Here is a 57,671-nt window from a genome sequence, read left to right on the forward strand (position 1 = left end):
GCGCTGCCGGGATGGGGCGGCAGATCACCGCGTCGGCTGTCTCGCAGTACCAGGCGCAGCCCGGCCAGCCGATCACGATCACCCTGCCCGACACCCCGATTCAGACGGGACTCATCGCCTCGGTGGAGTGGCGTCTCGACGACGACGAGATGACGGTGCAGTCTCGCGGGCTCACCGACACCCCGCCCGACGCGTGGATCTTCGGTGACCCCGGCATCTCGTGGCTCGAAATCCCGGTCGGCATGACCTGGAACACCTTTGATTGGAGTGGTATCTGATGGCAAACGGAGACGACGCTGCAGCGGCCGGCATGGACGTCGTGCCTGGCACCGCGAGCGTGCGGCAGGGTTACGACGAAGACAACAAGACGCGCGACTACATCGCGCAGCGCACGAACGCAGTCCAGCCGATTGCGAAGGGAGGCACCGGGTCGACGACCGCGGCCGACGCCCGTTCCGCGCTCGGCGTCCCCTCAACAACCGAGCTCACGACCGGGCTCGCCGGCAAATCGCCGGCCGGCCACACGCACAACGTGTCCGAGCTCGGCGCGGGAACCGTGAATGGAGATCTCGGCGCAACGGGCAAACTGTCGGCGCAGGGCAACATCGAGCACAACGGGCAGATCTACTCGCCCGGCACCCGAAACCGCACCGTGTCGACGAACTACGCGTCCGTGTACTCCGGCGACGGCGGATGGATGGGCATCCCGCCCTCCTCACGTCGATTCAAGACTGAGATCCAGCCGTGGCAGGAAGATGCCGCCCGAATCCTCGGCATCATGCCCGTCACCTACCGCCTCAAGAGCGACGTCGCCGAGCTCGGCGACGCCGCACCCGTCCGAGTCGGGTTCATCGCCGAGGATCTCATCGACGCCGGCCTCGAAGAGTTCGTGCCGACCAACATCGACCCCGACTCCGATGACTTCGGCCTACCGATCTCGATCAACTACGAGTTCTACGTCGTCGCATTGCAGTTGGTCGTCCGACACCAATCCGAACAGATGCAGGACATTCACACCCGGCTCGCGGCGGCAGGGATCGCCTGATGCTCAGCGTTGCCGAGTTCTACGCAGAGTCCCACTTCCGCGACCCGTTCGGCGCGACCGAAGGCCGCCCGAACCCGCACCGCGGCCTCGACGTCGCCGGGTGGCTGACCGGCACCATCGTGCCGGCGTGGACGGGCGGAACCGTCGTGACGTCGCAGTACGACTCCGCGCTCGGGTACGTCGTCGTCGTCGACAGCCCGTTCGGGTTCGCCGGCGTTTCACACCTCGACGTGCTCGGTGCACCTGTCGGCGCGTTCATCCCCGTCGGCGGCGCGTGGGGGGCGCTCGGCGACACCGGGCGTCTCAGCGAGGGTCCGCACGCGCACCTGACCCTCGCGCCCTCGTCTCGGTTCCCGTGGACTGGGCCGGTCATCGACCCGACACCCCACATCCGTGCCGCCCGAGAATCATCCAGCCTCGCAGGTGGCAGCACCACACCCATCACACAGAAAGGCATCAGCATGGCCGAAGCAGTCATGGTCGCACCCACCGATACGGTCGTCCACATGTACCCGGGAGTGAAGTCGCACTTCACGAGCCGAGAGGACTACGAGGCGTACAAGGCGTCAATCGACACGATGCGTGCCGCCGGCAGCACCGATGCGATGGCGCTGCCCCCGCTTCACGATGTGACGAAGGTGTCGTGGGCGACGTACAAGCAGCTCTGCCGGCACTTCGGCGTCGCCGAATGACCGAAGCCCTCGCGCTCGGCCTGCTCGCCGTGCTCGGCGGGCTCGGCGCGGCCGGCGTCACGCTGCTCGTGCATCTCATGCGCCGCGTATCAAGTCTCGAGGATCTCAACCGCAAGTTGTGGGCGTGGAACCGAGATCTCGTGGACCACATCTACAAGGGCAAGCCACCACCACCACCCGGCCCGCCCGACCTATCCGACCTCTTCGCCGAAGGAGCATGACACCATGACGACACCTGACACGACCAGCCCGAAGCACGCCGCAGACGAACCGATTTCGTACGAGCTCGCGCCCGTTGCGTACGCCGAGCTCGCGCCCGTTGCGTACGCCGAGCTCGCGCCCGAACTGCTGCCTCTCAACGTGCGCCGCGTGCTCTACCTGCTCGGCATCGCCGCCCTCGTGGCCGGCCCTGTGGTCGCCGTTCAAATGCCGGAGTACGGCACGGCGATCATCAGCGCTGGCAACATGCTCGGTGCGGTCGGCCTGGGCACCGCCCTGGCTAACCCACGTCGGTAGCGTCCTCGGCGACCCTCTGCGTGATGGCGTCCTTGACGGCGTCCACCTGCGCCTTCGTCATGTCGCCCTCGAAGTAGGTCAAGCACGTGACGTCAAAGGCGTACACGAGCGACGGGTCTTCCAACCCGACGCGGTACGGATCAGAGCCGCACATCCCGTCCAGTGCATTGTCAGCGACACCCTCGGCGAGCTCAGCGATCATCGGGGTGTCGGCGGTGAGGAGGCCGTCGGTGGCGGCATCCAACTCGATGAGGAAGCGATCGACCACCTCTTGCCGTGGCGGGGCGCTGCTGCATCCGGCGAGTAGCAGTGCGGCCGCAGCGATGGGGAGAAGCCTCTTCATGATCGCGAGCCTAACGGGGCGCGGCGCGGATACGTCGCGCCCCGCTTTCCGTTGCGCGGCACGTGCACGCGCGGCAGCGTCTCGATCGCAGCGCGCAGCGCATTCTCTGAGGGGAGGTAGTAGTACTTCATCGAGCTCGCGTCGGCGTGGCGCATGTTCGCCTGGGCGACGGGCCCGGAGACGCCGGCCTCGAGCTGCTGGGTCGCGAACCAGGCGCGGAGCTGGTGTGGTCGATGCCCGGTGATACCTGCACGCCGGAGGGCCCGTGCGAGCACGGTCGAGATGGTAGCCGGCCTCACGTGCCCGTCCGAGACGCCGGGGAACAGGTTCCCGTCTCGTCGGTGGTACTGCAGCTCGTCCCAGACGATCGGGTGCAGTGGCCGCCACACGAGCACGTCGCCCTTCGCGTTCAGGGTGAGGATGCGTCGGCGTTGCCAGTCGATCGAGCCGGACGAGACGGCGGCTATCTCGGCCGCGCGCATGCCCTGGTACGCGTAGAGCAGGACGTAGAGCCGGGTGCGCTGGTGGATGCTCGACAGGAGGAGCGCCTGCAGCTCGGCGGTCGATACGGGGTGCGCCTCGCGCCGCGGCACGCGCTGCTTCGGCAGCCGCTCGGCGGGGTTGTCGGTGCGGTATTCCTCGTCCTGCAGGAACGCGTACACGCCTCGGTATGCCGACCGCATGAGCCGCTTGGTGTGCGGGGCGACATCGACCGCCAGCGCGCCGATGAGATCCTCGCGCGCCACCGTCATCAGCGTCTTGCCTGTCCGCACGAGCATTCGCCGCACCTGCCCCTCGGAGTAGGCGATCGAGGATCGCTTGTGACCGGATGCTGCGCGGAACGTCGCGTAGGCGGTGAGGAGCTCGTCGTCGGTGTGCATGCTTCGATAGAAGCCGAGAGCCCCACCTCCATTTGGGAGGCGGGGCTCACGGGCCTGTTTCGGGTCTACAGGCCGGCCAGCTCGCGCACGACGCGCTGAGGGACAACGAGCCCTCGCCCGATGCGGCGTACGTCGAACATGTCGCGGTTCGACTTGATCGAGTACTCCGACGTACCAAGCAGGCGCGCGGCGACGTCGAGCGGGAGCAGCGCGGGCTGCTCGTCGAGCAGGCTCGTGAGGCTGACAGGTGCTGTCACCTGACTGTCACCACCGATGCGAGCGACCTCGGCGGATCCCCCGACGCGGCGCACAGCGTCGGCCGGGATCATCCATGCGCCGTCGCGGAGCTCCGCACCGGGCAGCTCGCCCGCGGCGAGCCAGCGGCGCACGGTGCGCTCGGTCTTGCCCGTCGCGTCGACGTAGCCCTGCAGCGTGAGCAGGCTCGTCGGGGCTGCCGACGGGTCGAGCAGCGTGAAGACATCGATGTCAGGTGTCGTCATGGTCATTGTCATCCCTCGTTGGTTGTGTAGGCGTGGCGGTCTTCGATGGCTGCTGAGATCGCCTCATTCCAGGCGTCGACGGTGATTCGTCCGTCTCGCTCGATCGAGGCGTAGAGATACCCGATGGTGAATGAGGCATCACCTCGACCGTCTAGCGGCATCGGCTCGACGGTCTTCGCGCGCCTCATCGCGCGCCACCGCTGCGGTAGGTGCGCGCCCACGTCTTGTGGATCATCCCGTTGACGCCGCGTGCAATGTGTCGCCCGGCGTGGCCGCGATCCCGCGTGCAGCAGAATCCCTCGCGTGTCGCCTGGCATCCGCCACGCTCGGTCATCGTGTACCACCGCCGCGGTGCTGGCGGCGACCGTCGTTGTCTCGGCCGTCGCGGCGTCGCACGTCATTCGTGCCGGGCAGACGTCGAGAGATAACCTTATTCCGCCGATCGCGCCCGATTCCGACCGGGTCGGCCGCGGGCCAAGCTTCGAGAAGCGCCTTCCAACACAAGGAGAACCAGCATGGGCGAGTACGCCGCCATCATCGAGATCCCCAAGGGGAGCCGCAACAAGTACGAGGTCGACCACGAGACCGGCCGGGTCTTCCTCGACCGCGTGCTCTACACGACGTTCGTCTACCCGACCGACTACGGCTTCTTCGAGAACACCCTCGGCGACGACGGCGACCCGCTGGACGTGCTCGTGCTGCTCGACTTCCCGCTGTTCCCGGGCGTGGGCGTGAAGGTCCGCCCCGTGGGCGTCTTCCACATGACCGACGACGGCGGCGGCGACGCCAAGGTCATCGCGGTGCCCGCCGGCGACCCGCGCTGGAACGGCATTCAGGACGTGAACGACATCCCCGAGTTCACCCGCAAGGAGATCGAGCACTTCTTCGAGCACTACAAGGACCTCGAGCCCGGCAAGTGGGTCAAGACCGAGGGCTGGGCGAACGCGGCCGAGGCCGAGGCGCTCATCCAGAAGGCGATCGAGGCGTTCCCCGGTCACTGACCCGGCATGAAGCGAGCGGATGCCGCGAGCGGATGCCGCGAGCGGATGCCGCGAGCGCACGATATCCGCGATGCAGAAGGGGCGGGCCTTTGGCCCGCCCCTTCTCTGCGTGCGATCCGGTTCAGCCGGCGGGACGCGCCGCGGCCGAGGGGCTGCCCCAGATGAAGTACTCGCGCACCGGTACGCCCTCGCGCGGCGCCTCGAGGATGCGTCCGCCGCCGAGGTAGATGGCGACGTGGTAGTAGTCGCCGCCCGAGCCCCAGAAGAGCAGGTCGCCGCGCTGGATCCGCGACAGTGACACGGCCTTGCCGCGGCCCGCGAGCGTGCGGTACTGGTTCGTGGCCGAGTGCGTGCCGATGCCGATGCCGGCCGCGCCGTATGCGGCGCGGGTGAGGCCCGAGCAATCCCAACGGTCGGGACCCGCTCCGCCGAGCACGTACGGCTCGCCGAGCTGCTGGCTCGCGAACCAGATCGCCGTCTCGACGGCGCTCGCGTTCGGCGGCGCCGGGTCGGGGTTCGGCGCGGGCGTGCCGCCGCCGTTGCCGCCGCCCCCACCACCGCCGGAGGGCGGGGTCGGAGCCGGGCGGCTCGCCTCGAGCGCGTCCTCGGCGGCCTCGCGCGCCTGACCTTCGACACGCTCGCGCTCGAGGTCGGCCGTCGTGTCCTTGAGCGTCGCGAGCTGCGCGTAGAGCTCGGCCGAACGCTGCTCCTGCACCGCGACCGCTGCCATCGCCGACTCGGCCGCGGCCTGCGCCTCGATCGCCTTCGACTCGGCGAGCGCCGCGAGCCGCGTGCGCTCGGCAGCGGCCTGGGCGGACTGGGCTCGCAGGGCGTCGGCGGTGTTGCGGTCGGCGATCGCCTGCTCGTAGACGGCCTGCGACTGCTCGCCGAGCTTCGACGCCATGCCGAGCTGCTTCAGCAGGCCGTCGGCGTCGTCGCCCGAGAAGACGAGTTCGGAGGTCAGGTCGTTGCCTGCGGTCTTCGCGAGGTGGGCGGCGAGCAGGCCCGCTCGCATCTTGGAGATCTCGGCGACGGCGTCGGCCTCGTCGGCCTGCTTCGCGAGCGTCTGCTCTCGTTCGGCCGCCCGATCGCGTTCGTCGATGGCGATGCGATAGGCCTCATCGGCCATCTGCGACGCCTGCACCGCGACATCCGCCACCTGCTGCAGGCCGGCCAGCAGGTCGCCGACGCGGGCGATCTCGGCCTGTTTCGTGGCCTCGTTGGTCTTCGCCTGCTCGATCTCGCTCCACGACGGGTAATCGGGCTCGGCCATGGCGGGGCCGCCGCCGGCCACGACCGACGCGGTGACGGCGCCGACGGCGACCGCCGAGAAGACGGTCGCGGGCTTGACCCGCGACACCGGCCTGGTGCGATTCTCAGCCAAGGTAGACCCCCCGGTCGGCCATGAACGACCACGGGTCGATGCGGCTGCCGCCGCTGTACACCTCGAAGTGCAGGTGGCAGCCCGTCGAGGCGCCCGTCGAACCGCTCGAGGCGATGTTCTGCCCGGCCGACACCCACTCCCCGGTGCCGACGAAGCGGCCGCCGTCGCGAATGTGCGCGTAGCCGGTCGAGATGCCTCCGCCGTGGTCGATCTTGATGAAGTTCCCGTAACTTCCCGAGTACCCCGAGAAGGTCACGACCCCGCTGTTCGCCGCGTAGATGGGCGCCCCGCATCCGGTCGCGATGTCCTGGCCGTAGTGGAACGGGCTCGTGCAGTAGCCTCCCTCGCAGATGACCGCGCGCGAGCCGTAACCGTCACTCAGCCAGCCACCTGCCGGCTTCGCCCAACCCGAACCCGCGACGGCCCCGGGCGATCCGTTCTTGATCGCCTCCTGCCTACGCAGCTCTTCCTCGGCCTTCTTGATGGCTTCGCCCTCTTCGTACGCGGCGGTCGTCTTCGCCTCCGTGTCTTTGAGGAAGGCGAGCTGCGCCTCGAGCTCGATCTTCTTCGCCTGCGACTCGGCGAGCGCCGCCTCGGCGGCGGCCTGCGCCTCCTGTGCTGCGACGAGGGCGGCCTCGGCCGCGATGCGCAGCTTCTCACGCTCGGCCTGCGCGACTTCGGCCTGGCCGCTCAGGGCCTCCGCCGTGTTCTTCTTCTCCTGCGCGCGGTCGTAGATGCTCGACGTGCGCTCGACCATCTTCTCCATGTTGCCGAGCTTGGAGAGCAGCTCGTCGGTCGCCTTGGCGTCGCCGGCGTCGAGGAAGAGGTTCACGCCGGCGTCGCTGCCACCGGACCGGTAGAGCTGCGCAGCCACCTGACCGGCGTTCGTCTCGGCCGTCTGCGCCTCCGCTTCGGAGGCATCGGCCTGTGCCTGGATCTGGTCCGCCCGCGTCACGGCCTCGTCGTACTTCTGCTGGGCCACGAAGAGCTCGTCGGTGCGCCGCTCGGCCTCGGCCCGGGTGAACTCGACGTTCGCCTCGAGCTCTGCGATGAGCGTGGTGACCTGCTCGACCGCCGCAGCGCCGGCCGCGGTGTTCGCCTTCGCGGCCTGCAGTTCGTCCCAGCTCGGGTACGTCGCGGCGAACGCGGGCTGCAGCGGCGTGACGACCGGGACGACGAGCGCGGCGGCGAGGATCGCGACGATCGCGACGAGGCGTCGCGCCGTGCGGGGTCGCCGGGTTCCCCCGGCGCCGCTCGCGGCCGGGCTCGTCCGAGCTCGGGCAGTGGGCGTTCGGTCTGCGGTGCGGTACATCATTCCCCGTCCACGCGGGCTCGGGTCCCCGCGCTCCTCATCTCTCGGTTCGGGCACTGGCAGCCCCACGATAGGCGGGAGTCCGGCGCATTCCGGGCATTTCGAGCGCATGTCCGCGGATGCCGCGTGGCGGGCCCCGACGCATCCGCGACCCTCGTTTTGCCATCTGGGCAGACTGCACGTATGCTTGGCTGTCGGCGGGCGTGCCCCAGGTAACGCCCTCCGGCCCCATCGTTTAGTGGCCTAGGACACCGCCCTTTCACGGCGGCAGCACGGGTTCGAATCCCGTTGGGGTCACTGCACGACAGCACGACATACAATTGAATACTCAGGTGTTGCAAGACACCACGAGGCCCTGTAGCGCAGTTGGTTAGCGTGCCGCCCTGTCACGGCGGAGGTCGCGGGTTCAAGTCCCGTCAGGGTCGCTCAGGCGACAAGCCCTTTCCCTTACGAGAGAAGGGGCTTTCTCCTTATCAGGGCGCATGCGCCCTGAGGCTCTGTAGCTCAGTTGGTAGAGCGCACGACTGAAAATCGTGAGGTCACGGGATCGACGCCCGTCGGAGCCACCATTGAAACCCCCGGGTAACCGGGGGTTTTCTGGTTTCAGCGGGCGATCTCGATTGGATGCCGGTGAGGCTGTGCCATTAATGTGCCATTAAGGTCGGCAGGGGGCCGCCGTCCGGTTCGTTTCGGCGGTTCGTCGCCCGCACTCCTGAGGGCATCGTTCAGGACTGCGCCGGCACGAAGTGCAACGCCCTCGCGGGCACGCGAGTAGCGCTCGGTGACCTGCAGGCTCGAGTGCCCGAGCGTCGCCTGCACGTCGGGAGCGCTTGCGCCGGCATCGAACAGGATCGTCGCGAACGTGTGCCGGAGGTCGTGGATGCGCAGATCGGGCCGACCGATCGCCTCGCGAAGCGTCTCCCAGTCGACGCCTCGTCGCGCGTTGTGGTTGGTGAGCCGGCCGCCGTCGGGTCCGGCGAACAGCAGGTCGCTCGCCTGCTTACCTCTCGCCGCGGTCACGGCGTACGGGCGCAGCGCGTCGATCAACGGGACGTCGCGAGACTTGTGACTCTTGGGCGACTGCTCGATCAGCTCGCCATGCTGACCAGGACTCAGCGAGCGACTGACGTGGATGACACCTCGCTCGAAATCGACGTCGCCGACGCGCAGCGCGGTCGCCTCCCCCGCCCTCATCCCGGTGTAGACGAGCGCGGCGAGGTAGCCGCGGTAGGCGCCCTCGGGTACGAGGTCGAGGAGCGTTCCGATCTGGTCGAGCGTGAGGGCGCGCGAGACCGGTGAGATCGACTCGCGCATGCTCGGCCGCTTCACCTCGCGGGCCGGGTTGTGATCGATGAACCGGGAGCGCCGCGCGCCATCCAGCAGGCGTGAGAGCACGGCGAGTGCGTCGTTCTTCGCGGATGCACCGCCCGACCACGCCACCATCGCCGACTCGATCATCGGCGAGGTGATGTCTTCGAGCCGGTGCCGGCCCAGGCTCGGCTTCACGCGGAGCCGCCAACCCACGCCGTAGCTGCGCGCGGTCGCCGGCCGCACCGAAGATTCGATCGCCGGCCAGTACTTCTCGTGCCACTGCTCGAGCGTCATCGACCCGTTCGGGTTGCGGCCGGCAACCAGCTTCGCGAGCTCGCGCTTGGCTTCGGCGAGCGTCAGGAAGGTGCGGGAGCGTTCGGCCGCGCCCCCCTCGACACTCGGGCCGACGACGCGGATCTGGTATTTCTGCCGGTCGGCGCGCCAGCGGATGCCCTCGGGGAGCGGACGGCCCGTTCTCGGATCAATACGGCTCGGGGTATCCCGGTTCGGCCGCCCGGCCATCAGGGTTCCGTTCCACCCCGCGCGAGCAGGTCATCGATCGTGTCGGCGCTCCAGAGCAGGTGCTTGCCCATATGCGCGTCGGGCTCGGGGATCAGCCCGTCATGACGAAGCTTGTCGAACGTCGAGACCGGAACACGGCACCGCGCGGCCGCCTCGATGCGGTTCAGATACTCGACCCTCAGCGCGGTGTCGACCATGGTGCATCCCTTCGGCTACTCCGCCTCCGTGCTGGCATCTGGTGCACGCCGACACAAGCGCGGCTATTTGCAAGTACCTGAGAATATCATCACATCGCGCATTTCGGCAAGTACCTGAGTTGAGTGGCTAGACTCGACGCATGCCCGCTCCGACGCCCCGCCCCGGTGACCAGTCGTACGACGACCTGCTCGTCGCAGACGACCTGCCCGAAGGCTGGTACCTGCCCAACCGGTTCCCCGGCGAGCGCGACGACGACGCGAGCGAGCAGATCGACCTGGCGCTCGGATACAACGACGGCGTGACCACTGAGTCGCAGCAGGAGGCGCAACGTGCCTCCGACAAGAACGAGACGATCGAGGGTCGCTGGCGATACATCGAGCACACGGCAACACATACGAGGGTGATGATCCGGCTGCAGCGCCAGCTGTACGCCGTGCCGGAAGAGATCCGAATCACCGGAGTGATCTACTTACCGTGGCGCCCGGGCGACCCTGTCACCAGCCAGCTTCTCCGTGAACTGCCGACCGCACGCATCGAGGCGGCGATCAACAAGCGCCTGTTCGCGATGAAACGCACCGAGACGATCACGGGCGGCAAGATCGTGCTGCCGTCGGGACGGAAGGTGAGCGAGCGGGATCTACTCAAGCCGCTGGGTGATCCGAAGAAGGACCCCGACTTCTACGAGCTTGTCGCGCTGCAACACGGCCGGCTCACACAGCAGGGCGATTCGAATCCAAGCTCGACGATGGCGCAGATCAATGGCATCGCACTGTCGACGGCGCAGGGGTGGGTCACTAAGGCTCGGGATCGTGGACTCCTGCCACCTGGGCGACGGGGCAGGGCAGGATAGGGCCGCCGAGGCGTGTCAACCGCACTAGGTCATCTCGGTTCACGACAGCGTGGGTGTACGGGCAGGACTGACCGCGTTGGAGAGGCCGAGATCTAGCGTCGAGCGTCCAAAGGATGTCCCGTGTCGGCATTCACCGAAGGACCGTTGTCGTCGGATCTCTCTCCGTCTTCGGCGTGCCGACACCCGCGGGTGCATCCCGAGGCCGCAGGGTGATTCTGTGACGATAGAACGCTTCTGGGCCCCACCCATGCAGGAGGTCTCGTTCGATAGCGCGGGTTGGCTCGTTGATCCGCTCAGCGAATGGTTCGGTGGGAGAAGTCGCAACCCCGATGTGACACAGTCCCAAGCGATTGATGAAGAGCAGGCGGTGGTACTTCTCGGCGAGCCAGGAATCGGAAAGTCATCAGAGTTGCGAGCCGGCACGCTAACGGGGGTTCGGGCCGGGGCTACTCAGGTCGCACGGTTCGACCTCTCAGACTTTCCAACTCTCGACCGAATGGAAGACGTGGTCTTCAAGGGGCCGGAAATCTCTGAGTGGTTGGCTTCCGAAGAGACCTTGTGTCTCATCCTGGACAGCTTGGATGAAGCGCGCACACAACACCGAACTGCACATCGGCTGATCCTCTCGTACCTGCGTCAATGGCCGAATGAGCGCCTCGTTCTAAGGGTGGCCTGTCGGACAGCTGACTGGCCGCCGTCGCTACTTGAGGGCCTTCGGTCCGCTTTCGGCGATGTCGGGATGTATGAGTTGCTTCCATTGCGACGCCATGACGCCGAGCAACTCGTCCCGGATGACCGACGCGCCCAGACCTTCTTATCGGCCATCGAAACCGCGCGCGTAGTACCGCTCGCTGCTCGACCGCTCCTCTTGAAGCTTCTCTGGCGCCAATACGAAGTCGATGGCGCCCTCCCCGATCAAGCCGTAGAAATCTACGAACGGGGCCTCCTTGCCTTGGCCGACGAGTCCGATCAGAACCGACGCGACGCCTTCACCGAACCCATCTCAGCCAAGAGACAATTGGATGTAGCCGCTTGGATCGCGGCGGTGTCGGTCTTTAGCGGTACCAACAGGTACTGGCTTGGAGCATTCGCTGAGGCCCCAGAAGATGCTGCTCTACCGGATGATCTAGTCGCGTCCAAGACTCCTCTTGGCGAGGTCCAGAACTCAGAGATCGCAGCAGCGCTGAGAACTGGACTGTTTGCAGGCAACGGTGCGGGTCAGTTGAGATGGGCGCACGCGACTTTTATGGAGTTCGCCGCCGCAAGCTGGCTTGCAAAGCTCGAGCTCGATCAGCGTCGGCTCCGCGAATTGCTCTGCTTCGAGGACGGTCGGATCTACCCGCAGGTTCGCAATACGGCCGTCTGGGCCGCTGCACTAGACGGACCCGCATTCGAGTGGTTGATACAGGCGGACCCTGCTTCGTTCCTCGGAGGGATCAAGCTTCCGTCCGAGGGCCTTCGCGCTCTAGTCGTTCGCGGAGTACTAGTCGCCGTCAAATCAGGACGACTCGCACGCGACTTCGAATCTGATTACTCCACGCTTCAATATGCCGGTCTCCAAGACGACCTAGAAGCAGAACTGCTCCGCGAACTGGATGACGTAGATCATGTGATCATCGACATCGCCCGCGGCACGCGAGAAACCTCGCTGGTACCAGCGCTGATTCGGCTGACTCAGGCACAGCATCGCGAAATCTACCTTCGCACGGCAGCGGCCATGGCCGTTTACGACCTAACGAAAGACCTTCCGGACGCAGTCGAAGATCTTCTCGACCTCTTACGGAGAGATACGACGATCGACGAGGAACTCCAGGCAGCTGCCCTCCTTGTTTCTTGGCCGAAGGCAATCTCGACCAGAGAGGTCTTCGACATTCTTGGGCCATTCGAGCGCAGGAGTAACTTCGGCCTCAAGTACCTGCTCCTCACGGAGCTCGCCGCTGGACTCCGCCCTGAAGATGTGCTCCCAGGCCTCCGTTGGCTAGCTGGACAGCCCGGCTTGGGAGACGACTCGCGCCTCGAACGATTCGCGAGTTCGCTGCTCGATCTCGCCTTCATTCAGCTCGACGATGATCTCGTCCTTGAGGCAGTTGCGAACATCTTCCAAGCGCTGCTCCAATCGCATGTTTCCTTGTTGGGCGAGCAGTTCGAGAGTCTGACGGAACGAGCAAGACTTCGCTTGGGACTAGCCGTCGTCGCGGCGCTTGCAGAGGAAGACAGCTTCTATGCACTGTATCCAACCACCGGGAAACCCCTGTTCGTGCCGGATGACTTTCCATCACTTGTCCGTGCGTACCCGGACCTTGAGCCGCCTATGCGCCAGCGCGTGGGCGCAGTTATCACTCATATCTTCAGACCAGATGATCTCAGCCATTCTGGGCTTCTCCTTTCGCTCCCGTTCGACCACCCGGTAGTGCATGAGGTGTTGGAACGTTGGACGGGCTCGATTGATCTCACTTCTCCCGAGGCGATTGCGGCGAGGGGCCTTCATACACGCTCGCGCCGGCGCATGGCACGGAAGAGCGATAACAAGAAGGATCACTCGGGCTCGTGGATTGGGCCGCGGATCGAGGAACTTGCGGAGGCAGCTTCTCAGGGCGACCTCGAGGCCTTCTGGGTCGCCGCCCGACTCCTAACCGTCCGGCCTGGCACCGACCAATACTGGGACGAACACGAGCCCGACCTAACGAAACATCTACGGTGGGGCTCACTCACGGAGCGAACTAAGAAGTTCATGATCGCGGCGGCCACGCTGTACATCGCCGCTGGCGACCCAGAGCCAGAGAGATGGCTTGGAACAAACACCCTGTATTACCCAGCATTGGCGGGGTACCGTGCGCTTGTACTTCTTAACCATGAATCGCCAGGGGCGCTTGATGAGATGGATGGTCAGTCATGGCGGAAATGGGCCCCAATTGTCGTCGAATGGGCTGCGCTAAGCGATGAACATGCGCGGACCAACAAGGCCGAACTCTTGCGTAGGGCGAGTGTGCACGCCCGAACTGAGCTCGAGGCGTCGGCATTGGTTCTCATCGATGCAGCGTCTGCGTCTGGAAAACGGTCATTCCTAACGTTTGAGGCTGGCGAACTTTGGTCGTCGACACTCGAATTGCAGCTTCTTGATCGCGTAGTGGCCGGGCTTGCACACGAGACTGAGTCCGAACTTCTGGATCTATTCGACGCGAAAGCCCCAGCAGCAATTTCGAGCGTCCTGAACGAGCGCCTCTCTGATAGGGAACTAACGCGACAAAGCAGAATCGACGCTGGTGCTCGGCTTCTTCGTCAGCAGGCGGACCACGCGTGGAACGCGCTGGCCCGCCTTATGGATGATGAGCCCGATCTGTTGGGCGACATCCTGTTGAGTCTCGGTCACCACGCGCCCGTTCCAGACCTCGATGAATCGAGACTTGCGATTCTGTTTATGTGGACTCTGCGTCGATTCCCGGTAGACGATGATCCAAGCTTCGACGGCGTGCACATGGTTGGGTCACACGAAGAACTGGCCAGATGGCGCGATTCACTCCTGAAGCGCCTTATCAAAAGTGGGACTCGAGCCTCCGTGGAGGCCGTCCGAACCATCGCCCGCGAACGACCGGACCTCGATTGGCTGTCAACGTCGCTCCTCCAAGCAGAGGCGAACTTCCGTCGCGAAAGCTGGAGCCCTCTGACCAGAAGCCAACTTCTGGACCTCGCCAGCCGAGCGGACGCATGGCTCGTTCGGAGTCCACACGACCTCCTGGGCTTGGTTCTATGGGGTCTCGAACGCATTCAATTGCGCTTGCAATCGGACACACCAGAGTCCCATCTGTTGTGGGATACGCATTCGCGACGCCCAAAAACAGAAGACGAGATATCTGACTACATCCGCGGTGCGCTGTTACAAGAGATTGGGACGAACGGCGTCGTCGTTAACCGCGAGGTGCAAGTGCGCCGCAATCAACCTTCAGGCGTTCCAGAGCGAGCGGACCTTCGGATTGACGCGATCCGATCGGAGCACGCAGACCGCGGTGAGGGAACTCTAACCGTCGTTGTCGAAACGAAAGGATCTTGGAACGCCGAACTCCTCGACGCGCTCGAGACTCAATTGGTGAATCGCTATCTTCTAGATCATCCAGGAGCGGGCGGTGTATATCTCGTGCTTTGGTTCGATCGCGGCCGCTGGTCCGATCAGGATCCGCGCAAGAGGTCCGGGCTCGCGGTAGCGCGAGACGTAATCGAAGAGCGACTCGCTGCGGCGCACGACGCGCTCGCCGATAGTGTCCGCGAAAGCGTTCGCGTGTTCATTCTGGATGCGAGCTATCATCGGCCCTCTGCTGGCGATTCCGGTGCCGTCTAGGTCAACATGCGGACTCCTCCATCGCCTCCAGCATCCTCACATGAGTTCGCAGAAGCTTGTCTGCCACTCGCCCCGGCTGGAACAGCACTGGACATGCCCACACACAACCCTCATGAACTACCCGAATGCACGTATGCTACCGTAGGTAGTTGCAAGAACCTGAGCTAGTTCGGAGGGTGGCGATGAAAGGCGGCGTGATCCTGTTCCGGGGTTCCGGGGCCGACGCGCGCCGCTACCTCGAGTCGGATCGGTCGCGCGCTGACGAGTACTACCTCGAGGGCGGGACATCCCTCGCCGAGTTCTCGGTCGTCGGCGGCGATGGCGAGGTGATCGGCGAAGGCGCGCTCACCCCAGACCAATACGCGCTGTGGGTGGACTGGATCAACCCGCTCACCGGCGAGTCGATGGGCAGGCCCCGCCTGCCGGGCGACGGCCGGCAAGGATCGCCGCGGTTTGCCGAGATGGTCGTGAACGCACCGAAGTCGCTGTCGATCGCTGCGGCCTTGCACCCCGAGGTATCCGTCGCCCTCGACGCCGCGCAACGCGACGCGGTCGCCGCGATCCGTGCCTGGCTCGGCCAGCATTCCATCACTCGCGTCGGCCCGCGCGGAAGCCAGCGGGTGGTGCCGATCGAGCATCTGGAGACCATCGCCGTCTCGCACAAGACCTCGCGCGCCGGCGACCCGCACCGGCACATGCACTTCCAGATCGGGACGCGTGTGTGGGCAGCCGATGCATGGCGCGGTCTCGACACCGCCGCACTGTTCCGACAGCAGGGCGCCATTCGTTCGCTGGGCACGGCCATCATCGCGGCGCACCCGCTGCTCGCGGCCGCCCTCGACGCCCACGGTCTGACCTTCGATCCTGTGACCGGCGAAGTCGCGGAGCTGCAGCCCTTCAACGCCGCGATGAGCAAGCGGTCAGAGCAGGTCGCACGCAACCTGGCGCGCTTCGAGAAGGAGTGGCGCACGACGCATCCTGACCAGGAGCCTGGCCCGGCCGCGATGTCGCGGCTGATCGCGATGGCGTGGGATCACGAGCGGCCGCACAAACGGCCAACCTCTCTCGGCTGCGAGGCCGCATGGCGTTCGGAGCTCAAGGACGCCGGCTACCGCCCCGACCTCGAGCGCGCTCCGGCGCACCCGCCGGTGTCGCTGGACGACGTGAATGTTCGGGATGTCGCATCGCGCGCGCTCGACCGTTGCGCGGCTGCGGCGTCGACGTGGACGGTGCACGACATCCAGGACCAGATCACTCGCATCATCACGGAAGCCGGCGTGCGCGCCGACCCCACGCCGCTGCGCGAGCTCGTCGCGCTCACGACCCGGTTGGCCGCGGAGGATTGCCTGTCAGTCTTGCCGCCCGACAGCGCACCTCCCGAGCACGTCGCGCACCTCACGAGCCTGCACGTCATCGCCACCGAGACCCGGCTGCGCGACCTGCTCACGGCACAGGCTGCGCATGTCGGCCGCGGCCGTGCGCCGAACCTGATGCACATTTTGCGCCGGCACCGGCTCGACGCCGCGCAGGTGCGAGCGGCCGCGGCCGTGGCATCCACCGACCCGCTCGTCGTCGTGGAGGGCGCGGCCGGCGCTGGCAAGACGACCATGCTCGCCGCCGTGATCGAGGCCGCCGCCGCGCAGGGCCGCGCGACCCGGGTGGTCACGCCGACGAAGAAGGCGGCCGACGTTGCGCATCAGGAACTCGGTGTTGCAACCGACAGTGTCGCGAAGCTGGTCCATGAGCACGGGTGGCGATGGAATCGCGATGGCGTATGGACCCGGCTCGCCGTTGGCGACATCGACCCCGATACGGATGCCTCGTACACCGGCCCCGCGGCATTCGCTCGTCTCGTCCGCGGCGAGCGGATCGTGGTCGATGAAGCGGGCATGCTCGACCAGGACACGGCGCTCGCGCTCCTGACCCTCGCCGACGAGCACGGCGCCACGCTCGCCCTGGTCGGCGACCGTGCACAGCTCGCCGCGATCGGCCGCGGCGGCGTACTCGACATGGCCGTGCAACTCCTCCCCCGCGTGCACCGCATGATGACCGTGCACCGGTTCAGCGACCCCGCGTACGCCGCGCTCACCGTGCAGATGCGACGCGGGGAGCATCCCGGATCATTGTTCGACCGCCTTCATGCGCTCGGCCTCATCGTCATGCATGAGAGCCCGGATGCGCTCAATGATGTGCTTGCACGTAAGTGGCGGCACGGAGACGCGATCACTGTCGCGACGAACGATGAAGTGCGCGAGCTGAACGCGCGCATCCGCGACGAACGAGTGCGCGCTGGGGTAGTCGACGACGGTTGCATCGCGACCGGCAACGACGGCCAGGGCATCGGATGCGGCGATGTGATCCAGACCCGGCAGAACGATTCGCTGGTGCGCGTGGCGAACCGGCAGACGTGGATCGTTCAGAGCGTGAGCGACGACGGCGTTGTGTGGGCGAAGGAACACACCCCGAGTCGGAGACAACGCATTGTGCGTCTGCCGGCCGAGTACGTCGCCGAGCACACCCATCTGGCGTACGCGTCGACCGCGTTCGGGACACAGGGCGCGACGTTTCCCGAGTCGCACACGATCCTCGGAGACGCCATGTTTGCATCGGCCGTCTATGTCGGCATGACTCGCGCGCGAAACTCCAACCGCCTGCACATTGTCGCGGCTGATCTGGACGACGCGCGGGAGCAGTTTGTGCTCGCACTGGGACGCGATCGTGCCGATCGCGGGCTCGCGAACGCGACGGCCGCTGCGCGTGAGTCTGTGCACGGCCTCGCGACAGGCACGGACAAACGACGTCGCGAAGCTCGTCGGCTGGACGGGATCAGCTTCAGACGGGACACCACAACGCGGAGGACGCCGGGAGTCGGCCTGAGTCGATGAGGTGCAAATCCCGCGCTGACATGACACTTGTGGCAGGCACGCGGCTGTGCCGGACGCGGATCGATCAGCGCATTGAAGCGAACCAGCCGAGCCAGAACAGTGTGGATTACGGCTCGGTATGGAGGGGGTCTTCACGGAATCGCCCGAGCTTACCGAGGAACTGCGCCGGCTCTGCGGTGCCATCTTCGACGCGGTCAATACGCTCTACGAGCTGCGACGCCCAGCGGTTGTACCGTGCGATGAGTTCGCCCCGCGACACTGCATTGAAGGTGTTTCCCTTCCCGGAGATCTCGGCTCGCTTGTTCATCGTCGCCGCGGTGAGGTAGACGCCCCCGGCGTAGTGCTCGTCGCTGAGCCACTTCGCCAAGTTTGCGTCTGTCGAATGGACGGTCAGGCTCGCGCGCTTCAACTCGGCCATCGCTTCGACCTTCGCGGCTGTGTCAACCTCAGATTCGGTTAAGGCCGGCCGCCAGCGTGCGCACTTCAGAAAGTTCGGTCATGGTGCTCACCGTACTTGAAGGCCTGCGTCCGTTTGGGGATCGTGCCATACGGTGGTCGCATGGAGCTGCAACAGGTGAACACGGCCGCGCTAGTCGAATTGGTGAACCAGCACTTGGCCAACAACGGCGTCGAGTTCGTATCCGCCAGCGAAATGCCTGTCGGCCCCTTCGGTACGTCGGTCTTCGGGACGATCAAGGGGTATCCGGTTCGCCTCGATTTCGTGATCAATCCCGCGAACGATCGCCGGGCAGTGCACCTCTTCGACATACGAACAAAGGACCTTCTCGCCGAGCGGCTGATGGCTCCTACATTTGACGAAGCGATCGATGATTACCCGTGGGCCGCGACGATCGCCGCACTCGTTCTGACCTAGCGGCGCTGTCCGTTTGAGGATCGGTCGTTGCTGGCAGCTGCAGTTACGGCCAACGCTTCTCAGCAGTTACGTGAGCAGCAGCGTGCGAAGCTCGTCAGCGAGTCGTTGGTTGACTGCACGGCTCTCCATCTCCCACGGTGCGCCGCCCAGGATGTCATCGTGTTTGAGTTCATCGAGCAACGCCGTGTAGATCAGACCCATCGCCCATCGGGCTGGCAATTCAGTCTTCGGCGGGCCAGAGTGGACTGGCCCACGATGCCACTCGGGCTGGATCAGGCCCATGTTTCGCACCTGAGCAGATCGCCAGGAGCCGCTCTCGAGCCAGATCAGTTGCTGCCAGGCATCGTCTTCTATCGTCAGCGCAACCGCCTCGCGAGGGAATCCATCGCCCGTGAGCGAATCAATGCGCGCGTCGACTCGCGGAAGCAAACTGTGGAACGTCGTTGCAACCGCCTTGTAGCGGCGCCGATCACCGAGGGCCATGCAACGAACCTAGCGACAAACAATGGTGCGACGGTCAAGTCGATCGCACGCAGGCGACCGTCCGTTTGAGGATCCACATACGGGCATTGCGCGATAGGGGGGGCGGTGGCGCTCGCACATATTGGACGCCCCGCGAGGTGCATTTCCCAATGTCGGCGGTGGTCGCGAGCAGAAGTGGGCGTCTGTGGCGGCTCAGAGGACGCGTGGGCCGGGACCGGCTGTGCTTCGGATGACCGCTGATTGGCCCAGCCGCCGAAAGGCACCCTCTGGACGCCCACATCGTCGGGCACGATCTATACGTCGCAATGGCCTACTTTTCGAGCGCCGTCGACTGGCGCTCACGACGTTTGGGTCGGCGCGCGGCGGCGGAGGGTCGGGGCGTCGTGGGCTGGTGGCTACGATTGAGCTCGGCGCTGCAGTGGCCGACTTCACCGCGGCGCAGACGCCTCGCGGAGAGTGTTGAGCGAGCCAGCATCTTGAGGGGGCTTTCAGTGTGGATCACGGGGGATGTTGAGATCCCGCAGCCGGTTGTCGACGCGCATGCCGATGGCGACTTGGTCTTCTTTGTCGGCGCCGGAGCGTCGATGGGACCGCCGTCGAACCTGCCCTCGTTCGAGGGCCTCGCGAAGGCCATGGCTGAGAAAGCGGGGGTGCCGTTCTCGAATGAGGGCGGGCTCGACTTCTTCCTCGGTTCGCTTCCCGAGGGCTTCGACACCCGACGCCACGTGCGCGACGAAATAGGGAGCGGAACTCCGGAGTTCAATCCCACCCACGCTGCCATCGCGGAGCTCGCGGCGACGAGTGGGAAGTTCCGTGTCGTCACCACGAACTTCGACCTGCACCTCGAAAGTGCCGCCGCCGCCGTTGGTGTGAGCCCCGCCGATGTCTGGCACAGCCCCGCACTGCCCATCGGTTCCGACTATGCCGGGCTCGTGTACTTGCATGGGTCCGTGCGTCGCCCGCCCGATGAGCTGATTGTCACGGATCGCGACTTCGGCCGCGCCTACATCACGGAGGCATGGGCTACGCGGTTCCTGTTGCCGATGTTCGATAAGCGCACGGTGGTGTTCGTCGGGTACAGCCACGAGGACACCATCATGCGGTACCTCGCGCTCGGGCTCCCGTCGAACACCCGCCGGTACGCCTTCACCGATGACGGGGACGATCCGAAGTGGGAACATCTCGAAATCACTGCCATCCCGTATACGCTCCGCGGTGAACATGACCACGGCAATCTCGAAGACGCTCTGACCACCTGGGCGCACCGCGCCAGAATGGGAGCGCTCGAGCACGATGCTCGGGTCCGGGAGATCATCAACGGCGACTCGACGACCCTCCCGCTGCCCGAGCGCGACTACCTCATCTCCCAGATCGAGACCGAGGACGGGGCTCGTCGCTTCGCCTCGAGTACGACCGAGCATCGCTGGCTGCTATGGCTCGAGGGTACCGACGTCTTCAAGACTCTCTTCCAAGCAGGCCCCGCCTCCCCTCCGAGCAGCGTCCTCGCGCAGTGGTACTCCACCTTCATCGAGAACCCTAAGACGAGCGATCTCGCTCTTCGCACGGTGCAGCGCCTCGGACGACGATTCTCCAACGGTCTGCTCTTCTCCGTCGCGCTCGCGACGGAAGCGCTCTTCCGCATCGATCCCGACCGCGGCTCACGATGGCGAGTGCTCTTGATGACCTCCATCGAAGGACGTACCGCCCCCGGCGATCCGGGTGACGCGCTCCGCTTCGCGCGAGACGGAATGTCGAACACTCGTGCCGTCGTCCGGTCCGTGCTGCGCCCCTACCTCGTGCTGGAGCAGGGATGGCTCCCGGACAACGACAGCAACTATCCGCCGAGCGCCGACCTCGGATGGCCCGTGAAGCCGCGAGACCTGCACAAGATTGTGACCGAGCACGCGACATCTGCGGACTCTGGCGACCCTCGAACCCTCAGCTTCTTCGAAGAGGCGCTCCATAGCGCCTACGACCTTATCGCCGCATACAATGGCGCGACTGAACACGCCAGCTTCCGCTTCAGCAGAAGTCGGATCGAGGACCAGCCGCGGCATCGCATCCACCACGTCGACTCCATGATTGACGGCCTCCGCATCGTCGGAGAGCGCCTGCTTCACGACACACCCGATCTGCCAGACCGGTGGTGGCTGTTTGACCGCGTCCTGTTCCGCAGACTGGCACTTCATCTCATTGCCGAAGACACTAACCGTTCCGCGGATGACAAGGTCGCCTGGGTGACGGACCGAGAGACCATCTTTCTGGGTGGGGTGAAGCATGAAGTGTTCCGGATTCTCGCCGATACGGTTGCTGAGGCAAGCGCCGCACCGCGTGCGGCGCTTCTCGAGGCAGTGCGGCGAGGCCCGCAGTTCCCCGCGGGCGTCGATGAGGTGGAGCGGCATATCGCCTACAGCAAGTTCAACGTCTTGGTCTGGATCACTCGCGCGGCACCGGAATGGGCTGAAGCGGCAGCCGAACTCGCTGCGGTCCGGGCCGAGTACCCCAACTTCGCGGAACGAGAAGCGCCCGACCAAGATTTCACGGTCAGCACCGGCACCTGGGGCGGGGTGCTTCCCATGGAACCTGACGACTTCGTAGGGATGGTCATGTCGGACGGGGCTGACGCTGCTCTGAGTTCAGTGCTGGCTCGCGACTATTCCGAGCGCAACTTCAACGAGCCCACCTGGGACGATGCCCTCGATCTGTTCGGCCGCGCTGCCCGCGAAGACCCTGCATCCGGTCTCGATCTCCTGGAAGCGCTGAACACTCTCGACGAAGAGAAGCAGGGACAGATTCGGAACGCGATTGTGTCGGGCTGGGCCGAGGCTGTCATAGATGAGGCGATGAGGCTCAGAGTCATCGAGGCGCTGTCCCAGGACGCGCTGCTCGTCGGCTCTCCCCGGCCGGTGGCGCAATTCCTGCTCGGCCAGATCCGCCAGATCGTCGACTCTGGTGCATCCGCCTCCGCCGACAGCTTGCGAGTCCTTGCACAGGGACTTCTCGCGAAGAACGAGAACGGCGAGAACGTGTTTCCCACCGGATACGACGGGCCGATGCTCGCTCTGAACTCCTGGCCTGGCGAACTCGCGACGTATTGGCTGACAGAGATCGACCGACGCTGGCGCAGCGACCGCGACGGCTGGGGTGGGCTGAATGGCGACGAAGCTGCGGCACTGCGGAAATTGCTCGCACTCTCGAACCTGGCGGCAGCGACCGCTCCCGCCATAGCCCGCGAACTCTTCTTCCTATTCGCCGCCGACGAAGCATTCACGACCGACAGCGTGATCCCGCTGTTCACCGACTCATCCACCATGGTGGGAGTCTGGAAGGCATATCTCTACGGGGCGCGCATCAACGAGCGGATGCTGCAGAACGGGATGTTCGCCGCCCTATTGAGCATGTGGGACCGGCTGTCCGACCTTGACGATGAAGCGCTGATCCGGCGATTCCTCTCGCTGGCCGCGTCCATCGCCGTATACGCAGGTATCTCAGCGGCTGAGCGCAGAGAACTGCGTCTCACTAGCGTCACCGCTCAGGGCGGCGTGCACGCGCCCCGCTTCGCGGAGGAGGTCGCCCAGGAGCTGGCTTCCGGTGCCGACGACGGAGAGACCGCCTGGGTGACGTGGTTGCGAGGTCACTTGGAAGATCGCTTGAACGGTGTCCCCCGGGACCCCGACGCTGCAGAGCTGGCTGCGTGGGCCGACGTCGTTCCCCTTCTCGGAGCACGCATTCCAGAGGGGATCGCCACGTTCCGCGGTCGCGCGCCAGGGTTGGACCCGGACAACCCAAGCATCGACATCCCCACCGAGGCGCTCAACGCGCACGGATCGGCGCTCGTTGCGTTCTTGGCGGAGCGGGTCGCGAACACTGAACCTAACAACATGATGCTCGCGTACCAGCTTCATGAGCTAGTTGAGAGCCTCGGTGCGTCCCTCTCCTCGGAAGAGCTCGACCCGCTCGTGACGGCAGCGCGAGAGAAGGGCTACTTGCTTCCCGAAGACTGACTGCCGCCCCCTGTGGCGGGCCGGTCCAGCCCGCCACGGAACGTTACCCCGTCGTAGCTCCCACCGTCAGCCCGGGTCCGATGGGCAGGAATCATCAGCCGCGCTATCCGTGGTGCCATGGCCATCGCTTTCACGATCGGCATCTTGCCGGTCGGACTAGTGATGCTCGTGAACCCCAAATGATTGTCAGGGTCCCCGCGCGGGGGTGCGCCGCCACGCTCGCAAACCGGTGCGCCAGCGAACGAAGCCGGGGGTTCCGCGAGCGCTGGCTGTGCGTTCCGCGGAAACCGCGTCACGACGCGGCGATCGATCAGATGAGCTAGCCGACCGGATCCGTGATCCCGGCCCAACTACGCTCATCGGGGAGGAGCGGCACGTCGACTTCTACAACCGCTACTCCACGTCGCATGTTGAGAGCCTGGTCGTACTCCGGAAGTACGGGGAGGGGCGACCCAAGCGCAAGCGCAACTCGCGGTCGTGAATCGCCGGTCGCGACCGTGTAGGTCTCCGACGCAGGGTAGGCGCCGCGCAGCTCCCACGCCGCGATGGCGCGACCTTCAACGAGCGCAACTACACGATCCGCGGAAGCCGCCTTCGCCACGCTAATCGCCCAGGCTCGCGCAACCCACGGCTCGAGCTGGTCGAGGCGCATCCTGGGATCGAAAGTCTGCCGAACTGAAACGAACAGAACAGGCGTGCTCATTGGATTCTCCCTCCGAGCGCTACAGCGCTCGATTGAGCAGGAGCGCCGATGCGCTCCCCCGGTGAATCGAGTTTACATCTGAGGTCCGCAAACCGGTTCACGCGAACACACATGGCTGGTCGATCTACGGGCACCTACGCCCACGCTACGGGCACCTACGCCCACGCCGAAATGCTGACGCCGCCCGATGGACGACGAGATGCAGACTGAGTGTCGTGCTTACGGTCTACCTAGATCAGATGAAGTGGATCGACCTTGCCCGCGCTGAGACTGGCCACGCTCTCGGTGCCCCGTTTGTGGAGGCGCTTGAGGTATTCAAGCGCGCCGCGGCGGACGGACAGGCACGATTCCCCTTGAGCTCCGCGCACTACTTCGAGACGGGCAAGCAGCGGGAGCCGAGGCGACGAAAGGAACTCTCTGCGGCGATGACGAGGCTCTCCGGGACCCTGCGGATTGCCCCACCCCACGTAATCGTGCCGTGGGAGATCCGACGGGCCCTGATCGAGGTCCTTGACCTATCAATCAACGTCGCGCCGCTCGAGCTGTTCGGACGCGGCGTTGCTCACGCAATGGCATCCCCAAGCCTTCGATACACGGCACCCCTGGAGTACGAAGGTCGGCAGCTTGCGGAGCCATTGCGCCGCGACCTTGAAAAGCTCGTTGAGCCCGAGTTCGAAGAGTTGATTCTCGCGTCAATTACGCCCGAAGGGGTGCCCCACGAGATGAGGCTCGTCCTGAGCGACTTCAAGCGTCTCACGGATGACCGCTTCGTGAGCGGCCAGAACTACGTCGCGAAGGAAATCAGCAAACTGGGGCGCCGGAGACTCGACGATGTGATGCTGGGTACCGCTTTCGCCGACATCATTGATCCGCTGCTTGCAGCGGCGCAGGAGTTGGGTGTTTCACTCGACGACGACATCTTTGACCGCGGGAGGATGACGAAGCTTATCGAGCGTATGCCTTCGCGATGGGTCGAGATGATGCTCCGTCGTCAGCGGCAGGCCAACCCGCAGAAGATTTGGCACGGTAACGACCTTAATGATGTCGCTGCGCTCGCCATTGCGGTGCCGTACTGCGATGTCGTCGTCACCGAGCGATCCTGGTCCGCGATGCTCAACGCTGCGAAGGTGCCGCAGCGCTTCGGCACGATCGTCACGCCGCACCTTCGAGACGTCATCGATCTTCTTGAAGGCTAAACATTAGAGGGTCGGGCGGCAGATGGCCGCTGGCCTTTCGAGCTCACGCATGGAAGCTTGGAGAAGTGGTGTCCGTTCACCCCGCCCGATGAAGATGCCCGCAGGGGGACGCCAACCGCAACAAGGGATCTGCGTTTGGGGATCGGCCTACCCTCAGTGCGCCCCGCACCATGGTCCTCGAAGGCCTCGGCACTCAACACGTTCCGCAGCTTGCATCACCGCGTTGATCGCTTGGAAACTCACGCCTTAAGCGTTAGAATCCAAGCATGAAATTGCGTGAAGCGCTGCGAGTGCTGGCGGAGGTGACCGAGTCTCAGTGGGGCATGGTCACCTCAGCACAGGCCAGCGCGCGCGGCGTCAGCCACATGAACCTCACGCGGCTGGCTGAGTCCGGGGATCTGGTCCGACTCTCGCACGGCGTCTATAAGGATGCCGGCGCACCGGGCGGGCGGCACGAAGAGCTGCGCGCCTCGTGGCTGGCAACCGATCCGGCGAAGCTCGCCTACGAGCGCCTCGGCGATCGCCCGGGGAGCGCCGTCGTCTCCGGCGAATCGGCGGCTCGACTCCACGGCATCGGTGATCTGCGGGCGATGAAGAGCGAGTTCACAACGCCTACTCGCAAGCAAACCCAGCGAGCGGACGTCCGATACCGAACCCGAGTGCTGCCCGATCAGGACGTCACCGTGCGGGAAGGCCTACCCGTCACGACTCGGGAACGCACGATCGCCGACCTGGTCGAGGATCGCCACGACTTCAGCATCGTCGGTAACGCGCTGCGCGACGCGGCCAGGCAGTCTCTCCTCGACGTGGACCGGCTCACCGAACTCCTGAGCCCACTCGCTGAGCGCAACGGCCACCGCAAAGGCGACGGTGACGCACTACTCGAAGAACTCATGCGAGTCGCCGGGCTCGATCAAGAGAACGTCGCGAAGCAGATCGCTTCGATCCCCTCCCTCGGCGGTCTCGTCGCAGCGCAGTATCTTGATAGCCTCCCGAAGATCGACACCACGAGCGGGCACACTGCCGAGATCGCGTCGTCAGGCGCGGCGAGCGCCCACGATCAGCTCGCGGAGCAACTGCGCGCGGCAGGTTGGGCCTCACTCGCGCTGGCATCCCAACCGACGAAGAAGGAGAGTTGAGGTCATGACAGAGGCGAAGCGATTCGCCACCCCAAGCGACGTCGTCGACACGATCAGCGCTCCGATGCGTACCGGCGACGGTGCGATGTGAGCGTCTTTCGCCCGGGCGCGGTCGAGCTGGAGCGACCAGCGGAGTACCGCGGACAGACCACGGTCGCCATTCGGGCGTCGCAGTTGCCAGGGCTCACCGCCCGCGAGCAAGCAAAGCTCATCGACGACTGGTGTCGTTTCTTCGAGGCAGGACCAACCGGCATCTGGGACGTGACGTTCCCGATGCGGATGCCCAAGCGACTCTTCGACTCGCTCGCATCTCAGACTCAACTGCGGCGCCTCGCGGTGCAGTGGGGAGTCTTCGACGACCTCACGGCACTGTCGGGCATGAGCCACCTTGTGGAGCTCGAGCTGGACTCTGCAACCTCAGTTACGACGCTTGAGCCGCTTCGAGCCCTAACGACCCTCGAAGCACTAGAGATCGGCGGAGCGTGGCGCGTCCACGACTACTCTGCAGTGGGCGACCTCACCGTGCTTCGCCAATTGAAACTCGGCGGAGGCTCGGAGAAGCGGCAGGAGGTGCACTCCCTCGACTTCCTCACGGGACTTCGAGAGCTTCGACAACTCAGCCTCGACCTCGTCCCGGATGACCTGGACTACTCGCCTTTGCTGGCACTGACCTGGGTTGAGGAAATCCACCTCTCGACGCTCGAGACGCACCGCAAGCGAATGACCCCGAGCATGACCGATCTCGAGTGGGCCCTCCCTGGACTCCAGCGACGACAAGCGGACGAGCTCGCTCGACGCCATTACGTCTGGCAGAGAGGGGAGCGCGTCGGAGACTACCGCGCCAATGCCGACGGCGAGTGGTATCTCCATCGATACGACATCCACGACGACGCGTAGGACAGGCACGCCAACGCTGTGAGTGTCCTGCCTCGTTCAAGCCCGGGAAGGGGCACGCTCTCGGCTCGCTCTTGTGCCATTAATGTGCCATTAATCGCGCGAAAACGAACTGAAACCAACTGAGACCATTCAAAAGAATGCCTGATCAGCACGATCTCATCACCATGAGAATTGAGCGAAAACGCCCCTGGCTCACTGAAAATCGTGAGGTCACGGGATCGACGCCCGCCGGAGCCACCATCGAAAGCCCCCGGTTCGCCGGGGGCTTTCTGCATTTCAGGTCTTGACACTTTGTACCTATCGGTACATGATGTAACGAACGGTACAATCGCCCGTTCCGCACAAAGGAGATTCCGATGAGCAAGCCCCCAGTCCCCCCGTTCACCGACGAGAGCGCGGTGACGAAAGTCCGCATGGCCGAGGATGCCTGGAACACCCGCGACCCCGAGCGCGTGTCGATGGCGTACACCGCCGACAGCCGCTGGCGGAACCGCTCGACCTTCGTCACGGGCCGGCCCGCGATCGTCGAATTCCTCGGCGCGAAGTGGGAGCGCGAGCACGAGTACCGCCTGATCAAGGAGATCTGGGCGCACAGCGATGAGACGATCGCGGTTCGCTTCGCCTACGAATGGCGATCGGAGTCCGGACAGTGGTACCGGTCCTACGGCAACGAGAACTGGCGCTTCGACGCCGACGGCCTCATGTCGGAGCGCCACGCGAGCATCAACGACGTCGAGATCGATAACGCCGACCGCCAGTTCTTCTGGGATCAGTCGGCTCCTCGCCCGGCCGACCACCCGAGCCTCACCGAACTCGGACTCTGAGTTGCGCACCGTCACCGAGCGGTCCGATGCCGTGCTCGCGGTCGCGACCGCGTTCCGCCGGTTCGGGTACGAAGGCGCGAGCATCAGCGCGATCACCGAACAGACCGGCCTCGGCAAGGGAAGTCTCTACAACTTCTTCCCCGGGGGGAAAGAGGACATGGCGACCGCCGTGCTCGACGAGGTCGGCGCCTGGTTCCAGGCAGAGGTGTACGAGCCCTTGCTGCACGAAGGCACCGCGTCGGCGAGGATCACGGCCATGTTCGATGCCGTCGAGGCGTACTTCACGTCTCGACAGCTGGTGTGCCTGTTCGGAGCCTTCGCGCTCGGACAGGAACGTACCCGCTTCGGCGAACCCATCCAGCAGTATTTCGCAGCGTGGATCGACGCACTTCGCACGGCGCTTCACGACGGCGGCGCCGGGCGCGAGGCCGATGATGCGGCGACGGACATGGTGTCGGGCATTCAGGGAGCGCTCGTGCTCGCTCGCGCCCTCGATGACATCTCGCTCTTCCACGGTGCACTCGATCGGATGCGAGCACGTGCGCTCACGCTGCTCGACTGATCCCCGAGCCTGCAGGCACTCCAGCGCGATGAGGTCACGGGATCGACGCCCGTCGGAGCCATCGTCGAAAGCCCCCGGTTCGCCGGGGGCTTTCTGCATTTCGGTCGCCGCCCTTCGGCCCGACCCGGACCTCGTCCGACCACAGCGATCGACCGACCGAAACCAGTTCGTGACATTAACGAAACGGAACGTGCCGTAATGTGGCGGCATGGCTCGCAGCACCGGAGAAGCACTCGGACGTCCGACCGACGTCGAACTGACCCGACGCATCCTCGACGCCACGATCGAGCTGCTCGCGGAGCACGGTTATCCCGGCCTCCGCATCGAGCACGTGGCCAAGCTCGCCGGCTGCGGCAAGAACGCCGTGTACCGCCGATTCGCCGACAAGGCCGAGCTCGCTGCCGAAGCGCTGCGCAGCCACGGCGAGATCGGCGAGATGCCCGACCACGGCAACGTCGCCGACGACCTCCTCGAGCACGTGCTCCAGAACCAGGCCAACCAGGTGCGCGCCTCGAACGGCGAGACCCCAGTCGGCAACAACGGCTGGCGCGTCGCGTTCGAGCCCGAGGTGTTCCCCATCATCTGGGAACGCTTCTTCACGCACCGGCGCGACCAGGGCATCGAGCTCATCCTCCGCGGTGCCGCCCGCGGCGAGCTGCCCGCCGACGTCGACGCCGACCTCATCCTCGACACGTTCGCCGGGCTTACCCTGTTCCGGCAATCGATCAAGGGCGTCTCGATCACGCCCGAGCAGTACCGCGCCATGATCGCGGCCGTCCTCGCCTCGCCTCCCCGCCGCGGCGACCCCATCTGAGTTCCGGATGTCGCGGCACGCCGTGGCACCGCTCCCCCACCGACAGAAGGCCGACGATGACCGACTCCCCCACCTCCGCCGTCCCCGCGGGCCGCACCTCGGTGCGCGCCATCGTCGGGTTCCTCATCTTCTGCGAGCTCGCGAGCGGCTTCGTACAGGGCTACTACGCACCGCTGCTCGCCGCGATCGCCGACCACCTCTCGGTCACCGACGCCGACATCACGTGGTTCCTCACCGTGCAGACGCTCGCAGCGGCGGTGTTCGTGCCGTTGCTCTCGAAGCTCGGCGACATCTTCGGCCACCGACGCATCCTCCGCATCGCCGTGGTCGCCGTGCTCATCGGCACGCTCGTCACCGCACTCGTGCCGAACTTCACGATCGTGCTCATCGCTCGCGTGCTCATCGGCCCGCTCGCCGTGTGGCTCCCGCTCGAGATCGCGCTCGTGCACAACCGCATCAGTGGCGACAGCGCACGCAAGGCGATCGGCATGCTCGTCTCGTTCCTCACCGTCGGCGCGATCCTCGGCACCGTCGCCTCGGGCGTCGTGAGCGCCGTCTCGCCCTCGCTGACCGTCACGCTCCTCGTGCCCTGCGTATTCGTGCTGGTCAGCGTCTACGCCGTGTTCTTCAAGGTGCCGGAGTCGACGACCCGGGCCAACCCGCACATCGACGTGCTCGGATTCGTCGGCCTCGCGGTCGCGATGGTCGCGCTCCTCGGCGGGCTGCGACTCGCGTCGACCGAGGGCTTCGCCTCGCCCGTCACGATCGGCGCGCTCGGCCTCGCCGTCGTCGTCTTCATCGCCTGGGTGATCTGGGAGCGCCGCACGCCCGCCCCCGCGGTCGATGTGCGACTCGTGGCCTCACGCGCACTCGGCCCGATCTACCTCACCGCGTTCCTCTTCGGCATGGTGATGTTCGGCATGCAGGCGCCGATGACGACGTTCCTCGCATCGGACCCCGACATCACCGGCTACGGCTTCGCGGCCACTCCCGGCCTGATCTCCGCGGTCATCGCCGTCATCACCCTGCTGGCGACCGTCGGGGCCGCGACGTTCGCGTACATCGCCAAGCGCATCGGCATCCGGGCCGTGCTGCTCATCGGCGCCGTGCTCGCCGGCGCGGGCAACTTCATCCTCGCCGCGTTCCACAGCACGCTCACCGAGGTCTGGATCGCCTCCGCCGTCATGGGCATCGGCCTGGGCCTGCTCCTCGGCGCGCTGCCCGCCCTCCTCGCCGAGCTCGCGCCGAGCGACCAGACCGGCATCGCCGCCGGTGTCTACAACTCGCTGCGCACGCTCGGCGGGGCCGCCGCCGGCGCGGTGTTCGGCCTCGTGCTCGCCCTCTGGGTGGCACCGAGCGGCGAGTTCGCCGAGATCGGCGGCTACGTCACCGTCTGGGTGCTCTGCGGCCTCGCCTTCGTCGGAGCGCTCGTGGCACTCGCGTTCCTGCGGGTGCCCGACGGTCGAGACGCCGCCGCACACCCCGCCCCCGACGACGCACCCGCCGCCGAGGCATCCGCCACCGTCTGACCCCACCCGATGCCGCAGTGCGGCAAATGAACGGATGCCCCACGCCGGCGTCGCAAACGAAGGAGACCCTGTGACCCTCGCAGAAGAAGAGACCACCGCGTCCGACGCATCGGAGGCCCCCTCGGGCAGCGCCGCCGCGTTCATCGCCCACGGCGCCGAGATCCTGCCCGAGCTGGTGGCGCTCCGCCGCCGCCTGCATGCCGAGCCCGAGCTCGGACTCGAGCTTCCGGCCACGCAGCAGAAGGTGCTCGAGGCCCTCGACGGACTCGGCCTCGAGATCACCCTCGGCGAGCGCCTGACCTCGATCGTCGCCGTGCTTCGCGGCGCCCGGCCCGGCCCGACCGTGCTGCTGCGCGGCGACATGGACGCGCTGCCCGTCGTCGAGAAGGCGGAGCTCGACTACGCCGCGACGAACGGCACCATGCACGCTTGCGGCCACGACCTGCACACCGCCGGCCTCGTCGGCGCCGCGAAGCTCCTCGCCGCCCGCCGCGAGGAACTCGCCGGCAACGTGCTCTTCATGTTCCAGCCCGGCGAAGAGGGGTACGGCGGCGCGAAGATCATGCTCGACGAGGGGCTGCTCGAAGCCACGGGCGAGAAGCCGATCGCGGCGTTCGCGATCCACGTGGCACCCGGCCCGCGCGGCGTGTTCGTCACCCGCCCGGGCACGATCGCCGCAGGATCGAACCAGTTGAACATCACTGTGCACGGCCGCGGCGGCCACGGCTCGCAGCCGCACCAGACGATCGATCCCGTGCCCGTCGCCGCCGAGCTCGTGCTCGCCCTGCAGACCTTCGTGACCCGCCGCTTCGACGCGTTCGACCCGGTCATCCTCTCGGTCACCAAGCTCCAGGGCGGCGACGCGCTCAACGTGATCCCCGAGTCGGCCTCGCTCGCCGCGACGGTGCGGACGCTCTCGGCGGCCTCGCTCGAACGCCTCCAGCTGGAGCTTCCGACGCTCGTGAACGGTATCGCCGGGGCGCACGGCTGCACCGCGGAGCTCGAATTCGTGGTGCAGTACCCCGTGACGGTCAACGACGCGGCGAGCGCCGCGTCGACGCTCGCCGAGCTCCGCGCCCAGTTCGGCGCGCAGCGGGTCATGGAGATGCCCACTCCGATGATGGGTTCGGAGGACTTCTCCTTCGTGCTCGACGAGGTGCCGGGAACCTTCGTGGCCCTGTCGACGTCGCCCGTCGGCACCGACCTGTCGACCGTGGAGTGGAACCACTCTCCGCGCGTCGTGTTCGACGACGGGGTGCTCGGCGATCAGGCCGCAGCACTCGCCCAGCTCGCCTGGGCGACGCTCGAGTCGGCGAGCTGACGCGGGTTCACCCGACACGCTCGGGGGTGCGGTCGGCGGCGAGGACGAGCGGAATGACGTTCAGCCTGCTGGCCGCCCACACGAGTGCGCCTGCTGCGAGCATCGCCGCGAGGAGTCCCATGACGTGCGCGACGAGCGAGAGGATTCCGCGTTCGGGGAGGAGGAAGCCGTACGGCACCCATCCGTCGGTGGCGCCCCGAACGAGGACGACCGCCACCCAGAGCAGCGGGTACGGGAGCACGAGCCAGAGCCGCCGCCAGGGCAGGCCAGGGCGGTCGCCGACGAGCAGCCAGTCGAGCCCGACGGCGAGGGGGAACACGATGTGGAGGACGGCGCTCACCCAGGGCGGCGCCGTCCCCGTTCCCGGGACGAGCACGTTGTAGACGACCGCGACGACGACGAGGCAGGCGGTCGCGATCCCGCGCACCGTGGACAGCCATCCCGGAATGCGTCGTCCGAGCACGGCGAGCATACCGGTGACGATCAGCACGACGCTCGTGAGCAGGCTCGTCTGGTTGGTGAAGTACCCGAAGAAGTCGAGCGGGTTGCCGTCATCGGCCGCGATGCGGAGGCCGTAGGCGTAGCCGAGCACGGCGATGCACAGCACCCCCTCGACGAGCCTGGCCGGCCCGATCACGCCGGCGGCGGTCGAGAACCGGCGGCGCTGAGTCATCCGGTCAGCCTAGCCATCACCCGCCGAGCCGGATGGCGACGATCCCCGACACCGCGCAGACGGTCGCCGTGAGCCGCCACTTGCTGAACGGCTCGCGGAACACGAAGTAGCCGATCACCCCGGCGACGAGCACCCCGGTCTCGCGCAGCGCCGACACCACAGCGAGCGGCGCGAGCGACTGCGCCCAGACGACGATCGTGTAGGCCACGAGCGAGAGGACCCCGCCGAGCAGGCCCATCGGCGCGTGGAGGCGCATCCCGCGGAGCATCTCCCTCCGGTCGCGCGAGAGCGCGAAGCACACGAGCGGGAGCGAGATGCCCTGCAGCAGGAACAGCCACGAGGCATAGCCGAACGGCTCCCCCGAGAGGCGCACGCCGATGCCGTCGATCACCGAGTAGGCGGTGATCGTGATGCCGACCGCGACGGCCATCAGCGTTCCGGCAGGACCTCCCCGGCCCTTCGGCGACCACGACAGAGCGAACAGCGCGACGGCGACGACGGCGACACCGGCGATCTGGGCGGGCGTCATGAACTCGCCGAGGAAGGTCGTCGAGATCAGCGTGATGCCGAGCACGGCGATGCCGCGGGTCAGCGGGTAGGTCCGGCCGAACTCGCCCTTCGCGTACGCCGCCGTGAGCAGCACGAGGTAGAGCGTCTGCACGGCGGCCGAGATCAGCAGGTACGGCCAGACCTCCTGCGGCGGGAGCGGGAAGACGATGCATCCGATCGCCCCCACCAGCAGGTAGACCATCCCGATCAGCGCGGAGGAGACGAGCCGGGCGGGGATCGCCTTCGCGATCGCGTTCCAGGTGCCGTGCAGCAGCGCGGCACCGAGAACGGCGAGCAGGATGCCTGCGCTCACTCGGTGAGACCGTGCGGATCGCCCTCGTCGACCCGTACCGCTCGCAGCAGCACCGCCTGCTCGGGGCGGAGTCTCGGCATCACGACGCCGATCGAGGCGAGCGCCGCTCCCGTGAGTTCGAGTGGCCCGAGCTCCCACCACGGCGCCGTGTCGGCCCCGTGCGGCAGCCCGTCGACGAGCGCCGGTTCGACGCGGTACGTCGCGGTCGGCTGCAGGCCGGGCAGGCGGATGCGCCCGGGGCTCGCGACCGACGCCCGTGCGAGGGACACGTACGCGAACAGGCCGGCCGAGCCGTCGGCTGCGACGACGCCGTTGACCGAGAGCGAGGCGTCGGGGTGGTCGAGTCGCACGAGCTCGCCGCCGTGGAGCAGCTCGCGGTTCGCCTTGTGCAGCCGGATCCACCCCTCGAGCTCGGCGAGTTCGGCCTCGCCCGCATGGCGCAGGTCCCACTCGACGCCGAGGTGCCCGAACAGCGCCGTGATGGCGCGGAAGGAGAGCGCGTGGAGCCGGTTCGTCGTGTGCGAGGCACCCGAGGCGATGTGGGCGCCCATGAGCTCGGGCGGCACCAGCTGGGTCGTCCACCGGTTGGTCTGCTGGCGGTCGATGGGGTCGTTGTTGTCGGAGACCCAGATGCGATCGGTGCGATCGAGGGCCCCGAGGTCGACCCGCCCGCCGCCCGAGGAGCACGACTCGATCTCGAGGTCGGGGTAGCGCGCCTTCAGCTCGTCGACGAGCCGGTAGAACGCGAGCGTCTGCTCGTGCACACCGGCGCGGCCGAACGGCTGTGTGCCGGCGTCGACGAGGTCGCGGTTGTGGTCCCACTTGATGTACGCGATGTCGTACTCGTCGAGGATCGCGCACATCGCGTCGCGGACGTGGGCGTAGGCCTCGGGGATGCCGAGGTTCAGCACCTGCTGGTGCCGGGACTCCACCGGCAGGCGGTCGCCGGTCGCCATGATCCACTCGGGGTGAGCCCGGGCGAGGTCGGAGTCGATGTTCACCATCTCGGGCTCGAACCAGAGGCCGAACTGCATGCCGAGGCCGCGCACGCGGTCGACGAGCGGATGCAGCCCGTTCGGCCACACCTCCCCCGAGACCGTCCAGTCGCCGAGCCCTGCGCGGTCGTTGCGTCGCCCGCCGAACCATCCGTCGTCGAGCACGAAGCGTTCGATGCCGATCTCGGCGGCGCGATCGGCGAGCTCGAGGAGCGTGTCGACGTCGTGGTCGAAGTACACCGCCTCCCACACGTTGAGCGTGACCGGCCGTACCGAGCCGGGGTGCTGCGGGCGGGCGCGGAGGTGGCGATGCATCCGCTTGGCCGAGTCGTCGAGTCCGGCGCCGTAGATGCCGTAGACCCAAGGGCTCTCGTACCGCTCGCCCTGCGCGAGGCGCACCTCGCCGGGCAGCAGGAGCTCGCCGCCGCCGAGCAGCTGCTCGCCGCTCAGCACCCGCTCGACCTGGTGCAGGTGGTTGCCCGACCAGGCGGTGTGCACGCCCCACACCTCGCCGTGGCCGAAGCCGAAGCCCGGCGTGCCGACGGAGAGGATCATCGCCGCGTCGAGTCCGGTGCGACCGCGACGCCCCTCACGACGGTGCGCGCCGATCGCCATCGCGCGACGCTGGGGTGCGCGCTCGCCCGCCCATCGGCCGGCGAAGTCGAGCACCTCGCTCGCAATGGCGGGCGTCGGCAGGCAGAGCAGGAGCTCGTCGACCTGGTAGGCCTCGTCGCCGAGGTTCTCCAGCTCGGCGCGCGTGCGCACGATGCCGGCCTCGCTGAGCTCGACCGTCACGGTGACGGCGAGCTGCGCGTCATCATCTCTCGCGGTGACGATGAGCGTTCCTGCGCCGTGGTTCACGACGGTGCGAGCGGATGCCCCCACGAGCACGGTGCCGTCGAGCGTGGCACCCGTGACGCGCCAGAGCGGCGACCACGCGGCACCGGCCCTCGACCCGCTGAGCCCGGGGCGACCCATCCAGCCGCGCGCGTGCTCGGGGAGGATCGAGATGCGCACCGGAACGTCGACCTCGCTCGGGGCGACCGGGAGCACCCCGGTCTCGAGCAGTGCGGCATACCCCGACTCGTCGAGCGCTCCGCAGTCGGCTCCCCAGTGCACGACGGCGGGCAGGCCGCCCTCGCCGAGGTCGATCACGAGGGCGACGCCGCCCGCGCGCATCGCCAGGCCGAAGTCGGGATTGTGGGTCATTTCAAGATTCCTTTCAAGGGAGGCTTCGGAGTAGTGTTTACGTCACCATGACGTACGCATCGAACAGTTTGTCCGGGCCCGCATCGCAGCCGAGAGCGCGTGCGTCGATCAACGACGTCGCCGTGCACGCCGGTGTCTCGGCGCAGACCGTCTCGCGCGTCGCGAACGGCCAGACAAATGTGCGCCAGTCCACGCGCGAGCGGGTGCAGGCCTCGATGCAGGCCCTCGGGTACCGGCCCAACAGCGCCGCGCGCAACCTGAAGTCGGGCCGGTTCCGGAGCATCGGCTTCGTCACCTTCAACCTCGCCACGCTCGGCAACGAGCGCACGCTGAACGCCGTCGCCGAGGCCTCCGAGGCTGCGGGCTACACGACCACGCTGCTGCCGGTCATCGACCCGACGCAGCTCGACGTCGCCGGCGCCTTCGGCCGCCTCGAGGAGCAGGCCGTCGACGGCATCATCCTCGTGATGTCCTCGGAGGTCGGCTCGCTCGATGAGCTGGGCATCACGGCCGGCCTCCCGCTCGTGATCGTCGACTCCGACGCGAACCTGCCCTACACGATCGTCGACACCGACCAGGAGCAGGGCGCGAAGATCGCCCTGCAGCACCTGCTCGATCTCGGGCACCGCGACATCGTGCACATCTCGGGTCCCGCGGACTCGTTCTCGTCGCGCCGCCGCGCCGACGCCTTCCGGCAGACGATGGCCGATGCAGGCCTCCCGGCGAGACCCGTGCTCGTCGGCGACTGGAGCGCCGCGTCGGGCCTCGCGCTCGCCCGCGAGCTCTTCGCCGCCGAGGACCGGCCGACGGCGGTGTTCGCCAGCAACGACCAGATGGCCCTCGGCGTGATGCACGCGATCCACGAACGCGGCTGGAGCGTACCCGGCGACGTCAGCGTGGTCGGCTTCGACGACACCGAAGAGGCCGAGGTCTACTGGCCGGCACTCACCACCGTGCACCAGAACTTCGACCAGGTCGGCCGTCACGCCACCTCGCTGCTGCTCTCGCTCATCGACGGCGAGCCCAACACGAAGCAGAAGATCCTCATCACGACGCGGCTCGTCGTGCGCGACAGCACAGGCCCCGCGCCGACGGCCTGACGCCGGCCGCGGCGGCGCGGGGCGCCGACGCGGCCGACGCCGCGTGAGCACGGTCACGCCTCGGTCGGGCCGAGTTCGGGGCGTGCGACGAAGCCGGCGACCGCCGATGCCGCACCGACGGTCTCGAAGACCAGCAGTTCGTTCGCACCGGCGTGCACGACGGGCGCCGGCACGTACAGCGTGCGCTGCGGCCCGCGGCTCCAGTACCGTCCGAGGTTCACGCCGTTCACCCACACGACGCCCTTGGTCCAGCCGGGCAGCCGCAGCTGCAGGTCGGCGGGCTCGTCGAGCGTGAACGTCCCGCTGGCGAACACCGGGCCCGACAGCGGCAGCGGCCCGCCCTCGGCAGGCTCGGCGACCGGCGCGGCCTCGAGCACCGCGCGAACGGGCGCGAGGTCGTCGAGCAGGATCGCCCCGGCCGACCACTCGGTGAGCGGCACGCCATCGAGCGTCGCGGGAGCGATGAGGCCCTTGGCCTCGCCGAGCCGGGGCCCGTAGTTCACGCCGCCGAGGTTCTCGACGAGCACCGTGAGCTCACCCATCGCGTCTTCGGGCAGCGGCAGCATCCGCTCGTGGAGTTCGCGGTCGAGCGTGCCGACCAGCGCCCCGTCGAGGTACACCTGCGCTCGGTCGCGCACCTCGCCGAAGGCGAGGAGGCCCCCGTGCTCGACACGCGTCGAGTAGCACGCGAAGCCCCGCGTCGACCCGAACTCCGCCGCGACCGGCAGGTGGTCGAAGCGCTGCGACGCGACGATCGGAATGGACCACAGCGAAGCGCTGCGATCGAGGAGCACGTCGAGCTCCGGGGCATCCGCTCGCTCCGCCGGCACCTCGTCGGGAACGGGCGCGTACTTCGCGATGACCTCGCGGAAGCGCCAGAACTTCTCGGTGGGCGTGCCGTCCTCGGCGAGCGGGGCGTCGTAGTCGTACGACGTCGCGATCGCGCGGTAGGTGCCCTTGTCGTTCGCACCGTTGGTGAAGGCGAAGTTCGTGCCGCCGTGGAACATGTAGACGTTGACGGATGCCCCGGCCGCGAGCAGCTCGTCGAGCTCGTGTGCGGCGTCCTCGGCCGAGGTCGTGTGGTGGATCTCGCCCCAGCTGTCGAACCATCCGCACCAGAACTCGGAGCACATGAGCGGACCGGTCGGCTGGTGGCTGCGCAGGGTCGCGAGCCGCTCCCCCACACGCGAGCCGAATGATCCGGTGCGATGCAGCTCGTCGAGGCTGCCGCGCTCGAGCATCTGCTCGAGGGGCTGGTCGACGGTGGTCAGGGGCACCTCGATGCCGTGCTCTCGCGTCAGCTCGGTGAGCCGGCGGAGGTAGTCCTGGTCGGCGCCGTACGCGCCGTATTCGTTCTCGATCTGCACGAGGATCACGGGGCCGTCGAGCTGGATCTGGCGGGGCCGCACGATGGCGTAGACGGCGTCGAGGTACTCGCTGATGGCGTCGAGGTAGGCGGCGTCGTGCGATCGCAGCACGATGGACTCGTCGGCGATGAGCCAGGAGGGCAGGCCACCGTCGTGCCACTCGGCGCAGATGTAGGGGCCGGGGCGCACGATCGCGTGCATGCCCTCGGCGTGGACCAGGTCGAGGAATCGCGCGAGGTCGAGCTGGCCCGCGGTGCGGAACTCGCCGCGCGTCGGGGAGTGCTCGTTCCACGGCACGTACGTCTCGATGGTGTTGAGGCCCATGAGGCGGGCCTTGCGGATGCGGTCGCTCCACTGGTCGGGGTGCACCCGGAAGTAGTGCAGCGCGCCGGAGAGCACGCGGTACGGCGAGCCGTCGATGAGGAAGTCGGTGTCACCGATGGAGAAGGTGGGCATTCGCTGATCCTGGGTCGAGAAACGGACCGCGGGGCAGCCGCCGTGACGGCGACTGCCCCGCGGAGTGGTGGTGCTACTTGTTGACCGTGAAGCCCTGCTCGTTGCCGAACTGGACGAGGGTGTCCTGCCATTCGACGAGTGCCTCGTTCAGGTCGCCGCCGGAGCCGAGCGCCTTGCCGACCGAGTCGGAGAACACGTTGTTGGCGTAGCCCTGGTAGGGCAGGTACTGCCATCCGGGGATGACCGAGGCGGACGATGCCGCACCGATCTGGTTGGCGGGCTGGCCACCGTACGACTCGTACGGGTGGTCGAGCCACTCGGGGTTCTCGAGGTCGGCGATGGTCGACGGGAAGCCGTTCTGGTTCAGCAGAGCGCGGCCTTCGCCATCGGCGAGGTACTTGAGGATGCCTGCAGCTGCAGCCTTGTTCTCGCTCTGCGAGGTGACAGCGAGGCCGCTGCCGCCGTTCTCGGCCGAAGCCGGCTCGCCGTCCCACGTCGGCATCGGAGCGACCTGGAAGCGGCCGGCGGGGCCGTAGTCGTCCATGCCGCTGATCATCCACGAGCCCATCAGCAGGGTGCCGAGCTTGTCCTGCGTGAGCGCCTTGGTCCACTCGTCCGACCAGGTCGACAGGCCCGAGAGCTCGCCGGCCTCGAGGCGTGCGCCCCAGAAGTCCGAGAACTTCTTGGTGCCCTCGTCCTGCAGGTCGATCGTGATGTTCTCACCATCGGTCTTGAAGGGCTGGCCGCCCGATGCCCAGATCATGCTGGTGAAGAAACCCGCGTCGCCGCTGTTCGCGATGTAGGCCTCGGGGTCTGCGGCGTGGATCGCGGCCGAAGCGACGGCGAACTCATCCCACGTGGTGGGCGCCTCGGTGATGCCCGCCTTCTCGTAGAGGGCCTTGTTGTAGATCATGACCATGGGGCCGGAGTCCGACGGCATTGCGACGAGCTGGTCCTGCACGTTGACCGAGTTCCAGGTCGACGCGGTGAATGCGTCCTCGTACTCGTCGAGACCGTAGGGGGCGAGGTCGGCGAGCGCGTCGCCGAGGGTCAGCTGCGGCAGCGTCTGGTACTCGACGGGAACGATGTCAGGAGCGCCCTTGCCCGCCTTGATGGCGTTCTGGAGCTTCGTGACGACGGCGTCGGGGTTCTCGAGCTTGACGACGTCGAACGTGACGTTCGGGTATGCCTTCGAGATCGCGTCGGCCTGCTCCTGGGTGGTGTCGCTCCAGGTCCACCAGGTGAGCGTGACGTCTTCCTTGAGCGCCGCGTCGGTGTCGGTCGAGCCGCTGTCGGCGCCCGGGGCTGCGCCACTGCAGCCTGCGAGCACTCCGACGAGCAGCGCACCGGTGCCGAGGACGGCACCGAGACGCGCCCATCGGCGGGTGGTGTTTCGTTCCATTGCTGTGATTCCCTTCGCTTGGTGTTGGGGGTTGTTACGCCGGACGAGCCGGACTACTTGACGCTCCCGGCGGTCAGTCCCGACTGCCAGTAGCGCTGCAGGTAGAGGAATGCCGCCGAGATCGGGATGACGGTGAGCAGCGAACCCGTGATCACGAGGTTCGGGATCGCCTGGCCACCGATCGCGCTCGACTGCGCCGACCACTGGGCGAGGCCGACCGGGAGCGGGTACCACTGGGGGTCGCTCAGCATGATCAGGGGAAGGAAGTAGTTGTTCCAGGTCGCGACGACCGTGAACATCAGCACCGTGATCAATGCCGGCGCGAGCTGGCGCAGCGCGATGACGAAGAAGATGCGGATCTCGCCGGCGCCGTCGAGACGCGCGGCCTCGAGAAGTTCGTCGGGGATCGCCTCGACGGCGTACACCCACACGAGGTAGAGGCCGAATGCGCTCACCATCGACGGGATGATCACCGACAACGGCGTGTTCGTGAGCCCGAGCCCGCTGAAGAGCAGGAACTGCGGCACCGCGAGCGCCGAGGCCGGAATGGCCATCGCACCGAGGATGATCGCGAACACCCATTTGCGCCCCGGGAAGTTGTACTTCGCGAGACCGTACCCGGCCAGCGTCGCGAGGAGTGTGGCGCCGCCTGCACCGATGACCACGTAGACCAGGGTGTTGCCGAGCCAGCGCAGGAAGATGCCGTCCTGGTACGTGAACGTGTCGACGATGTTCTGGAAGAGGGAGAACTCGCCGCTGAACCAGAAGGCGAAGGAGTTGTAGAGCGAGTCCATCGTCTTCGTGGAGTTCACGACGAGCCACCACAGCGGCACGAGGCAGTAGAGCAGCATCAGCGTCATGAGGATGCCGAGGGTGATGGAGGCCCGCTTGTGGCGTGGCGTCGCCGCCTTCGCCCGCTTGGACTCCGTGCGCGCGACCTTGCCGCTCGCCAGCCGGCTCGGCGCGCGGCCGGATCGGGCTCCCGTGTCGACGGCGCTCACTTCGCTTCCTTCTTTTCGCCGCCGAGCTGGACGAGGTAGGCGACCACCATGGTGATGACTCCCGAGACGATCGCGATCGCGGCAGCGTAGTTGAACTGCGAGCCGGCGAACGACAGGTTGAAGGCGTAGAGGTTGGGTGTGAAGTACGTTGTGATCGAGTTCGGCGCGATGGTCTGCAGGATCGACGGCTCGTTGAAGAGCTGGAAGCTGCCGATGACGGAGAAGATCGTGGCGATGATCAGGGCTCCGCGGATCGAGGGGAGCTTGATCGAGAAGATCGTGCGGAAGGTGCCGGCGCCGTCGATCTCGGCGGCCTCGTACAGCTCCTGCGGCACCGCTTTCAACGCGGAGAAGAAGATGAGCATGTTGTAGCCGACGAACTCCCACGTGACGATGTTGCCGATCGACAGCAGGATGAAGTTCTCCGCGAGCGGCGAGGGGAGGTCCGCACCGAAGAAGCGGTTGATATCGGCGACGAGCCCGAACTGCGAACCGTACATGTAGCCCCAGATCATCACCGCGACGACGCCGGGCACGGCGTAGGGCAGGAAGATCGAGAGCCGGTAGAACGGCACCCAGCGAAGCCGCGCGCTGTCGAGCGCGAGGGCCGCGAACAGCGCGAGCCCGAGCATGATCGGCACCTGCACGAGCAGGAAGATCGAGACGCGGAGCATGGCCTCCCAGAACTTCGGGTCGACCATCGCCATGCCGTAGTTCTCGAGCCCGACGAAGGAGTTGCCGCCGATGAGCGTCTCGCGGAAGAGCGACAGGTAGATCGCGTACACGAGGGGCGCGAGGAAGACGAGCGCGAAGATGAGCATGAACGGACCGACGAACCACCAGCCCGACCAGTTGCGGCGCACGCGCTTGCGGCGATTGCCGCCGGACGATGCGGTGCGACCCACGGCGACCGTGGCGTACGTCTCGGTCGAGACTCCGGCGGGCTGCTGGGGGTGAACATGCGCCACGGTCATCTGCGGCCTTCTCTCGCGCCTCGGGTTGGCGACGTCTTCGTCATTCGCGTCCGCACTCCTTCGTGAATGTTTGCGTTCCCATCGCAGTATAGGCGAGGATGATGTTTGCGCAAACAGAATCGGGGAAATCCGAATGTCACAAAGGAGTCACGCTTGCCAGCGACCGCCGTCCAACCCCGGGATTCCGGGCATCCCCGCGCTGCACGCGCCGAGGGTCGCGTGAACAAGGAGTGGTGGCGCACCGCCGTCATCTACCAGGTCTACCCGCGCTCGTTCGCCGACGGCGACGGCGACGGCATCGGCGACCTGCCCGGCATCACCTCGCGCCTCGACGCACTGCAGGAGCTCGGCGTCGACGCGGTGTGGCTGTCCCCCTTCTACACGTCCCCGCAGCGCGACGGCGGTTACGACGTCGCCGACTACTGCGACGTCGACCCGCTCTTCGGCACCCTGGCCGACTTCGACGCGCTGCTGCTCGCGGCGCACGCCCGAGACATGCGCGTGATCGCCGACATCGTGCCCAACCACTCCAGTTCGCAGCATCCGTGGTTCCAGGCGGCGCTCGACGCCGCACCAGGCGGCATCGAGCGCGGCCGATACCTGTTCCGTGAGGGCCGGGGCATCGACGGCACCGAACCGCCGAACAACTGGCGGTCGCATTTCGGCGGCCCCGCCTGGACCCGGGCGACCGAGGCCGACGGCGCACCGGGGCAGTGGTACCTCCACCTCTTCGACACCTCGCAGCCCGACTTCGACTGGTCCAACGAGGAAGTGCGCGAGGAGTTCCGGCGCATCCTGCGGTTCTGGCTCGACCGCGGCATCGACGGGTTCCGCGTCGACGTCGCCAGCAGCCTCGTGAAGGCGGAGGGGCTCCCCGACCTCGACCCAGAACTCGACGAGGACCTCGCGCCGTACACCGGCCAGCCCGGCGTGCACGAGATCTACCGCGACTGGCGTGCGCTCCTCGACGAGTACGAGGGCGATCGCGTGCTCGTCGCCGAATCGTGGATCAAGCCGCTCACCCGTCGCGCCGAGTGGGTGCGTCCCGACGAGATGCACCAGGCCTTCAACGACCTCTTCGACGACTGGGATGCACCGACCCTTCGGCGCATCATCGACGACACGCTCGACGCATTCTCGGCCGTGGGCGCGCCGTCGACCTGGGTCGCCTCCAATCACGACACAGTCCGTCAGGCCACCCGGCTCTCGCTCCCGAGGTCGGAGCGCCCCAACGGACTCGGGCCGAACTCGACCGGCATCGCGTCGTATGACGACACGCTCCCCCGTGCACGTGCGCTCGCACTCCTCACGCTGTCGCTGCCCGGCTCGGCGTACCTGTACCAGGGCGAAGAGCTCGGCCTGCCCGAGGTCTCGGAAATCCCCGACGAGGCGCGGCAGGATCCCACCTTCTTCCGCACCGAGGGCGAGCAGTATGGCCGCGACGGATGCCGCGTGCCCCTGCCCTGGGAGGCCGACGCGCCCTCCTACGGCTTCGGCCCCGGGGAGGCGTCATGGCTGCCGCAGCCCGAGCTCTGGGGCAGGCTGGCGCGCGACCGCCAGCAGGACGTCGCCGATTCGACGCTGACCCTCTACCAGGACGCGGTCGCACTGCGCCGCTCGCGTACGCTCGGCGCAGGACACGTCGAATGGCTGCCCGGATACCCAACGCACGTCCTCGCCTTCCGCAACGGCAATACGACCGTGCTCGTCAACATGGGCAGTGAACCGGCCCCGCTCCCCGCGGGCGAAGTGCTGCTCTCGAGCGCAGCCACCAGCACCACCAGCACCACCAGCACCCTCGACCCTGACACCGCAGTTTGGATGCACGCATGATCACCACCGTCCACGTCGTCTTCAAGACGCACCTCGACCTCGGCTTCACCGACACCGCCGCGAACGTCACCGACCGGTACGTGCACGAGTACCTCCCCCGGGCGATCGCGCTGGCGGAGGAGCTCGAACGCCGCGGCGGCGAGGCCCGCTTCATCTGGACCACCGGCTCCTGGATGATCCACGAGGCGCTCCGACTCGGCGACGCCGAGGAGCGCGCGGCGCTCGAACGCGCGATCCGGGCCGGCCACGTGACCTGGCATGGCCTGCCGATGACGACGCACACCGAGCTCATGGACGCCGGTCTCGTCGAGCACGGCATCGCGATCGGCCGGAAGCTCGACGCCCGCTTCGGCCACAGCACGATGGCCGCGAAGATGACGGATGTCCCGGGCCACACGATCGGCCTCGTGCCCTTCCTCGCCCGGGGCGGCCTCGACTTCCTGCACCTCGGCGTCAACGGGGCATCCGCTGTGCCCGACGTGCCGGAGTTCTTCGTCTGGCGCGCGCCCGACGGCAACGAGGTCGTCGTGAACTACGCACAGAGCTACGGTGCCACCGAGCTCGGCGTGGCCGTGGTGCCCGGCGGCGCCGACGCCCTCCACCTCGCGCACACCGGCGACAACTTCGGACCCCCGCCGGTCGAGGAGGTCGAGGCGCTGTTCGCCGAGCTCCAGGCCGCCTACCCAGGGGCTCGCGTGATCGCCTCGACGCTCGACGCCTTCAGCCGCGAAGCGGTCGCCGCTCGCGCGAGCCTGCCGGTGCTCGAGCAGGAGATCGGCGACTCCTGGATCCACGGCGTCGCGAGCGACCCGGTGCAGACCGCCCGGCTGCGGGCGCTGCTCCGGCTGCGCACCGAGTGGCTCACCGCAGGCGCGCTCGTGCCGGGCACCGAGGAGTGCGACGCGTTCAGCGACGGCCTGCTGCTCGTGCCCGAGCACACGTGGGGCGAGGACCTGAAGACCTACCTGCCCGACTACGTGAACTACGAGAAGGCCGACTTCCAGCGCGCGCGTGCCGCGGATGTCGTCGACCCGATGCGGAACGCCGACGAGTTCGACGTCTACGCCTGGGCGTACACCGAGCACCCGAGCCCCCAGGGCCTCGCCTACGCGGCGTTCGAGCGTTCCTGGGCCGAGCAGCGCGCCCACCTCGATCGCGCGCTGGCGGCGCTCTCGCCCGAGCGTCGTGCCGAGGCCGACGCCGCGATCGCCGCGACACGGCCCGGCGACGACGCCCACGCGGCGCCGGCCGGCGCCGAGATCGACCTCGACGCCGAGCTGGCGGCCGGCGCCTACCGGGTGCGGTTCGGCACCGACGGGTCGCTCGTCGCCCTCGTCGACGCCGACGGAACGGACTGGGCGGGGCCGGAGCATCCGCTCGCCGCCTACCGTTACGAGACGTTCGACGAGCGCGACGAGGCACGCTGGCTGGAGGAGTACTGCCGCGACATGGACGAGAACGCCATGTGGGCCGTGCCCGACCAGGCCAAGCCCGGGCTCGCGATCGCCGACACCCTGCCCGCCACGACGTTCGCACCGAGCATCGTCTCGGCCGAGCACTCGACCGACGGCACCGACACGGTCGTCGCGCTGAACCTCGCGCTGCCCGAAGCCGCGTGCGAGACCTGGGGCGGGCCACGGGACATCCGACTCGCCTACCGCTTCCCCGCGGAGGCCGGGCCGATCGGGGTCACGCTCGACCTCCGTGGCAAGGACGCCTCGCGCCTGCCCGAGGCGAGCTGGCTCGGGTTCCGCCCGCGGGTCGAGCCCGGCGACTGGCGACTCACGAAGCTCGACACGCCCGTCGACCCGCAGTCCGTCGTGCGGAACGGCAACCGCAGCCTGCACGCGGTCGCCGAGGTGACGCACACGGCGGCGCAGACCTTCTCGCTGCGGCCCGTCGACGCGGCACTCGTCGCGGTCGGCCGCCCCGCGCTCTACCGGTTCGACAACACCGTGCCCGACCCGGACGACGGCATGCACGTGAACCTGCACAACAACGTCTGGGGCACGAACTTCACGATGTGGTTCGACGACGACCTGCGGTTCCGGTTCGTGCTCGACCTCGGGGCAGCGCGATGACCGCGTCGCTCGTGACGAGCCCTCCGGTCGTGATGGCGCCGCGCGCCGACGGCTTCGAGATCGTCTGGGGCGTGGGCCGGCTGAGCCGAGGGTGGCTCGAGTGGAAGACGGCCGACGGCGCGCGCGGCACCGTGACGGGTGACGCGTTCGGCATGGTCGCGCAGGGTGACCGGGTGCTGCGGGTGCGGGCGAGCGGGCTGCCCGCCGGCACGTCGCTCCGGGTGCGCTCGATCACCGAGGCGGTCGAGGGGCCCGCCGAGCGCCACGAGAGCGAGTGGAAGCCGGTGCGCACGCTCGACGGGGCATCCGACACCGCTCGCTTCGCGGTGTGGAACGACACCCATCAGCGCGACGACACCCTGCGGGCGCTGCACGAGGCCACGCCCGAGGTCGACGTGCTCGTCTGGAACGGCGACCTCTGCAACGACTGGACGGACCCGGCGGAGTTCCCCACGACGGTGCTGAACCCCGCCGGCCTCGACGTGAGCGCGGGCCGGCCCCTCGCGATCGTCGTGGGCAACCACGACGTTCGCGGCACGTGGGCGTACCAGCTCGAGGACTTCGTCGCCACGCCGGAGGGGCGGCCGTTCACGGCGTTCCGCATCGGGCCGGTCGCGTGCATCGTGCTGCACACCGGCGAGGACAAGCCCGACGACCACCCGACCTTCGAGGGCCGCGTGGCGTTCGATCCGCTCCGTGCCGAGCAGGCCGAGTGGCTGCGCGAGGTCACGGCCCGGCCGGAGTTCGCCGATGCCCCGTACCGCGTCGTCTTCTGCCACATCCCGCTGCGCTGGATCGACGAGGCCGTCGTCGACTACGACGCCGAGGGCTACGACTGGTTCAGCCGGAGGAGCCGCGACGCGTGGCACGACGCGCTCGTCGGCTGGGGCGCCCAGGTCGTCGTGTCGGGTCACACGCACTACCAGACGTGGCTGCCGGCGACGGAGGAGTTCCCCTACGCCCAGCTCATCAGCGGCGGACCCGATGCCGACACGGCATCCGACGAGGCGGCCGCGTGGATCGACGGCGCGGCGAGCTCCGACGAGCTCGTGCTCACGATGCGCGACCTCGGCGGCACGGTGCTGCACGAGGTGCGGCTCGCGCCGCTCGCCTGACGGGAAGCAGCAGAAGGGGCCGGGTCGCAACAGCGACCCGGCCCCTTCGTCATCCGCCGATCAGCTGAGCGGCTTGCAGAGCAGCGCGTCGGGCACGCCGCCGTGGTTCCAGCGGTAGGTGTACGCGACGCCGGCGATGTACTCGCCGTCGCCGCACTGACCCTTGTAGTTGCCGGGCGCCCAGTCGCTCGCGGTCGAGCCGCCGCCGGCCGGGCGGGTGTCACCCTGGTCGAACCAGATCAGCCGGCCCTGGNCCGCCGATCAGCTGAGCGGCTTGCAGAGCAGCGCGTCGGGCACGCCGCCGTGGTTCCAGCGGTAGGTGTACGCGACGCCGGCGATGTACTCGCCGTCGCCGCACTGACCCTTGTAGTTGCCGGGCGCCCAGTCGCTCGCGGTCGAGCCGCCGCCGGCCGGGCGGTTGTCACCCTGGTCGAACCAGATCAGCCGGCCCTGGTTCGCCGGCAGCGCCGTGGTGCTCGTCGCGCAGACGAGGTTCCACATCGCTGCCTTGGTGCCGCCGCCGGTGCCCAGGCTGTAGCCGACTGCGACCTCGCCGGCGTTGCACTGCAGCTTGTCGTAGCCCGAGGCCCAGTCGTTCGTGATGTTGCCCTGCCCGCTCTGCACGCGCGGGTTCGAGGTGGTGATGCCGCCGACGTCGGTGCAGAGCGCCCGGTTGGTGCTCCGCGCGATGCCCTGAAGGCGCTGGCTGTCGGGGCAGGTGCCCTTCCACTGGCCCGGCGACCAGTCGCCCCGCCTGCAGCATGCGCAGCGACGACTGNCCGCTCTGCACGCGCGGGTTCGAGGTGGTGATGCCGCCGACGTCGGTGCAGAGCGCCCGGTTGGTGCTCCGCGCGATGCCCTGAAGGCGCTGGCTGTCGGGGCAGGTGCCCTTCCACTGGCCCGGCGACCAGTCGCCCGCCTGCAACATGCGCAGCGACGACTGGCTGTCGACGAAGCTGCCGCTGCCAAGCATGTTCCAGCGCGGCAAGGATGCCACGGGGCCGGTCTTGCCCGTCGAGTTGATGAGCTTCGTCCACTGCGGGTAGCGCCAGTCGTCGGCGATGCTCAGCTTCGTACCGTCGGCCTTGTAGGCGAGGAGGGCGTAGCCGTCGACGAAGGTGCCGTCGTCCGTCGCCTGCGCCACGAGCGGCCACGCGGCGAAGTCGCTGTCGTTGGCGATCAGGATGTCGGTGAAGTTCACCCACCAGGCCTTGTCGAGGGCGCCGGTGTCGCTGGCGTGGCCGATGCCGAACTCGCTGAACCACACCGGTGCGGTGTAGTGCTGGTTCGCCGTGTTGACGAATGCCGCAGCCCGGTTCACCTCGGCCGCGAGCTCGCTCGCGGTCAGGTCGCGGTAGCGGGGGTCATTCGTCTCGCCGAGTCCGGTGGCACCCGTGTGCTTCGGCCCGGTGTAGGCGTAGATGTGCGCCGCGTAGACAAGCTTGTCCGGATACGGGAGGGCGTTCGAGAGGTTCGCGACCGGCTTCAGGTGCGGCCGGTCATGGGAGGTCAGGTCGGTCGGGATGCCCTGCCAGTTGATGCCCTCCATGATGACGAGCACGTCGGGGTTCGCCTGCTGGATGGCGACCCCGGCCCGCTGAAGCGCCTGGTACAGGTCGTTGCCGTCACCCCAACCCCAGTTCGCGTCGTTCAGGATGTCGCGCCGCACCTCGTTGCGCAGGTCCATGCCGACCACGCGCGCGTTGTCCTTGTAGCGGGTCGTGAGCATGACCCAGTCGCTGATCCACTTCTCGGTGGTCTGGCTGCTGTTCCACCGCTCGTTGCCGTCATTGGTGCCGCAGCACCAGTGCGAGGTGGTCGTGTGGTTGTTCAGGATCACGGCGAAGCCGTCGGCGGTGAGCGCTTCGACGACCGCGTCGAAGACCTGCAGGGGCGTCTTGCCCTTCAGCTCGGGGTTCGCCGCCACCGCGACATCCGGCACCGGAGCCGTCATGCCGAGCATCTCGTTCGAGTACGACAGGCGGACGCTGTTGATGCCGACCCCGTGGAAGTCGCTCATCAGGGTCGCCATCGGCACCCGGTCGAGCCCCATCGGGATGTCGTAGCTGTTGCCGCTGTTGTGGTTGGCGGAGTCGTTCTTGTCGCCGCTGCCGCTCCAATGGCCCTGCGCGCCGTCCCAGTTCGCCGACTGGAGCTTGAAGCGGTCGCCGTCGGCGTCGACGATGTAGCGGCCGACGGTGCTGAGCGGCCCCGTCCACGATGCCGCGAGTTCCGGGCCCGTGACCACGGGGATCGGATCCTCTTCCGGTGTTGCTGCGTACACGGGACTCGCGACCGATATCGCGAGGGCTGCTGCCGTGAGTCCGACCGCGACCCGTAGGGTACGACGATGCATTCTGCGAACTACACGGGACTCGCGACCGATATCGCGAGGGCTGCTGCCGTGAGTCCGACCGCGACCCGTAGGGTACGACGATGCATTCTGCGAACCTCTCTGTTCTGCCCTGGACGGCACCTCGCCGTGTTTGCGAGGACGCGGCCCCCGGGCTCCTGACTTGGTCAGGTTATGGGCGGGATCATCACGATGTCAACGCAAACATGGCGCGTTAAGGCAACGTAAACATTCCAGATGCCGGGAGGCCTCGGTCTTCTCGCCGAAACGCGGCCGGGCGGCGCGCGCCGAGCGACCCCGGCTGATCCGTTGACGAGGAATCGAGCGGCGAGCATGATCGTCGTATGGGCACGAAGACCGCGGCGCACCGGCCGCCCCGGCGGCCGGAATCGAGTCTGGCCGAGCGATGGACCACGGTCGACGGCATCGACCTGTTCTACCGCGAGTCCCCCATGCCGCCCGACGCCCCGGCGATGATGCACCTGCACGGCTTCGGCCTCTCGGGCCGGTACCTGCTGCCGACCGCCGAACGCCTCGCCGACCAGTTCCACACGCTCGTGCCCGACCTCCCCGGCTTCGGCCGCAGCGGCAAGGCCGCCGACGCGCTCGACGTGCCCGACCTCGCGCACGCCGCGGCCCGGTTCCTCGACGATCGCGGCATCGAGACGGTCACGCTCGTCGGCAACTCGATGGGATGCCCCGTCATCCTCGAGTTCGCGCACCACTACCCCGAGCGCATCGATCGCGCCGTGCTCGTCTCGCCGGCGGGCGGGCTCTACAACCAGCCGCTTCGCCGCGCGGTCGGCCAGCTCACCCGCGACGGAGGCCGCGAGCCCCCTCGCATGATGAAGGTGGCCGTGCCCGACTACCTCCGCTTCGGCGTGCCCAGCACGTTCAAGATGTTCCGGTCGCTCACGCAGTACCCGACGCTCGAGCGACTGCTCGAACTCCACATTCCGACGCTCGTCGTGATCGGCGACCGCGATCCGCTGATGCCGACTCCCGCCCGCGTGCAGGAGGTCGCGTCCGCGACCGACAACCACGTGCTGCTGGTCAGGATCGAGGGCGCGGCGCACGCGATCAACTTCAGCCACTCGGGCGAACTCGCCCACCTCATCCGGCTGTTCATGGCCGACAAGCCGATCGTCGACGACCCCGCCTCCCCCGGGCACGCGAGCCTGACCGAGATCCATCGCGGCAAGCACCTGCCGCCGAAGGCCGACCGCTGAGCCAGCCGGCCGCCGAGTGACGGGACCGCGAAGGGGTTGTGGTTGACTCGATTCGTGGCAGAACTTCCAGAACGTGTCGAGATCGACGGGGCGGCGTTCTCGCGTGTCGATTCGAACGATTCGATCGCGTGTTGGACGTTGATCACGGATTCCGAGCACGGCGATTCCCGGCCGGTGAGCCTCGTCATCGAACCGGCCGCCGCACCGGACCCGACGGTGCTCGAGCTCGCCGCGACGGTCGTCGCCCGGTTCGACGAGTTCAGCGAACTCGCCGCAGGGTATCTGCGACAGCGTCTGCGCGAACCGGAGTTCCGCTTGCGGCGCTCCGAAGTCGCGACGCTCGATGCGCCCGAGGCGCCGTTCGACGAGCCCGAGGCCGTGATCTGGGCCGATGGAAGCTGGATGCTGCGATTCGCCGAGTCGGGTCTCGGAATGGCCGACCCGTACGGAATCGGCGTTCTCTTCGACGGAACACGTCCGAGCGCAGTCGAGGACCTCTCCGGCGCCGATCCGGCCTAAACCGGATCCAGCCGGAGCGTCGTCGCCACGACCTGCGGGCCGACGACGGTGCCGACGATCTTCGGCCCGTGCCGGTCGTACTTCGCGTGGTAGGCGGCGTCGACCGCCGCATGCACATCGGCGGGCGGTTCGGCGAACACGACATCGCGCTCGACGCCGCCGGCACGGATGCGACCGGTTCCGCTCGCCTGCGCCCGGCGGAACCACGGGTTGCCCGGCCCGTAGGCCGATCGCACGTACAGCTCGTCGTCGACACGCACGACCCAGATGGTGACGAACGGACGGAGCGAGCCGTCGGTGCGGCGAGAGGCGACCTGCAGCTCCTCGGCGCCGCCGATGCGGTCGAGTTCCTCAGTGGTCCAGGTGGTCATGCAGGGTCCTCTCGGTCAGGCCGGTCGACTCACGCAGAGCGGTCGCGGCTCCAGTCCAGCAGCTGGTCGATGGGCCAGGTCGTGACGATCCGCTCTGCGGGCACCCCGTTCGCGGCGGCCCGGGCGGCGCCGAGTTCGAGGAACGTCAGGTGCCCGGGGGCGTGGGCGTCGCTGTCGATCGAGAACAGGCAGCCCGCCTCGAGCGCGACCGCGATCAGTTCGTCGGGCGGGTCCTGCCGCTCGGGCCGGGAATTGATCTCGACCGCGACGCCGTGTTCGGCGCACGCTTCGAAGACCGCCCGGGCGTCGAAGGTCGACTGCGGCCGGGTGCCGCGCGCGCCCTCGACGAGTCGGCCGGTGCAGTGCCCCAGCACGTTCGTGTGCGGGTCGGCGATGGCGCGCAGCATCCGCTTCGTCATCTCGGGCGCCTCGGTGCGCAGCTTCGAGTGCACGCTCGCGACCACGACGTCGAGCCAGTCGAGCAGCTCGGGTGTCTGGTCGAGCGCGCCGTCGAGCAGGATGTCGACCTCGATGCCGCGGAGCAGGCGGATGCCGCCGACCTCCGCCTGCACGTCGGCGATCGCCTGCTGCTGGGCGATGAGCCGCTCGGGGCTGAGCCCGTTGGCGACGCGGAGGTTCGGCGAGTGGTCGGTGACCGCGAGGTACTCGAGCCCGAGCGCCTCGCCCGCCCGCGCCATCGTCTCGAGGCTCGTCGTGCCGTCGGACCAGTCGGTGTGGCTGTGCAGGTCGCCGCGCAGCTGCGCCCTGAGGCCCGTGCGCTCCCCCTCGGGCGAGAGACCCGCCCTGGCGCGGAGATCGGCGAGGTAGTCGGGCACGGCGCCATCGACCGCCTGGGCGATGACGGTGAACGTGGTGTCGCCGATGCCCTTCGTGCGCTGCAGTCGACCGTCGCCGACACGCGCCGCGACCTCGTCGGCGCTCAACGGCCGGATGACCTCCGCCGCCCGCCGGAACGCCTTGGACTTGAACGCCGAGGCGCGATCGCGCTCGAGCAGGAACGCGATCTCCTCGAGCGCCGCGACGGGGTCCATCGCCCCATTCTGGCGCGTCGCGGGTCTGCGGACCACCGGGACGGGCGCGATCACGACGACGGCGCAGGCGTACCGGCGTCGTCATGCGGCGCCCCCTCGCTTGACAACGCGTCCTCAACCTCGGTATATCTATACCCCCTAGGGGTATTCAGAGAGGGAGTTCTCATGTCCGCATCCAATCCGCCGACGAAGCGCCGGTGGCTCGGCCTCGCGCTCATCGCGGCGGCCCAGTTCGTCGTCATCATGGACACGTCGATCATCGGCGTCGCCCTGCCCGACATCCAGGCCGAGCTCGGGTTCACGCCCGAGTCGCTGTCGTGGGTGTTCAACGCCTACGTCATCGCCTTCGGCGGCCTGCTGCTCCTCGGCGGCCGCCTCTCCGACGTGTTCGGAGCGCGACGGGTGTTCATCGCCGGCTGGCTCACGCTGGCCATCGGCAGCGTGCTCGCCGGCGCCGCGAGCAACGTCGGCCTCGAGATCGCCGGTCGCGCCGTCCAGGGCGCGGGCGCCGCGCTCATCGCGCCGGCCGCACTCACCCTGCTGATGACGCTGTTCGGCGGCACCGCCGACCTGCCGCGCGCCTTCGCCGTCTACGGCGCCGCTGCGCCGATCGGCGGCACCGCCGGGGTCTTCCTCGGCGGCGTCCTCACCGAGTACGCGAGCTGGCCGTGGGTCTTCTACGTGACCGTGCCGATCGCCGCGCTCGTCGTCGTCCTGACGCCGTTCGCACTCCCCCGGGTCGACGGCGGCGGCGGGCGGGTCGACCTCGCCGGCGCGCTCACCGCGACCGCGGGACTCGCCGCGATCGTCTACGGCGTCGTGCGCGCCCCCGAGGCCGGCTGGGCCTCGGCCGAGACGATCATCGCCCTCGCCGCGGGCGCCGTCCTGCTCATCGTGTTCTTCGCGATCCAGGCCCGCAGCCGCACGCCGCTGCTGCGCCTCGGCATCTTCCGGGCCCCGCAGCTCGGCGCGGCGAACCTCGCCCAGCTCCTGCTCGGCGCCGCCTGGGTGTCCATGTGGTTCTTCCTGAACCTCTACCTGCAGCAGGTGCTCGGAGCCGGCGCGTTCGCCTCGGGCGCCGCGCTCCTGCCGATGACCGCGCTCATCGTGGTCGGCATGGTCGCCGTCGCCCCGCGCCTGCAGGCGCGCTTCGGGGCGAAGCCGCTCATCGTCGGCGGGTTCGCCCTGCTCGCGATCGGGCTCGGCTGGCTCGCGCTCGCGCGCCCCGACGGCAGCTACGCCGCCGACGTGCTGCCCGCCTCGCTCGTCGCGGCGCTCGGCATGGCCCTCGCGTTCGTGCCGTCGCTCGGCACGGCGATCAGTGCGGCCCGCCCCGAGGAGACGGGCGTGGCCTCGGGCCTCGTCAACACGAGCTACCAGATCGGCTCGGCGATCGGACTCGCGGTGCTGACGGCCGTCGGCGCGGCGGTCACGGCGGGCGGCACGGATGCCCCGGCGCTCACGGCCGGCTTCTCGGCGGCGTTCATCGGCGCCGCCGTGCTGGCGGCGGCAGGGCTCGTGGCATCCGCTCTGCTCCTGCGCCCAGCACCACGTCGGGCGGATGCGCCGGCCGAGGAGATGGTCGAAGTGTGACCGCGTGCTCGTGGAGGCCGGCACCGGCCTCCACGAGCACGTTCCGCGTCAATAGGAGGGGGAGATCCCCACCGAGCCGCTGATGAAGTTCGCCACGACCACGACGATCCACACGAAGAGGCCGACGCCGACCACGGCGTTGAGCGCGATCGCTGCGGCCATCGGCAGGTACCCGCGACCGGCCTGACGCCGCACGACGATCGAACGGCCGATGACGTACACGAGCGAGGAGAGGAACGCCCACGCCCAGTGGAACCGGCGCTGGTAGCCGAGCTTCGCGAGTGCGACGCGGTCGAGGTAGGCGAACCAGACGACGAGCCCGTAGGCGATCCACCCGCCGAGCATCGCTGCGAGGTACCAGGGATCGGCGTACGGACCCAGGGCGTTCACCATGGGGTTCGTCAGTGCCGTCGCCGACGTCGACCGGGCCAGGTACGCCTCCATGTCCCAGAAGAAGAGCGGCAGCACGGCGAGCACGGGCAGCGCGACCACGAGCCAGATCCAGACCGTGTCGACGGGGGTGCCCGCGGGCACTCGTGCCGCTTCGGCGCGGCCGTACGGCGCCGGTCGCTCCGCCGCATACGCGGGCGCCGCCACGTACGCGGGCGCGGAGGTGTAGGCGGGCGCGTACGCCGGAGTCACCGGGGCGACGGCGTAGGCCGGTGCAACGGGAGGAACCGGCGCGACCACGGGAGGCACCTGCGCGACCGGCGCGGCGGGTGCGACCGGCGCGGCGGGTGCGACCGGCGCAGCGGATGCGACCGGCGCGGCCTGCGCCGCAGGTGCGACCGGAGCGGCGGGCGCCACGTGTTCCGTCCACCGCGTTCCGTCCCACCAGCGCTGCGCCGCGGCATCGCTCGGGTCGGGGTACCAGCCGGCGGGTGCAGCACGACCATCGCTCATCGATTCCTCCTGAGGGTTCCCCGTCATGCTACGGGCAAGCCTGCGGCACGGGCGACGAGCAGGCGCGAGCGGATGCCGCTACAGCTCGACGACCGTCATCCCCGAGCCGGCGCCGCCGGCCGTGCCCATGGCCGCGAGCGCCGCCGGCACCTCGTCGAGGGTGATGCGCCGGCCGACGAGCTCGATCGGCCGGAAGTCGCCCGAGGCGACGGCGCCGAGCATCGACGGGTACTCGTGCGCCGCCATGCCATGGCTGCCGAGGATCTCGAGTTCGCCGGCGATCACGGCGTCCATCGGCATCGCGGCGAGCGCGGAGTCGCCGACCATGAGGCCGATCTGCACGTGGCGGCCGCGCTTCTTGAGGCTGCGCACCGAGGCGAACGAGGTCTCCGTCGAGCCGAATGCGTCGACCGAGACGTCCACACCGCCGCCCGATGCCTCGAGGATGCGCTCCGCAGCGCCGTCTCCGCCCTGCAGCGGCACCGCGCCGAGGCCCGCTGCCGCGGCGAGCGCGGCTTCGGAGACGTCGACGCCGTAGACCTTCACGCCGGCCGCGACGGCGATCATGATCGCGGAGAGGCCGACCCCGCCGCATCCGTGCACCGCGATCTGCTCGCCGGGAGCGAGCCGGGAGCGCGAGACGATGGCCCGGTAGGCGGTCGCGAAGCGGCAGCCGAGGGAGGCCGCCTCGACGAAGTCGAGCGACTCGGGCAGGCGGATGAGGTTCAGCTCGGCCTCGTCGATCGCGACGAACTCGGCGAACGAGCCCCAGTGCGTGAAGCCTGGCTGCGACTGGTGGTCGCAGACCTGCTCGTTGCCCGTCAGGCACTCGTGGCAGCGTCCGCACGCGCAGATGAAGGGGGCGGTGACGCGGTCGCCGACGGCCCAGCCCGCCTCGGGGTCGATCTCGGAGCCGAGCTCGGCGATCTCGCCGGCGAACTCGTGCCCGGGCACGTGCGGCAGCGACACGGTGTCGTCGTGGCCCATCCAGGCGTGCCAGTCGCTGCGGCAGACGCCGGTCGCGCGCACCCGGATGACGGCTCCGCGCGGCGGGCACTCCGGCTCGGGCACGTCGACGAGTTCGGGGTTCTCACCGAAGGCGTTGAAGAGCACGGCGCGCACAGGAGTCCTTTCCGTTCCGGGTCGCGGATGTCGGCAGCGCTCACGGCATCGTCGCCGGATCGCGTGCGCGACATCCGCGAGCTTATCGGCCTTCGGAGGGGTGCTCGCGCGCGGAGTGACGGCGCTTGCGCTCCGGCTCGGCGATCTCCGAGGCCGTGCCGAAGCGCCGCCGGTGCCAGAAGCCGATGACCTCGATGAGGAACCAGGCGATCGGCACGACGATCGCCATGTCGATGAGGGTGTCGAGCGGCAGCGGCACGAACTCGAGGAACTGCACCGCGATCGGCACGGTGGTGACGAGCACGAGCCCGACGACCATGGCCGCGAGCACTCCGGCCTTGATCCACGTGAAGGGGCGAGAGAGCACCGCGAGGATCCAGAGCCCGATGAGCGCGAGCGTGATCGTGCAGGCCGTGCGCACGACGGTCTCATCCGAGCCGAGCGCACGGGCGTGACCCGAGACGACCGTGATCGAGGCGGCGACGACGAGCCCGGCCGGGATCGCGAACGACAGCGACCGCCGCAGGAACCCCGGCACGTAGCGCCGCGCGTTCGGCAGCAGGGCGAGGAGGAAGGCCGGGATCCCGATCGTGAGGCCGTCGGTGACCGACAGCTGCCGCGGCAGGAACGGGAAGGGCCAGAGCAGGATGCCGAAGATCACGGCCATCGCGATCGCGTACGCGGTCTTGGAGAGGAAGAGCATCGAGACCCGCTCGATGTTCGCGATGACCCGGCGCCCCTCCGCCACGACGCCCGGCATGTGGGAGAACCGGCTGTCGAGCAGCACGATGCGGGCGACGGCCTTCGTCGCCGCCGACCCCGACTCCATCGCGATGCCCATGTCGGCCTCCTTGATGGCGAGCGCGTCGTTGACGCCGTCGCCCGTCATCGCGACGGTGTGGCCGCGTGCGCGGAGCGCCCGCACCATCGCGCGCTTCTGCACCGGGGTGACGCGGCCGAACACGAGGTGCTCCTCGAGCACCTCGCCGAGTTCGTCGGGGTCGTCGGGCAGCCCGCGCGCGTCGAAGCCCTCGCCGGCGTCGAGGCCGACCTCGCGGGCGACCGCGGCGACCGTGCGCGGGTTGTCGCCCGAGATGATGCGCACGGCGACGCCCTCCTTCGCGAAGTAGCGGAGGGTCGCCGCCGCGTCGTCGCGCACCGCCTCGCGGAACGTCAGGAGTGCGACGGGCTCGAGCGCCGCGGGGAGGCGGGCGTCGTCGGCGTCCGCCTCGTCGAACGGCGTCGCGGCGTGCGCGAGCAGCAGGGTGCGCCGCCCCGATGCGGCGAGCCTGCCGGCGCGTTCGAGGGCGGCGGATGCCGCGGCATCCGTCTCATCTGCGTC

Annotated in this window: 48 protein-coding genes, 3 tRNA genes and 1 pseudogene (2 of these 52 cut by a window edge); 29 read left to right on the forward strand and 23 right to left on the reverse strand. The window is 67.9% G+C overall.

Translation table 11 applies throughout. From position 1 onward, the window contains the following. The 5 genes in view from ASE14_RS08155 to ASE14_RS08175 are tightly spaced (at most 4 nt apart) and all read left to right on the forward strand, a layout consistent with a single transcriptional unit that may run on beyond the window. On the forward strand, positions 1–278 hold the 3' portion of the coding sequence (locus ASE14_RS08155; protein WP_056653304.1) for a hypothetical protein. The gene continues 1,468 nt to the left of window position 1, outside the view; only the last 278 of its 1,746 coding nucleotides appear in the window; its start codon lies beyond the left edge, outside the window; the stop codon is at positions 276–278. Further along, positions 278–1,045, forward strand: coding sequence for a tail fiber domain-containing protein (locus ASE14_RS08160; RefSeq protein ID WP_056653307.1), 768 nt, complete (start codon positions 278–280; stop codon positions 1,043–1,045). The genes ASE14_RS08155 and ASE14_RS08160 overlap by 1 nt, the downstream gene beginning before the upstream one ends. Continuing rightward, the gene (locus ASE14_RS08165) at positions 1,045–1,737 is read left to right on the forward strand and encodes a M23 family metallopeptidase (RefSeq protein ID WP_056653310.1); all 693 of its coding nucleotides are present in this window, start codon (positions 1,045–1,047) and stop codon (positions 1,735–1,737) included. The genes ASE14_RS08160 and ASE14_RS08165 overlap by 1 nt, the downstream gene beginning before the upstream one ends. Beyond that, positions 1,734–1,958: a hypothetical protein gene (locus ASE14_RS08170; RefSeq protein WP_056653313.1), complete on the forward strand. Its 225-nt coding sequence runs from the start codon at positions 1,734–1,736 to the stop codon at positions 1,956–1,958. Before ASE14_RS08165 ends, ASE14_RS08170 begins: the two co-directional genes overlap by 4 nt. A 4-nt stretch (positions 1,959–1,962) precedes the next feature. Further along, a complete protein-coding gene (locus ASE14_RS08175; RefSeq protein WP_056653316.1) occupies positions 1,963–2,253 on the forward strand; it encodes a hypothetical protein in 291 nt (96 codons plus the stop codon). Here the strand turns inward: ASE14_RS08175 and ASE14_RS08180 are convergent. From ASE14_RS08180 to ASE14_RS08195, 4 genes are all read right to left on the reverse strand, one after another. Further along, a complete protein-coding gene (locus ASE14_RS08180) occupies positions 2,237–2,596 on the reverse strand; it encodes a hypothetical protein (RefSeq protein WP_056653319.1) in 360 nt (119 codons plus the stop codon). The two genes, ASE14_RS08175 and ASE14_RS08180, sit on opposite strands and share 17 nt — an antisense overlap. Next, on the reverse strand, positions 2,593–3,477 hold the full coding sequence (locus ASE14_RS08185; protein ID WP_056653322.1) for a site-specific integrase: 885 nt from the start codon (positions 3,475–3,477) through the stop codon (positions 2,593–2,595). Before ASE14_RS08185 ends, ASE14_RS08180 begins: the two co-directional genes overlap by 4 nt. A gap of 65 nt (positions 3,478–3,542) precedes the next feature. Next, the gene (locus ASE14_RS08190) at positions 3,543–3,977 is read right to left on the reverse strand and encodes a hypothetical protein (protein ID WP_157372878.1); all 435 of its coding nucleotides are present in this window, start codon (positions 3,975–3,977) and stop codon (positions 3,543–3,545) included. An 8-nt stretch (positions 3,978–3,985) separates the two neighbouring features. Continuing rightward, positions 3,986–4,165: a hypothetical protein gene (locus ASE14_RS08195; RefSeq protein WP_157372879.1), complete on the reverse strand. Its 180-nt coding sequence runs from the start codon at positions 4,163–4,165 to the stop codon at positions 3,986–3,988. A 327-nt stretch (positions 4,166–4,492) separates the two neighbouring features. On the opposite strand from ASE14_RS08195, the gene ppa reads away from it, so the two are divergent. After that, positions 4,493–4,978: an inorganic diphosphatase gene (ppa, locus tag ASE14_RS08200; protein ID WP_056653333.1), complete on the forward strand. Its 486-nt coding sequence runs from the start codon at positions 4,493–4,495 to the stop codon at positions 4,976–4,978. A gap of 121 nt (positions 4,979–5,099) precedes the next feature. Here the strand turns inward: ppa and ASE14_RS08205 are convergent, their stop codons facing one another. After that, positions 5,100–6,362: a C40 family peptidase gene (locus ASE14_RS08205; RefSeq protein WP_235511142.1), complete on the reverse strand. Its 1,263-nt coding sequence runs from the start codon at positions 6,360–6,362 to the stop codon at positions 5,100–5,102. After that, positions 6,355–7,674 carry a peptidoglycan DD-metalloendopeptidase family protein gene (locus ASE14_RS08210; RefSeq protein ID WP_235511143.1) on the reverse strand — a complete coding sequence of 440 codons (1,320 nt, stop codon included), beginning with the start codon at positions 7,672–7,674 and terminating at the stop codon, positions 6,355–6,357. The genes ASE14_RS08205 and ASE14_RS08210 overlap by 8 nt, the downstream gene beginning before the upstream one ends. Before the next feature lie 224 nt (positions 7,675–7,898). On the opposite strand from ASE14_RS08210, the gene ASE14_RS08215 reads away from it, so the two are divergent. From ASE14_RS08215 to ASE14_RS08225, 3 genes are all read left to right on the forward strand, one after another. Then, positions 7,899–7,971 (forward strand) — tRNA-Glu (locus ASE14_RS08215). A gap of 54 nt (positions 7,972–8,025) precedes the next feature. Further along, positions 8,026–8,099 (forward strand) — tRNA-Asp (locus tag ASE14_RS08220). A 68-nt stretch (positions 8,100–8,167) separates the two neighbouring features. Beyond that, positions 8,168–8,243 (forward strand) — tRNA-Phe (locus ASE14_RS08225). Positions 8,244–8,277: 34 nt separating this feature from the next. On the opposite strand, the gene ASE14_RS08230 is transcribed toward ASE14_RS08225, so the two are convergent. Both ASE14_RS08230 and ASE14_RS08235 read right to left on the reverse strand, forming a co-directional pair. Continuing rightward, on the reverse strand, positions 8,278–9,507 hold the full coding sequence (locus ASE14_RS08230) for a site-specific integrase (RefSeq protein WP_056653339.1): 1,230 nt from the start codon (positions 9,505–9,507) through the stop codon (positions 8,278–8,280). Then, a complete protein-coding gene (locus tag ASE14_RS08235; protein WP_056653342.1) occupies positions 9,507–9,704 on the reverse strand; it encodes an AlpA family transcriptional regulator in 198 nt (65 codons plus the stop codon). Before ASE14_RS08235 ends, ASE14_RS08230 begins: the two co-directional genes overlap by 1 nt. A gap of 140 nt (positions 9,705–9,844) precedes the next feature. Between ASE14_RS08235 and ASE14_RS08240 the strand changes: the two genes are divergently transcribed. The 3 genes from ASE14_RS08240 (at position 9,845) to mobF (ending at position 17,773) form a co-directional block, all read left to right on the forward strand. Continuing rightward, the gene (locus ASE14_RS08240; RefSeq protein ID WP_056653347.1) at positions 9,845–10,555 is read left to right on the forward strand and encodes a hypothetical protein; all 711 of its coding nucleotides are present in this window, start codon (positions 9,845–9,847) and stop codon (positions 10,553–10,555) included. Positions 10,556–10,772: 217 nt separating this feature from the next. Further along, complete coding sequence (locus tag ASE14_RS20445) at positions 10,773–14,888, forward strand: NACHT domain-containing NTPase (RefSeq protein ID WP_157372880.1); 4,116 nt, start codon at positions 10,773–10,775, stop codon at positions 14,886–14,888. A 182-nt stretch (positions 14,889–15,070) separates the two neighbouring features. Next, a complete protein-coding gene (mobF, locus tag ASE14_RS08250; protein WP_082600336.1) occupies positions 15,071–17,773 on the forward strand; it encodes a MobF family relaxase in 2,703 nt (900 codons plus the stop codon). 106 nt (positions 17,774–17,879) lie between these two features. Here the strand turns inward: mobF and ASE14_RS08255 are convergent, their stop codons facing one another. Continuing rightward, positions 17,880–18,191 (reverse strand): hypothetical protein, encoded by a 312-nt coding sequence (locus ASE14_RS08255; RefSeq protein ID WP_056653355.1) that lies wholly within the window; start codon positions 18,189–18,191, stop codon positions 17,880–17,882. A gap of 141 nt (positions 18,192–18,332) precedes the next feature. Between ASE14_RS08255 and ASE14_RS08260 the strand changes: the two genes are divergently transcribed. Further along, entirely contained in the window at positions 18,333–18,647 is a 315-nt protein-coding gene (locus ASE14_RS08260) for a hypothetical protein (RefSeq protein WP_056653358.1), read from the forward strand. Between the two features lie 66 nt (positions 18,648–18,713). Here ASE14_RS08260 and ASE14_RS20450 read toward each other — a convergent pair whose 3' ends face one another. Then, a complete protein-coding gene (locus tag ASE14_RS20450; protein WP_157372881.1) occupies positions 18,714–19,130 on the reverse strand; it encodes a hypothetical protein in 417 nt (138 codons plus the stop codon). 491 nt (positions 19,131–19,621) lie between these two features. Here ASE14_RS20450 and ASE14_RS08265 point away from each other — a divergent pair, with 491 nt between their 5' ends. From ASE14_RS08265 to ASE14_RS08305, 9 genes are all read left to right on the forward strand, one after another. Beyond that, the gene (locus ASE14_RS08265; RefSeq protein ID WP_056653362.1) at positions 19,622–23,134 is read left to right on the forward strand and encodes an SIR2 family protein; all 3,513 of its coding nucleotides are present in this window, start codon (positions 19,622–19,624) and stop codon (positions 23,132–23,134) included. Between the two features lie 942 nt (positions 23,135–24,076). Further along, the gene (locus ASE14_RS08270; protein ID WP_157372882.1) at positions 24,077–25,033 is read left to right on the forward strand and encodes a hypothetical protein; all 957 of its coding nucleotides are present in this window, start codon (positions 24,077–24,079) and stop codon (positions 25,031–25,033) included. Positions 25,034–25,323: 290 nt separating this feature from the next. Beyond that, the gene (locus ASE14_RS08275; RefSeq protein WP_056653368.1) at positions 25,324–26,172 is read left to right on the forward strand and encodes a type IV toxin-antitoxin system AbiEi family antitoxin domain-containing protein; all 849 of its coding nucleotides are present in this window, start codon (positions 25,324–25,326) and stop codon (positions 26,170–26,172) included. An 87-nt stretch (positions 26,173–26,259) separates the two neighbouring features. Beyond that, entirely contained in the window at positions 26,260–27,069 is an 810-nt protein-coding gene (locus tag ASE14_RS08280) for a hypothetical protein (protein ID WP_056653371.1), read from the forward strand. A 356-nt stretch (positions 27,070–27,425) separates the two neighbouring features. Further along, on the forward strand, positions 27,426–27,893 hold the full coding sequence (locus ASE14_RS08285) for a nuclear transport factor 2 family protein (protein ID WP_056653374.1): 468 nt from the start codon (positions 27,426–27,428) through the stop codon (positions 27,891–27,893). 1 nt (position 27,894) lies between these two features. Further along, positions 27,895–28,455, forward strand: a complete 561-nt coding sequence (locus tag ASE14_RS08290; RefSeq protein WP_056653376.1) for a TetR/AcrR family transcriptional regulator — start codon at positions 27,895–27,897, stop codon at positions 28,453–28,455. A gap of 208 nt (positions 28,456–28,663) precedes the next feature. Continuing rightward, the gene (locus ASE14_RS08295) at positions 28,664–29,269 is read left to right on the forward strand and encodes a TetR/AcrR family transcriptional regulator (protein ID WP_056653378.1); all 606 of its coding nucleotides are present in this window, start codon (positions 28,664–28,666) and stop codon (positions 29,267–29,269) included. 56 nt (positions 29,270–29,325) lie between these two features. After that, on the forward strand, positions 29,326–30,798 hold the full coding sequence (locus tag ASE14_RS08300) for an MFS transporter (protein ID WP_056653382.1): 1,473 nt from the start codon (positions 29,326–29,328) through the stop codon (positions 30,796–30,798). 142 nt (positions 30,799–30,940) lie between these two features. Further along, a complete protein-coding gene (locus ASE14_RS08305; protein ID WP_056656010.1) occupies positions 30,941–32,119 on the forward strand; it encodes a M20 family metallopeptidase in 1,179 nt (392 codons plus the stop codon). Positions 32,120–32,126: 7 nt separating this feature from the next. On the opposite strand, the gene ASE14_RS08310 is transcribed toward ASE14_RS08305, so the two are convergent. Genes ASE14_RS08310 through ASE14_RS08320 form a run of 3 tightly spaced genes read right to left on the reverse strand, consistent with a single transcriptional unit; the run spans position 32,127 to position 35,858 of the window. Further along, on the reverse strand, positions 32,127–32,792 hold the full coding sequence (locus ASE14_RS08310; protein WP_056653384.1) for a Pr6Pr family membrane protein: 666 nt from the start codon (positions 32,790–32,792) through the stop codon (positions 32,127–32,129). Between the two features lie 16 nt (positions 32,793–32,808). Beyond that, entirely contained in the window at positions 32,809–33,654 is an 846-nt protein-coding gene (locus ASE14_RS08315) for a DMT family transporter (RefSeq protein WP_056653386.1), read from the reverse strand. Further along, positions 33,651–35,858 carry an alpha-galactosidase gene (locus ASE14_RS08320; RefSeq protein ID WP_056653389.1) on the reverse strand — a complete coding sequence of 736 codons (2,208 nt, stop codon included), beginning with the start codon at positions 35,856–35,858 and terminating at the stop codon, positions 33,651–33,653. The genes ASE14_RS08315 and ASE14_RS08320 overlap by 4 nt, the downstream gene beginning before the upstream one ends. Before the next feature lie 47 nt (positions 35,859–35,905). Here ASE14_RS08320 and ASE14_RS08325 point away from each other — a divergent pair, with 47 nt between their 5' ends. Continuing rightward, entirely contained in the window at positions 35,906–36,958 is a 1,053-nt protein-coding gene (locus tag ASE14_RS08325) for a LacI family DNA-binding transcriptional regulator (RefSeq protein ID WP_056653393.1), read from the forward strand. 53 nt (positions 36,959–37,011) lie between these two features. On the opposite strand, the gene ASE14_RS08330 is transcribed toward ASE14_RS08325, so the two are convergent. From ASE14_RS08330 to ASE14_RS08345, 4 genes are all read right to left on the reverse strand, one after another. Continuing rightward, the gene (locus tag ASE14_RS08330) at positions 37,012–38,781 is read right to left on the reverse strand and encodes a beta-galactosidase family protein (protein WP_056653396.1); all 1,770 of its coding nucleotides are present in this window, start codon (positions 38,779–38,781) and stop codon (positions 37,012–37,014) included. Positions 38,782–38,854: 73 nt separating this feature from the next. Beyond that, on the reverse strand, positions 38,855–40,183 hold the full coding sequence (locus tag ASE14_RS08335) for a sugar ABC transporter substrate-binding protein (protein WP_056653399.1): 1,329 nt from the start codon (positions 40,181–40,183) through the stop codon (positions 38,855–38,857). A 53-nt stretch (positions 40,184–40,236) separates the two neighbouring features. Then, a complete protein-coding gene (locus tag ASE14_RS08340) occupies positions 40,237–41,043 on the reverse strand; it encodes a carbohydrate ABC transporter permease (protein WP_056656013.1) in 807 nt (268 codons plus the stop codon). Between the two features lie 137 nt (positions 41,044–41,180). After that, entirely contained in the window at positions 41,181–42,158 is a 978-nt protein-coding gene (locus ASE14_RS08345) for a carbohydrate ABC transporter permease (protein WP_082600344.1), read from the reverse strand. A 153-nt stretch (positions 42,159–42,311) separates the two neighbouring features. Here ASE14_RS08345 and ASE14_RS08350 point away from each other — a divergent pair, with 153 nt between their 5' ends. From ASE14_RS08350 to ASE14_RS08360, 3 genes are read left to right on the forward strand one after another with little or no spacing between them, the layout of a single operon-like run. Next, positions 42,312–43,991: a glycoside hydrolase family 13 protein gene (locus ASE14_RS08350; RefSeq protein WP_082600347.1), complete on the forward strand. Its 1,680-nt coding sequence runs from the start codon at positions 42,312–42,314 to the stop codon at positions 43,989–43,991. Beyond that, on the forward strand, positions 43,988–46,072 hold the full coding sequence (locus ASE14_RS08355) for a DUF5054 domain-containing protein (RefSeq protein ID WP_056653403.1): 2,085 nt from the start codon (positions 43,988–43,990) through the stop codon (positions 46,070–46,072). Before ASE14_RS08350 ends, ASE14_RS08355 begins: the two co-directional genes overlap by 4 nt. After that, the gene (locus ASE14_RS08360) at positions 46,069–47,187 is read left to right on the forward strand and encodes a metallophosphoesterase (protein ID WP_056653405.1); all 1,119 of its coding nucleotides are present in this window, start codon (positions 46,069–46,071) and stop codon (positions 47,185–47,187) included. Before ASE14_RS08355 ends, ASE14_RS08360 begins: the two co-directional genes overlap by 4 nt. 779 nt (positions 47,188–47,966) lie before the next feature. Here the strand turns inward: ASE14_RS08360 and ASE14_RS21405 are convergent. Beyond that, positions 47,967–49,543, reverse strand: a pseudogene (locus tag ASE14_RS21405) (glycoside hydrolase family 5 protein); the annotation flags it as partial. A 341-nt stretch (positions 49,544–49,884) separates the two neighbouring features. Here ASE14_RS21405 and ASE14_RS08375 point away from each other — a divergent pair. Both ASE14_RS08375 and ASE14_RS08380 read left to right on the forward strand, forming a co-directional pair. Beyond that, positions 49,885–50,769, forward strand: a complete 885-nt coding sequence (locus ASE14_RS08375) for an alpha/beta fold hydrolase (protein WP_056653418.1) — start codon at positions 49,885–49,887, stop codon at positions 50,767–50,769. 54 nt (positions 50,770–50,823) lie between these two features. Beyond that, entirely contained in the window at positions 50,824–51,288 is a 465-nt protein-coding gene (locus ASE14_RS08380) for a hypothetical protein (protein ID WP_200953295.1), read from the forward strand. On the opposite strand, the gene ASE14_RS08385 is transcribed toward ASE14_RS08380, so the two are convergent. Continuing rightward, positions 51,285–51,659 (reverse strand): DUF2255 family protein, encoded by a 375-nt coding sequence (locus tag ASE14_RS08385; RefSeq protein WP_056653422.1) that lies wholly within the window; start codon positions 51,657–51,659, stop codon positions 51,285–51,287. The two genes, ASE14_RS08380 and ASE14_RS08385, sit on opposite strands and share 4 nt — an antisense overlap. Before the next feature lie 29 nt (positions 51,660–51,688). Beyond that, entirely contained in the window at positions 51,689–52,711 is a 1,023-nt protein-coding gene (locus ASE14_RS08390) for a PHP domain-containing protein (protein ID WP_056653425.1), read from the reverse strand. Positions 52,712–52,876: 165 nt separating this feature from the next. Between ASE14_RS08390 and ASE14_RS08395 the strand changes: the two genes are divergently transcribed. After that, positions 52,877–54,304 carry an MFS transporter gene (locus ASE14_RS08395; protein ID WP_056653428.1) on the forward strand — a complete coding sequence of 476 codons (1,428 nt, stop codon included), beginning with the start codon at positions 52,877–52,879 and terminating at the stop codon, positions 54,302–54,304. 48 nt (positions 54,305–54,352) lie between these two features. On the opposite strand, the gene ASE14_RS20455 is transcribed toward ASE14_RS08395, so the two are convergent. The 3 genes from ASE14_RS20455 to ASE14_RS08410 form a co-directional block, all read right to left on the reverse strand. After that, complete coding sequence (locus ASE14_RS20455) at positions 54,353–55,207, reverse strand: DUF2510 domain-containing protein (protein ID WP_056653432.1); 855 nt, start codon at positions 55,205–55,207, stop codon at positions 54,353–54,355. Between the two features lie 78 nt (positions 55,208–55,285). Then, positions 55,286–56,329 (reverse strand): zinc-dependent alcohol dehydrogenase family protein, encoded by a 1,044-nt coding sequence (locus ASE14_RS08405; RefSeq protein WP_056653435.1) that lies wholly within the window; start codon positions 56,327–56,329, stop codon positions 55,286–55,288. An 82-nt stretch (positions 56,330–56,411) separates the two neighbouring features. Continuing rightward, positions 56,412–57,671: the 3' portion of an HAD-IC family P-type ATPase gene (locus ASE14_RS08410; protein WP_056653438.1), read on the reverse strand. 1,236 nt of this gene lie beyond the right edge of the window; 1,260 of the gene's 2,496 nt are visible here — the last part of the coding sequence; the start codon falls outside the window, past its right edge; its stop codon occupies positions 56,412–56,414.

Source organism: Agromyces sp. Root81 (assembly GCF_001429165.1).
GTDB lineage: Bacteria > Actinomycetota > Actinomycetes > Actinomycetales > Microbacteriaceae > Agromyces.

What these genes read in the sequence shown, in the direction of transcription:
- ASE14_RS08160 (WP_056653307.1), top strand. Translation starts at nt 278, where the DNA reads ATGGCAAACGGAGACGACGCTGCAGCGGCCGGCATGGACGTCGTGCCT.
- ASE14_RS08165 (WP_056653310.1), top strand. Translation starts at nt 1,045, where the DNA reads ATGCTCAGCGTTGCCGAGTTCTACGCAGAGTCCCACTTCCGCGACCCG.
- ASE14_RS08170 (WP_056653313.1), top strand. Translation starts at nt 1,734, where the DNA reads ATGACCGAAGCCCTCGCGCTCGGCCTGCTCGCCGTGCTCGGCGGGCTC.
- ASE14_RS08175 (WP_056653316.1), top strand. Translation starts at nt 1,963, where the DNA reads ATGACGACACCTGACACGACCAGCCCGAAGCACGCCGCAGACGAACCG.
- ASE14_RS08180 (WP_056653319.1), bottom strand. Translation starts at nt 2,596, where the DNA reads ATGAAGAGGCTTCTCCCCATCGCTGCGGCCGCACTGCTACTCGCCGGA.
- ASE14_RS08185 (WP_056653322.1), bottom strand. Translation starts at nt 3,477, where the DNA reads ATGCACACCGACGACGAGCTCCTCACCGCCTACGCGACGTTCCGCGCA.
- ASE14_RS08190 (WP_157372878.1), bottom strand. Translation starts at nt 3,977, where the DNA reads ATGACGACACCTGACATCGATGTCTTCACGCTGCTCGACCCGTCGGCA.
- ASE14_RS08195 (WP_157372879.1), bottom strand. Translation starts at nt 4,165, where the DNA reads ATGAGGCGCGCGAAGACCGTCGAGCCGATGCCGCTAGACGGTCGAGGT.
- ppa (WP_056653333.1), top strand. Translation starts at nt 4,493, where the DNA reads ATGGGCGAGTACGCCGCCATCATCGAGATCCCCAAGGGGAGCCGCAAC.
- ASE14_RS08210 (WP_235511143.1), bottom strand. Translation starts at nt 7,674, where the DNA reads ATGTACCGCACCGCAGACCGAACGCCCACTGCCCGAGCTCGGACGAGC.
- ASE14_RS08230 (WP_056653339.1), bottom strand. Translation starts at nt 9,507, where the DNA reads ATGGCCGGGCGGCCGAACCGGGATACCCCGAGCCGTATTGATCCGAGA.
- ASE14_RS08235 (WP_056653342.1), bottom strand. Translation starts at nt 9,704, where the DNA reads ATGGTCGACACCGCGCTGAGGGTCGAGTATCTGAACCGCATCGAGGCG.
- ASE14_RS08240 (WP_056653347.1), top strand. Translation starts at nt 9,845, where the DNA reads ATGCCCGCTCCGACGCCCCGCCCCGGTGACCAGTCGTACGACGACCTG.
- mobF (WP_082600336.1), top strand. Translation starts at nt 15,071, where the DNA reads ATGAAAGGCGGCGTGATCCTGTTCCGGGGTTCCGGGGCCGACGCGCGC.
- ASE14_RS08255 (WP_056653355.1), bottom strand. Translation starts at nt 18,191, where the DNA reads ATGGCCGAGTTGAAGCGCGCGAGCCTGACCGTCCATTCGACAGACGCA.
- ASE14_RS08260 (WP_056653358.1), top strand. Translation starts at nt 18,333, where the DNA reads ATGGAGCTGCAACAGGTGAACACGGCCGCGCTAGTCGAATTGGTGAAC.
- ASE14_RS20450 (WP_157372881.1), bottom strand. Translation starts at nt 19,130, where the DNA reads ATGGCCCTCGGTGATCGGCGCCGCTACAAGGCGGTTGCAACGACGTTC.
- ASE14_RS08270 (WP_157372882.1), top strand. Translation starts at nt 24,077, where the DNA reads ATGAAGTGGATCGACCTTGCCCGCGCTGAGACTGGCCACGCTCTCGGT.
- ASE14_RS08285 (WP_056653374.1), top strand. Translation starts at nt 27,426, where the DNA reads ATGAGCAAGCCCCCAGTCCCCCCGTTCACCGACGAGAGCGCGGTGACG.
- ASE14_RS08295 (WP_056653378.1), top strand. Translation starts at nt 28,664, where the DNA reads ATGGCTCGCAGCACCGGAGAAGCACTCGGACGTCCGACCGACGTCGAA.
- ASE14_RS08300 (WP_056653382.1), top strand. Translation starts at nt 29,326, where the DNA reads ATGACCGACTCCCCCACCTCCGCCGTCCCCGCGGGCCGCACCTCGGTG.
- ASE14_RS08310 (WP_056653384.1), bottom strand. Translation starts at nt 32,792, where the DNA reads ATGACTCAGCGCCGCCGGTTCTCGACCGCCGCCGGCGTGATCGGGCCG.
- ASE14_RS08320 (WP_056653389.1), bottom strand. Translation starts at nt 35,858, where the DNA reads ATGACCCACAATCCCGACTTCGGCCTGGCGATGCGCGCGGGCGGCGTC.
- ASE14_RS08325 (WP_056653393.1), top strand. Translation starts at nt 35,906, where the DNA reads ATGACGTACGCATCGAACAGTTTGTCCGGGCCCGCATCGCAGCCGAGA.
- ASE14_RS08330 (WP_056653396.1), bottom strand. Translation starts at nt 38,781, where the DNA reads ATGCCCACCTTCTCCATCGGTGACACCGACTTCCTCATCGACGGCTCG.
- ASE14_RS08335 (WP_056653399.1), bottom strand. Translation starts at nt 40,183, where the DNA reads ATGGAACGAAACACCACCCGCCGATGGGCGCGTCTCGGTGCCGTCCTC.
- ASE14_RS08340 (WP_056656013.1), bottom strand. Translation starts at nt 41,043, where the DNA reads ATGACGCTGATGCTGCTCTACTGCCTCGTGCCGCTGTGGTGGCTCGTC.
- ASE14_RS08345 (WP_082600344.1), bottom strand. Translation starts at nt 42,158, where the DNA reads ATGACCGTGGCGCATGTTCACCCCCAGCAGCCCGCCGGAGTCTCGACC.
- ASE14_RS08355 (WP_056653403.1), top strand. Translation starts at nt 43,988, where the DNA reads ATGATCACCACCGTCCACGTCGTCTTCAAGACGCACCTCGACCTCGGC.
- ASE14_RS08360 (WP_056653405.1), top strand. Translation starts at nt 46,069, where the DNA reads ATGACCGCGTCGCTCGTGACGAGCCCTCCGGTCGTGATGGCGCCGCGC.
- ASE14_RS08375 (WP_056653418.1), top strand. Translation starts at nt 49,885, where the DNA reads ATGGGCACGAAGACCGCGGCGCACCGGCCGCCCCGGCGGCCGGAATCG.
- ASE14_RS08385 (WP_056653422.1), bottom strand. Translation starts at nt 51,659, where the DNA reads ATGACCACCTGGACCACTGAGGAACTCGACCGCATCGGCGGCGCCGAG.
- ASE14_RS08390 (WP_056653425.1), bottom strand. Translation starts at nt 52,711, where the DNA reads ATGGACCCCGTCGCGGCGCTCGAGGAGATCGCGTTCCTGCTCGAGCGC.
- ASE14_RS08395 (WP_056653428.1), top strand. Translation starts at nt 52,877, where the DNA reads ATGTCCGCATCCAATCCGCCGACGAAGCGCCGGTGGCTCGGCCTCGCG.
- ASE14_RS20455 (WP_056653432.1), bottom strand. Translation starts at nt 55,207, where the DNA reads ATGAGCGATGGTCGTGCTGCACCCGCCGGCTGGTACCCCGACCCGAGC.